General features: G+C 60.7%; 52 protein-coding genes and 1 riboswitch (1 of these 53 running past the window's edge). Of the genes, 32 read left to right on the top strand and 20 right to left on the bottom strand.

Features of this window, described 5'->3' with window-relative positions:
* From GWQ31_RS11690 to dnaB, 3 genes are all read right to left on the bottom strand, one after another.
* The coding region (locus GWQ31_RS11690) for a leucine zipper domain-containing protein (protein WP_275909473.1) at positions 1 to 163 on the bottom strand (163 nt) is incomplete at its 3' end.
* Between the two features lie 84 nt (positions 164 to 247).
* Positions 248 to 1321 (bottom strand): alanine racemase, encoded by a 1074-nt coding sequence (gene alr / locus GWQ31_RS11695; protein ID WP_125595962.1) that lies wholly within the window; start codon positions 1319 to 1321, stop codon positions 248 to 250.
* A 345-nt stretch (positions 1322 to 1666) separates the two neighbouring features.
* Positions 1667 to 3061, bottom strand: coding sequence for a replicative DNA helicase (dnaB, locus tag GWQ31_RS11700; RefSeq protein ID WP_021140911.1), 1395 nt, complete (start codon positions 3059 to 3061; stop codon positions 1667 to 1669).
* Between the two features lie 437 nt (positions 3062 to 3498).
* On the opposite strand from dnaB, the gene GWQ31_RS11705 reads away from it, so the two are divergent.
* The 6 genes from GWQ31_RS11705 to GWQ31_RS11730 all read left to right on the top strand — a co-directional run bounded on the left by GWQ31_RS11705 (position 3499) and on the right by GWQ31_RS11730 (position 10031).
* On the top strand, positions 3499 to 4353 hold the full coding sequence (locus tag GWQ31_RS11705; RefSeq protein WP_125595965.1) for a TIM44-like domain-containing protein: 855 nt from the start codon (positions 3499 to 3501) through the stop codon (positions 4351 to 4353).
* 198 nt (positions 4354 to 4551) lie between these two features.
* The gene (locus tag GWQ31_RS11710) at positions 4552 to 6117 is read left to right on the top strand and encodes an EAL domain-containing protein (RefSeq protein WP_265452915.1); all 1566 of its coding nucleotides are present in this window, start codon (positions 4552 to 4554) and stop codon (positions 6115 to 6117) included.
* A 225-nt stretch (positions 6118 to 6342) separates the two neighbouring features.
* The gene (locus tag GWQ31_RS11715) at positions 6343 to 8181 is read left to right on the top strand and encodes a 5'-nucleotidase C-terminal domain-containing protein (RefSeq protein WP_265452914.1); all 1839 of its coding nucleotides are present in this window, start codon (positions 6343 to 6345) and stop codon (positions 8179 to 8181) included.
* Between the two features lie 86 nt (positions 8182 to 8267).
* Positions 8268 to 8606: a DUF2956 domain-containing protein gene (locus GWQ31_RS11720; RefSeq protein WP_265452913.1), complete on the top strand. Its 339-nt coding sequence runs from the start codon at positions 8268 to 8270 to the stop codon at positions 8604 to 8606.
* Between the two features lie 107 nt (positions 8607 to 8713).
* Positions 8714 to 9049, top strand: a complete 336-nt coding sequence (locus GWQ31_RS11725) for a hypothetical protein (RefSeq protein WP_017412614.1) — start codon at positions 8714 to 8716, stop codon at positions 9047 to 9049.
* A gap of 112 nt (positions 9050 to 9161) precedes the next feature.
* A complete protein-coding gene (locus tag GWQ31_RS11730) occupies positions 9162 to 10031 on the top strand; it encodes a tetratricopeptide repeat protein (RefSeq protein ID WP_265452912.1) in 870 nt (289 codons plus the stop codon).
* A gap of 95 nt (positions 10032 to 10126) precedes the next feature.
* Here GWQ31_RS11730 and GWQ31_RS11735 read toward each other — a convergent pair whose 3' ends face one another.
* Both GWQ31_RS11735 and fkpA read right to left on the bottom strand, forming a co-directional pair.
* A complete protein-coding gene (locus GWQ31_RS11735; protein ID WP_159165698.1) occupies positions 10127 to 11533 on the bottom strand; it encodes a sigma-54 dependent transcriptional regulator in 1407 nt (468 codons plus the stop codon).
* A 153-nt stretch (positions 11534 to 11686) separates the two neighbouring features.
* Positions 11687 to 12493 carry an FKBP-type peptidyl-prolyl cis-trans isomerase gene (gene fkpA, locus GWQ31_RS11740; RefSeq protein WP_111589482.1) on the bottom strand — a complete coding sequence of 269 codons (807 nt, stop codon included), beginning with the start codon at positions 12491 to 12493 and terminating at the stop codon, positions 11687 to 11689.
* Between the two features lie 119 nt (positions 12494 to 12612).
* On the opposite strand from fkpA, the gene GWQ31_RS11745 reads away from it, so the two are divergent.
* Positions 12613 to 13581, top strand: a complete 969-nt coding sequence (locus GWQ31_RS11745) for a PQQ-binding-like beta-propeller repeat protein (RefSeq protein ID WP_099991706.1) — start codon at positions 12613 to 12615, stop codon at positions 13579 to 13581.
* A gap of 14 nt (positions 13582 to 13595) precedes the next feature.
* A complete protein-coding gene (locus GWQ31_RS11750) occupies positions 13596 to 13811 on the top strand; it encodes a SlyX family protein (protein ID WP_005311800.1) in 216 nt (71 codons plus the stop codon).
* A gap of 74 nt (positions 13812 to 13885) precedes the next feature.
* Here the strand turns inward: GWQ31_RS11750 and GWQ31_RS11755 are convergent, their stop codons facing one another.
* Positions 13886 to 14521, bottom strand: a complete 636-nt coding sequence (locus tag GWQ31_RS11755) for a peptidylprolyl isomerase (protein WP_021138314.1) — start codon at positions 14519 to 14521, stop codon at positions 13886 to 13888.
* Positions 14522 to 14675: 154 nt separating this feature from the next.
* Complete coding sequence (locus tag GWQ31_RS11760) at positions 14676 to 14882, bottom strand: YheV family putative zinc ribbon protein (RefSeq protein ID WP_034523471.1); 207 nt, start codon at positions 14880 to 14882, stop codon at positions 14676 to 14678.
* Between the two features lie 39 nt (positions 14883 to 14921).
* On the opposite strand from GWQ31_RS11760, the gene GWQ31_RS11765 reads away from it, so the two are divergent.
* The 3 genes from GWQ31_RS11765 to GWQ31_RS11775 all read left to right on the top strand — a co-directional run bounded on the left by GWQ31_RS11765 (position 14922) and on the right by GWQ31_RS11775 (position 17744).
* Positions 14922 to 15608, top strand: a complete 687-nt coding sequence (locus tag GWQ31_RS11765) for a hypothetical protein (protein ID WP_275909419.1) — start codon at positions 14922 to 14924, stop codon at positions 15606 to 15608.
* A gap of 182 nt (positions 15609 to 15790) precedes the next feature.
* Positions 15791 to 16690, top strand: a complete 900-nt coding sequence (locus GWQ31_RS11770; RefSeq protein WP_021138317.1) for a chemotaxis protein — start codon at positions 15791 to 15793, stop codon at positions 16688 to 16690.
* 70 nt (positions 16691 to 16760) lie between these two features.
* Positions 16761 to 17744 (top strand): hydrolase, encoded by a 984-nt coding sequence (locus GWQ31_RS11775; protein WP_219598446.1) that lies wholly within the window; start codon positions 16761 to 16763, stop codon positions 17742 to 17744.
* On the opposite strand, the gene GWQ31_RS11780 is transcribed toward GWQ31_RS11775, so the two are convergent.
* A complete protein-coding gene (locus GWQ31_RS11780; protein WP_275909420.1) occupies positions 17726 to 18877 on the bottom strand; it encodes a membrane-associated sensor domain-containing protein in 1152 nt (383 codons plus the stop codon). The genes GWQ31_RS11775 and GWQ31_RS11780 overlap by 19 nt on opposite strands.
* Positions 18878 to 18966: 89 nt before the next feature.
* Between GWQ31_RS11780 and GWQ31_RS11785 the strand changes: the two genes are divergently transcribed.
* Complete coding sequence (locus GWQ31_RS11785) at positions 18967 to 19209, top strand: YheU family protein (protein WP_005311785.1); 243 nt, start codon at positions 18967 to 18969, stop codon at positions 19207 to 19209.
* A gap of 400 nt (positions 19210 to 19609) precedes the next feature.
* Here GWQ31_RS11785 and GWQ31_RS11790 read toward each other — a convergent pair whose 3' ends face one another.
* Complete coding sequence (locus GWQ31_RS11790; RefSeq protein ID WP_275909421.1) at positions 19610 to 20956, bottom strand: UDP-glucose/GDP-mannose dehydrogenase family protein; 1347 nt, start codon at positions 20954 to 20956, stop codon at positions 19610 to 19612.
* Between the two features lie 220 nt (positions 20957 to 21176).
* On the opposite strand from GWQ31_RS11790, the gene arnB reads away from it, so the two are divergent.
* The 9 genes from arnB to GWQ31_RS11835 all read left to right on the top strand — a co-directional run bounded on the left by arnB (position 21177) and on the right by GWQ31_RS11835 (position 30327).
* The gene (arnB, locus tag GWQ31_RS11795; protein ID WP_275909422.1) at positions 21177 to 22313 is read left to right on the top strand and encodes a UDP-4-amino-4-deoxy-L-arabinose aminotransferase; all 1137 of its coding nucleotides are present in this window, start codon (positions 21177 to 21179) and stop codon (positions 22311 to 22313) included.
* A 6-nt stretch (positions 22314 to 22319) separates the two neighbouring features.
* Entirely contained in the window at positions 22320 to 23297 is a 978-nt protein-coding gene (gene arnC / locus GWQ31_RS11800; RefSeq protein ID WP_275909423.1) for an undecaprenyl-phosphate 4-deoxy-4-formamido-L-arabinose transferase, read from the top strand.
* Positions 23297 to 25288 (top strand): bifunctional UDP-4-amino-4-deoxy-L-arabinose formyltransferase/UDP-glucuronic acid oxidase ArnA, encoded by a 1992-nt coding sequence (gene arnA, locus GWQ31_RS11805; protein WP_275909424.1) that lies wholly within the window; start codon positions 23297 to 23299, stop codon positions 25286 to 25288. Before arnC ends, arnA begins: the two co-directional genes overlap by 1 nt.
* Positions 25281 to 26180 (top strand): 4-deoxy-4-formamido-L-arabinose-phosphoundecaprenol deformylase, encoded by a 900-nt coding sequence (gene arnD / locus GWQ31_RS11810; protein ID WP_275909425.1) that lies wholly within the window; start codon positions 25281 to 25283, stop codon positions 26178 to 26180. The genes arnA and arnD overlap by 8 nt, the downstream gene beginning before the upstream one ends.
* A 68-nt stretch (positions 26181 to 26248) precedes the next feature.
* Positions 26249 to 27892 carry a lipid IV(A) 4-amino-4-deoxy-L-arabinosyltransferase gene (arnT, locus tag GWQ31_RS11815; protein ID WP_275909426.1) on the top strand — a complete coding sequence of 548 codons (1644 nt, stop codon included), beginning with the start codon at positions 26249 to 26251 and terminating at the stop codon, positions 27890 to 27892.
* A complete protein-coding gene (locus GWQ31_RS11820; protein WP_275909474.1) occupies positions 27892 to 28236 on the top strand; it encodes an EamA family transporter in 345 nt (114 codons plus the stop codon). The genes arnT and GWQ31_RS11820 overlap by 1 nt, the downstream gene beginning before the upstream one ends.
* Positions 28233 to 28679 (top strand): 4-amino-4-deoxy-L-arabinose-phosphoundecaprenol flippase subunit ArnF, encoded by a 447-nt coding sequence (gene arnF, locus GWQ31_RS11825; RefSeq protein WP_275909427.1) that lies wholly within the window; start codon positions 28233 to 28235, stop codon positions 28677 to 28679. The genes GWQ31_RS11820 and arnF overlap by 4 nt, the downstream gene beginning before the upstream one ends.
* Before the next feature lie 229 nt (positions 28680 to 28908).
* Positions 28909 to 29778, top strand: a complete 870-nt coding sequence (locus tag GWQ31_RS11830) for a phosphoribulokinase (protein ID WP_005311770.1) — start codon at positions 28909 to 28911, stop codon at positions 29776 to 29778.
* A gap of 15 nt (positions 29779 to 29793) precedes the next feature.
* Positions 29794 to 30327, top strand: a complete 534-nt coding sequence (locus GWQ31_RS11835) for a DUF4136 domain-containing protein (RefSeq protein ID WP_265462394.1) — start codon at positions 29794 to 29796, stop codon at positions 30325 to 30327.
* A gap of 67 nt (positions 30328 to 30394) precedes the next feature.
* Here the strand turns inward: GWQ31_RS11835 and GWQ31_RS11840 are convergent, their stop codons facing one another.
* Together GWQ31_RS11840 and GWQ31_RS11845 are read right to left on the bottom strand one after the other, a co-directional pair.
* Positions 30395 to 30691 (bottom strand): MliC family protein, encoded by a 297-nt coding sequence (locus GWQ31_RS11840; protein ID WP_021138330.1) that lies wholly within the window; start codon positions 30689 to 30691, stop codon positions 30395 to 30397.
* A gap of 48 nt (positions 30692 to 30739) precedes the next feature.
* The gene (locus GWQ31_RS11845) at positions 30740 to 31144 is read right to left on the bottom strand and encodes an OsmC family protein (protein ID WP_005311765.1); all 405 of its coding nucleotides are present in this window, start codon (positions 31142 to 31144) and stop codon (positions 30740 to 30742) included.
* Positions 31145 to 31453: 309 nt separating this feature from the next.
* Between GWQ31_RS11845 and crp the strand changes: the two genes are divergently transcribed.
* The gene (gene crp, locus GWQ31_RS11850) at positions 31454 to 32092 is read left to right on the top strand and encodes a cAMP-activated global transcriptional regulator CRP (protein ID WP_005311762.1); all 639 of its coding nucleotides are present in this window, start codon (positions 31454 to 31456) and stop codon (positions 32090 to 32092) included.
* Positions 32093 to 32214: 122 nt separating this feature from the next.
* Positions 32215 to 33015 (top strand): putative RNA methyltransferase, encoded by an 801-nt coding sequence (locus tag GWQ31_RS11855; protein ID WP_275909428.1) that lies wholly within the window; start codon positions 32215 to 32217, stop codon positions 33013 to 33015.
* Between the two features lie 61 nt (positions 33016 to 33076).
* Here the strand turns inward: GWQ31_RS11855 and GWQ31_RS11860 are convergent, their stop codons facing one another.
* The 4 genes from GWQ31_RS11860 to GWQ31_RS11875 all read right to left on the bottom strand — a co-directional run bounded on the left by GWQ31_RS11860 (position 33077) and on the right by GWQ31_RS11875 (position 44025).
* Entirely contained in the window at positions 33077 to 34999 is a 1923-nt protein-coding gene (locus GWQ31_RS11860; RefSeq protein WP_275909429.1) for a glycoside hydrolase family 19 protein, read from the bottom strand.
* A 76-nt stretch (positions 35000 to 35075) separates the two neighbouring features.
* Positions 35076 to 37451, bottom strand: a complete 2376-nt coding sequence (locus GWQ31_RS11865; protein ID WP_275909430.1) for a M66 family metalloprotease — start codon at positions 37449 to 37451, stop codon at positions 35076 to 35078.
* A gap of 88 nt (positions 37452 to 37539) precedes the next feature.
* Entirely contained in the window at positions 37540 to 40152 is a 2613-nt protein-coding gene (locus GWQ31_RS11870; protein WP_275909431.1) for a glycosyl hydrolase family 18 protein, read from the bottom strand.
* Positions 40153 to 40263: 111 nt separating this feature from the next.
* Positions 40264 to 40351: riboswitch (cyclic di-GMP riboswitch) on the bottom strand.
* Between the two features lie 173 nt (positions 40352 to 40524).
* Positions 40525 to 44025, bottom strand: a complete 3501-nt coding sequence (locus GWQ31_RS11875; protein ID WP_275909432.1) for a PAS domain-containing hybrid sensor histidine kinase/response regulator — start codon at positions 44023 to 44025, stop codon at positions 40525 to 40527.
* Between the two features lie 222 nt (positions 44026 to 44247).
* On the opposite strand from GWQ31_RS11875, the gene GWQ31_RS11880 reads away from it, so the two are divergent.
* The 3 genes from GWQ31_RS11880 to GWQ31_RS11890 are packed head-to-tail and all read left to right on the top strand — an operon-like array spanning position 44248 to position 46311.
* A complete protein-coding gene (locus GWQ31_RS11880) occupies positions 44248 to 44868 on the top strand; it encodes a DUF2975 domain-containing protein (protein WP_265453129.1) in 621 nt (206 codons plus the stop codon).
* Between the two features lie 7 nt (positions 44869 to 44875).
* Positions 44876 to 45085 (top strand): helix-turn-helix transcriptional regulator, encoded by a 210-nt coding sequence (locus GWQ31_RS11885; protein WP_042035054.1) that lies wholly within the window; start codon positions 44876 to 44878, stop codon positions 45083 to 45085.
* Positions 45086 to 45102: 17 nt separating this feature from the next.
* Positions 45103 to 46311 (top strand): hypothetical protein, encoded by a 1209-nt coding sequence (locus GWQ31_RS11890; protein ID WP_275909433.1) that lies wholly within the window; start codon positions 45103 to 45105, stop codon positions 46309 to 46311.
* Positions 46312 to 46413: 102 nt separating this feature from the next.
* Here GWQ31_RS11890 and GWQ31_RS11895 read toward each other — a convergent pair whose 3' ends face one another.
* Positions 46414 to 47553, bottom strand: a complete 1140-nt coding sequence (locus GWQ31_RS11895) for a 3-phenylpropionate MFS transporter (RefSeq protein ID WP_275909434.1) — start codon at positions 47551 to 47553, stop codon at positions 46414 to 46416.
* Between the two features lie 279 nt (positions 47554 to 47832).
* Complete coding sequence (locus GWQ31_RS11900; protein WP_271786817.1) at positions 47833 to 49926, bottom strand: TonB-dependent hemoglobin/transferrin/lactoferrin family receptor; 2094 nt, start codon at positions 49924 to 49926, stop codon at positions 47833 to 47835.
* A 187-nt stretch (positions 49927 to 50113) separates the two neighbouring features.
* Between GWQ31_RS11900 and GWQ31_RS11905 the strand changes: the two genes are divergently transcribed.
* From GWQ31_RS11905 to GWQ31_RS11915, 3 genes are read left to right on the top strand one after another with little or no spacing between them, the layout of a single operon-like run.
* Positions 50114 to 51097 carry a ChaN family lipoprotein gene (locus GWQ31_RS11905; protein ID WP_275909435.1) on the top strand — a complete coding sequence of 328 codons (984 nt, stop codon included), beginning with the start codon at positions 50114 to 50116 and terminating at the stop codon, positions 51095 to 51097.
* Positions 51098 to 51117: 20 nt separating this feature from the next.
* Positions 51118 to 51669 (top strand): cysteine hydrolase family protein, encoded by a 552-nt coding sequence (locus tag GWQ31_RS11910; protein WP_275909436.1) that lies wholly within the window; start codon positions 51118 to 51120, stop codon positions 51667 to 51669.
* 39 nt (positions 51670 to 51708) lie between these two features.
* Positions 51709 to 52113, top strand: coding sequence for a hypothetical protein (locus GWQ31_RS11915; RefSeq protein WP_005311736.1), 405 nt, complete (start codon positions 51709 to 51711; stop codon positions 52111 to 52113).
* 70 nt (positions 52114 to 52183) lie between these two features.
* Here the strand turns inward: GWQ31_RS11915 and hutZ are convergent, their stop codons facing one another.
* A complete protein-coding gene (gene hutZ / locus GWQ31_RS11920) occupies positions 52184 to 52741 on the bottom strand; it encodes a heme utilization protein HutZ (protein WP_005311733.1) in 558 nt (185 codons plus the stop codon).
* Entirely contained in the window at positions 52738 to 53250 is a 513-nt protein-coding gene (gene hutX / locus GWQ31_RS11925; RefSeq protein ID WP_275909437.1) for a heme utilization cystosolic carrier protein HutX, read from the bottom strand. Before hutX ends, hutZ begins: the two co-directional genes overlap by 4 nt.
* Positions 53251 to 53418: 168 nt before the next feature.
* On the opposite strand from hutX, the gene GWQ31_RS11930 reads away from it, so the two are divergent.
* From GWQ31_RS11930 to GWQ31_RS11940, 3 genes are read left to right on the top strand one after another with little or no spacing between them, the layout of a single operon-like run.
* A complete protein-coding gene (locus GWQ31_RS11930) occupies positions 53419 to 54258 on the top strand; it encodes an ABC transporter substrate-binding protein (protein ID WP_275909438.1) in 840 nt (279 codons plus the stop codon).
* Positions 54255 to 55286, top strand: coding sequence for an iron ABC transporter permease (locus GWQ31_RS11935; protein ID WP_169046694.1), 1032 nt, complete (start codon positions 54255 to 54257; stop codon positions 55284 to 55286). Before GWQ31_RS11930 ends, GWQ31_RS11935 begins: the two co-directional genes overlap by 4 nt.
* A 14-nt stretch (positions 55287 to 55300) precedes the next feature.
* Entirely contained in the window at positions 55301 to 56089 is a 789-nt protein-coding gene (locus GWQ31_RS11940) for a heme ABC transporter ATP-binding protein (protein WP_275909439.1), read from the top strand.
* Between the two features lie 154 nt (positions 56090 to 56243).
* Here the strand turns inward: GWQ31_RS11940 and GWQ31_RS11945 are convergent, their stop codons facing one another.
* Positions 56244 to 56825 carry the 3' portion of a YitT family protein gene (locus GWQ31_RS11945; protein ID WP_275909440.1) on the bottom strand. 45 nt of this gene lie beyond the right edge of the window, so the window shows 582 of its 627 coding nt (coding positions 46-627); its start codon lies off the right edge, out of view — the gene reads right to left on this strand; its stop codon occupies positions 56244 to 56246.

Genomic DNA, 56825 nt, shown 5'->3' on the forward strand with positions numbered 1-56825 from the left:
CAGGCCCCTCCTGGCGATATCGAGTGAGCCACTTGTAAGCGGTGCGGGTACTGACGCCGGCAGCGTGAGCGGCCTCTTCAACGCGCAGGCCCTGCTCAAGGATACGCAGGACAAGAAGCTGTCGACCAAAGACGGTTAATCGGGCATTTTTATGGTTGTTCACTGGGGCACCTCGGATGATTGGTTTGGTTGGCGCCTCCAGTTTTCCGGGAATGCCCCGAGTGAACAACCTACAGAGAGATCACACCTAGACGTATTCCATAAAGACCCGGGAAGTAAGCTTGGTGATGAGCTCGTAGGGGATGGTGCCAATCTCGTCGGCGACCCGTTCCACCGGTAGCCCCTCACCCCAGAGCACGGCTTCGTCACCGGCCTTGTCGGTGGCGCCCGGCCCCAGATCCACTGTGGTCATGTCCATGGAAACACGGCCCACCAGGGGCACTATGCGGCCATTGACCAGCACTGAGGTGCCGTTGGGCGCCATGCGCGGATAGCCATCACCGTAGCCGATGGCGATGACGCCGAGCCGGGTATCCCGGTCCGACACCCAGTTGGCGCCATAGCCCACAGGTTCACCCGCCTTGTGATCCCGCACCGCGATCAGCTGGGTCTTGAGGGTCATCACAGGCTGCAGGTCGTAATCCGCCGCCACAGTATTGGGGAAGGGGGATACGCCGTACAGGATGACGCCGGGGCGCACCCAGTCGCAGTGGGAATCGGGCCAGGCCAGGATCCCCGCCGAGTTCGCCATGGCCCGCTCGCCCAGGAGCGGTGCAGTCAACTTGCTGAACAAGTCGATCTGCTCGCGGGTGGTCGATTGTTCGAGCTCATCGGAGCGGCTGAAGTGGGTCATGATGTTGAACGGCTGCACCACGTTCTTGCACTTGGCAAGACGCGCGATAAAGGCGGGCATCTCATCGGCGCGCACCCCGAGCCGGTGCATGCCGGTGTCGAGCTTGAGCCAGGCCACCACGGGAGCCGGCAGTTCGGCCTGCTCCAGCGCTTCGAGCTGCTCCCAGGTGTGCACCGCCGTTTGCAAATTGTTGGCCGCCAGCACAGGCAGATCGGCGCTCGAGAAGAAGCCTTCCAGCAGCACTATAGGCTTGACCACGGCGCAGGAACGCAGCATCAGCGCCTCTTCGATGCGGGCCACTGCGTAGGCATCCGCATCCACCAGGGTACGGGCGACCGGCAGCAGGCCATGGCCATAGGCGTTGGCCTTGACCACGGCAATGATCTTGCAATCGGGGGCATGCCGTTTGACCACGGCGAGGTTGTGGCGCAGGGCCGCTGTATTGATTTGGGCAATAGCCGCTTTCATCTGTTTTCCCTTACGAGGGCATGATGGCGCGTGAATGCACCAGGCACCGTGTGGTGTCAGCCCTGAATTGTCATCATCGAAGGCCGGACCGGCATAATTGTCGAACCGGGAAAACTGTGTCCTGGAGCTGGGGGACCCAGGCACCGATATAGGTGCGCAGACCGATCCCTACTTAGTAATCGTCATCAAACGCCGGACCGGCGTAGTAGTCGAACCGGGAGAACTGCCCCTGGAAGGTAAGTCGCACACGGCCTATGGGGCCGTTACGCGGTTGACCGATGAGAACTCGGCTACCTTTCAGGGCTTTCGTGGTGGTATCTAATCCGCCATCACCACGGGTTTTCATCAATAGTCGTCATCAAACGCCGGGCCGGCATAGTTGTCGAACCGGGAGAACTGGCCCTGGAAGGTGAGGCGTACCCGGCCTATGGGGCCGTTACGCTGCTTGCCGATGATAATCTCGGCAATTCCCTTGTCGGGACTGTCATCGTGATACACCTCATCACGGTAGATAAACATGATCAAATCCGCATCCTGCTCGATGGAGCCGGACTCCCGCAGATCCGAGTTGACCGGGCGCTTGTCCGCACGCTGTTCCAGGCTTCGGTTTAGCTGGGAGAGCGCCACCACAGGGCACTGCAACTCTTTTGCCAGCGCCTTGAGGGAGCGGGAGATTTCACCTATCTCCAGGGTCCGGTTATCGGAGAGAGCGGGCACCCGCATCAGCTGCAGGTAGTCGATCATGATCATGGAGAGGCCGCCGTGCTCACGGGCGATACGGCGCGCGCGGGAGCGCACGTCGGTCGGGGTGAGGCCGGAGGCGTCATCGATATACATCTTGCCCTTCTCGAGCAGCAATCCCATGGTGGAGGAGAGGCGTGCCCAATCCTCGTCGTCGAGCTGACCGGTACGCACCTTGGTCTGGTCGATGCGCCCCACCGAGGCGAGCATACGCATGATGATCTGCTCGGAGGGCATCTCCAGCGAGAAGATGAGTACCGGTTTCTCGGCGGTGAGGGCCGCGTGCTCGCACAGGTTCATGGCAAAGGTGGTCTTGCCCATGGAGGGACGGGCCGCGACTATGATGAGGTCCGAGCGCTGCAGACCGGCGGTCATCTTGTCCAGATCCCCATAACCGCTCGACACCCCGGTCACGCCGTTGTGAGGGGTCTTGAACAGCTCTTCAATCTTGTCGACCGTCTGCTCGAGGATCAGCTTGAGCGGCTGCGGCCCCTCGTTGGCGCTGGTACGCTGTTCGGCGATCTGGAACACCTTGCTCTCGGCCAGATCGAGCAGATCGCCCGAGGTGCGTCCCTGCGGCTCGTAGCCTGCTTCGACTATCTCGTTGGCGACCGAGATCATCTCCCGCACGACCGCCCGCTCACGCACGATTTCGGCGTAGGCATTGATGTTGGCGGCACTAGGGGTGTTCTTGGCGATCTCCACCAGATAGGCGAAACCACCGGACTCCTCCAGCTGCTCCGAGCGCTCCAGCTCCTCTTGCAGCGTGATGAGATCGATGGGATTGCCCGCATTGGAGAGGCGGGTCATGGCCTGGAAGATCAGCCGGTGAGGGCGGCTGTAGAAATCCTTGTCGATCACCCGTTCGGCAACCCGATCCCAGGCCTCGTTATCCAGCATCAGGCCGCCCAGTACGGACTGTTCGGCCTCAAAAGAGTGGGGAGGAACTTTCAGCTGTTGTGTCTTGGCGTCTTTTTTCGCCGTCACTTGCTCTGCCATACACATAAAAACCGCAGCGGGAAGGGGACGGGAATTTTACAAAAGAAACCCCGCCATCGCGAGTGCTAATGCACGCTATTCACTTCTGTCTGACTCAAGCGCTCTCCTGATGGTCAATGGCGCCGCTTGCTGATGAAATATGCCGCTATCTCATACCATGATGAAGGGCCAGACCAGGGTCTGATCCTGCTGCTTGGCTCTCGTTTTGTTGCGCAGCTTGCGTTCCTTGCGGCTCGGTCGTCGATTTTTCATCGCCATTCTCTCCTCTGATTGCCCCGGAATGGGGTGTAATCTGTTCATGAATAATTCATGCCAACGATGTTAATCATAGCCGCAAGCTGCACTACAACGAGGGACAGGCAGCCTGTCATGCACCTCGCTGAGCTTGCTAAAGCAGACCATGTCCCCATCCACTGATGAGAGTGAAAAGAGTCAAAATGAAAAAGATGCTGACCCTGTTTGCCGTGATCCTGGCCATTGGCCTGGGGGCACCCATTGCCGAGGCCAAGAAATTTGGCGGCGGTAAATCCTTTGGCAAGAGCTACAAAACAGCTCCGGCCCAACCGGCGGCCAAACCCGTCGACACCAAGAACCCGGCAGTCGGGGCTCAGGCCGCACCGAAGAAAGGCGGCATGATGGGCGGCCTGCTCGGCGGCCTGCTGGCCGGTGGTCTGTTCGCTTACCTGCTGGGTAGCGGCGCCTTCGAAGGTCTGCAAGGCATGGACATGCTGCTGATCGCGCTGCTGGCGTTGGGCGCCGTCTTCCTGTTCCGCGCCATGCGCAAGAGCAAGGCCCCCTCACCTCAACCACAGACGGCCTACGCCGGCTATCAGCCGCCATCGGCTGCGCCGCAGCAGTTCGAACAGAGCAGCAGTGCGCCGCAAGCGACCGGCTTTGCCGACAGCGACGTGCCGTTCCGTCTGCCGCCAGGTTTTGACATGAACAGTTTCCTGTCCGGTGCACGCGATCACTATCGCACCCTGCAAGAAGCCTGGAACGCAAACGACTTGGAAAAAGTGCGTGAGTATGTGAGCCCTGAGTTGTTCGAACAGCTCAAAGCCGAACGCGCAGAGCTGACCGGCGAGCAGCATACCGAAGTCATGTATGTGGATACCCAGCTGGTGCGTGCCGACTACGGCAGCGACTGGGCCCAGGTCAGCGTACGCTTCAGCGGCCGCTACATGGACCGTCAGGAGCAGGTCGAGGAAGACATCAAAGAGGTGTGGCACCTCGAGCGTAACCTGGCCAGGGACAATGCACCCTGGCACATTGTCGGTATCGAGCAGCTGTAAACGCTCTTTATCCTGCGAAGACTACAGAGGCGGCCCAAGGCCGCCTCTGTTATTTTTAACTCCCTGCGTGCCCTCTCCAACCCCCTCCCCTGCAAGTCCAGCCACAGCCCCTCAATATGGTCGCTATGAGAATGGTTCGTGATTGTGTAGTATGACCGCCCTTTTTTTGTTCAATTCCCGTTCACCGAGGCGTGGTTCATGGCTCTCTCTTTTCTGCGTAGCGGCAACATGCCTCGTTTGCTGGCCAGCCTGCTGTGCTGCGCAACCCTGATCCTGGTTTCCCTCGCCACTCTCTATTGGCAGACCTGGTCCATGACCCGCCAGCAGGCGCAAAATGCCGCCGAGCGTGCCATGGTGCAGATAGACAGCGCCCTCTACCACTCTACCCAGGCGGCCCGGGCCGCACTGCCGCTGGTGGGCCGCCCCTGTCACGAGGTTGCCCGCGAGCTGAGAGTACTGGTTGCCACCTCCCCCTATGTACGCTCGGTCAACCTCTCACGCCATGGTCGCCTCTACTGCTCCTCCATCTTCGACGAGATCAACCTGAAAGATGAGCTGCAAAACGGCCAGCACCAGCGGCTCAAGCTCAAAGCCGTCACCCGGCTCGGACTCAAGCCCTCGCTGCTGTTCTATCGCCTGAGCGAAGGTGATCATGGGGTAGTGGTTGCCATCAACCCCTACCACCTGAGCAAACCGCTGCAATGGCGACTTGGCGGGCCCAACAGCTGGGTGCAGATAGGTGAGCAGTGGCTCGATATCAAGGGCCGGATCCACGACGGTGTCGCCCCTGTGTTTCGGGGGTTCAACTACCCGCTCAGTTCGACGGCATTCGGCTACAGCCTCAATCAGGGATTCCCGCTGGAAGCCGTGTTGCTGCTCACGCTGAAAAAGCAGAGCACCGTCATCATCTTGATCCTGACTCTGGGCGGCCTGGCCGGTCTTGCCACCTATCGCTGGTGGAGCCATATCTCCACCCCGACCCAGGAGCTCAAGCGCGCCATCATCAAGCAGGAGTTCATTCCCTACCTGCAGCCCATCGTTTACAGCAAGAGTGGTCAACTCCATGGCTGCGAGGTGCTGATGCGCTGGCAGCACCATCGTCAGGGGTTGATCCGGCCGGATCTCTTCATCCCGCTGGCGGAGGAGAGCGGCCTCATCATACTGATGACCCAGACCCTGATGCAGCAGGTTCGTCTGGAGTTTGCCCCCCATGTGGCGCAACTGCCGCCCAGCTTTCACTTCGGTTTCAACATCTGTGCCCAGCACTGCCAAGAGATGAGCCTGATCGACGACTGCCGCCTATTCCTGGCTGCCTTCGCCAGCAATCCGGTCACGCTGGTGCTGGAGCTGACCGAGCGGGAACTGATCACCCCCTGCCAACTGACCGACCAGCTATTCGGCGAGCTGCGCCAGATGGGGGTCAAGATAGGTCTGGACGACTTTGGCACAGGCCACTCCAGCCTCACCTATCTGCAACAGTTTCACGTGGACTACCTCAAGATCGACCAGAGCTTCGTCGCCATGATAGGCACCAATGCCCTCTCTCGTCATATTCTTGACAGCACCATCAGTCTGGCCACCCGGCTGGGACTGGAAACCGTCGCCGAAGGGGTCGAAACCCAGGAGCAGGCTGACTTCCTGACAGAGCGCAACGTCAACTACCTGCAAGGCTACCTCTATGGCCGTCCGCTCACCCCGGCCCAGTTCCTGCGGCTGCTGCCCGCCCCGGTGCCGGAGCAGACAGACCCCTATCAAGCGGCATGATCCCTCAGCGACACTCGGGTGCCGATGCAACAATGTGAAACTTGTCATTAGTCTGTGGTAATGGCGTTAAACAATCTGGCAAACGTTTGTTTGCTTTATTAATGTGCAGTAGCTCAAAGGAATCAGCTCTCTTTATTTCCAATTACTGCTTTTTGCCTAGAATCGCCACACTCCTGTCATACAGGAACGATATACAGGACAATAACAACAAGAGGATTATTACCAATGAAGAAGACGTTACTGGCCGTCACCGTCTCTATTACTCTGCTCGGGCTGACCGCCTGCAATTCAGAAAACAGCAGCAAGGAGCATATTCCGCTGGATCTGACCATTGCCCATATCAATGATACCCACGCCCACCTCGACCCGACCGAAAATGCGCTGGCCATCCAGCCCACCGGCCAGGAGCTGTTCAAATTCTACGCCAAACTGGGCGGCTATCCCCGTCTGAAGTTCAAGCTGGACGAGCTGCGCAGCCAGGCCGCCAATGAAGGCCGCAACTTTATGGTGCTCAACGGTGGTGATGCCTTCCAGGGCACTCTCTACTTCACCCAGTTCAAGGGGGAAGAGGAGTCTCGCCTGCTCTCCGACATGGGTATCGATGCCATGGTGCTGGGCAACCACGAATTTGATTTGGGCAATCAGGCCATTAAAGATTTCGTCTCACGGGTGAATTTCCCTGTATTGGCTTCCAACATGGTGAAATCCAGTAGCGCCACCCTGAAAGACAGTGAAAATATTCATGAATATGTCATTAAAGAAATAAATGGCGAGAGCGTGGGTATTTTCGGGCTGGTGCTGGAAAATATGCATGATATCTCTTCACCGGATACCGATACCCAATTCCTGCCGATGATTGAAACCGCCCAGAAAATGGTCGACACCCTCAAGTCAAAAGGCGCCAACAAGATCATCATGGTCACTCATATCGGTCTGCAAAATGACCAGGCCGTCGCCAAGGCGGTCAACGGTATCGACCTGATTGTCGGCGGTCACTCCCAGACCTTCCTCGGTGACATCAACGAGATCAACACCATAGGCTACACGGCCCACAACCAGAATCCGGACGACGACAACACCTATGCCCAGCTGGTCAGTAATCCGGACGGTGGCAAGACCTGTATCGTGCAGGCCGGTGAATGGGCCAAAGGCTATGGCCTGGTCAACGTCTCCCTGAGCAAGGAAGGCCAGATCACCAAGTGTGAGGGGCGCAATACCCTGATGACGGGCGACGATTTCACCAAGGACGTGGCCAAGAAGAAAGAGCCCCTGAGTGGCAGCGAGCAGACCAATGTGGTCGACTTCATTACCAAGTCACCCGTCATCGAGATAGTGCCGGAGAACACCGCCATGCGCGATGTGATCGACACAGAGTACAAACCGGCCGTGGCCGAGCTCGAGGCCAAGATCATCGCCGACGTGCCGACCAAGTTGCCCCATGTGCGCGTGCCGGCCACCCCGGATGGTGCGGGTCTGATCGATCCCCTGGTGGCCGAATCCCTCTACTGGAAGCTCAACAAGCTCAATACCAAAGTCGACTTCACCATCCAGAACGCCGGTGGTGTGCGCGCCGATGTGAACGCGGGCCCGCTCTCCGTCGGTTACGTGATGGGCACCTTGCTGCCGTTTGGCAACAAGATCGCCGCCTTCAACCTCAAGGGCAAGGACGTGCGCGCCACCCTGGAGTACGCCGTTGACTATTCCATCGGCCACGAGACCGGGATCGGTGCCTCCAGCGGTGCTTTCCCTTACGTCGGCCACCTGAGCTACACCTATGACGGCAAACTGGCCAAGGGTTCCCGCATCACCAAGCTGGAGCTGCTGGACGCCAACGGCCAGTGGCAGCCACTGGACGATGAGAAGGTATACCGTGTCGGAGCCAACACCTATATCGCCTCCGGCAAGGATGGCTACAGCGGTCTGCTCAAGCGCGAAGAGCTGCCCAACAAGGGTGACTATGTCGATTCCGGCGTCGGTGAGAACGAGATGTTCATGGAGTATGCCGAGTCCCAGGGCACCCTCAATCCGCTGCCCTATGCGACCGTGACCTACTTCAAGCCCTGATCAGGCTCACACGCTATTGCAACGGCGCCTGAGGGCGCCGTTTTTATGGCATACTCCCCGCCCATCGATGCCGAGGAGAATGTTTGATGGCCAAGTACGACAAGATTTCCCCCGAGACCCAGCAAGAGGCGCAGAAAATTGCTCGCGCCAACCAGAAGCCGGGACAGACCAAAGAACAGACCCAGCTGATCGCCCAGGGGATCCAGAAAGGCATAGACGAATACAAGAAGCAGATGAAGGCGCGGGCTCGCGAGGCCAGTCGCCAGAAGAAGTTGCAAACCAAGGCAAAACAGCAGCCGCAAGCCGGACATGAGGAGGAGGGCAACATTGAGCTTGTCGAGGTCTCTCGCCAGCATCCTCTGCCCTGGATCCTGTTGCTGCTGAGCTGGGTTGGCTTTGCCGCTGCCTGGTTCGGGTTGCACTGAGCGCGCAAACCTTTACCTGGGATCCTCTTCACAGGCTGAGGGCAGCATGCTGGTCATCTTCCCTTCCGACTGATTAAATCCCGCCTCTTGTCGTCTGGAGACTTGCCATGAACCCGGCCCCCTTCTATTTGCTGGCACCCCTGGTGCTGTTTATCGTGACCCTGGTGCTCTATCGCATCTCTCCGCTGCGAGCCGTCGCCGCCGGCAGTGCCCGCTGGTTTATCCTGCCCGCCTTCACCCTGTTCATCCTGCTCATAGTGATCAACGGCGCCGCCGATCCCGCCCTGCGCAGCCCGGCCTTTCACTGGCTGATGCCCGGGCTTGGCTTTGCCCTGACCCTGTTTCCGGCCCTGCCCAAGGCGCTGGTGCCGCGTCTTGCCATCAAGGAGGGCGCCTTCGCCGCCCTCGGCCTGATGCTGATGAGCCTCGCCATGGTTTACTGACCGGCAGCCGCTGGCGTTGACATGACTCAAGGGGCGCTCTGTGACGAGCGTCCCTTGTACAAACAATGGCCCGTAGGCATATTGGTGACAATATCACCGGCAAGGAGGCCAGATGGACAAGTCACCCGATTTCATGGCGCAGTGGAATTATCAGGATCCCGCCGCCAGTGCCCTGCGTTTTCATGCACTTCTTCCCGAGGCGCGTGCTGCTGCCGACCTGCAACTCGAGCTGGAGTTGCTGACCCAGATCGCTCGCACCCATTCCCTGCAGCGCCAGTTTGCCGAGGCCCACCAGCTGCTCGACGAGATAGAACCCCGCCTCACCGATGCCACCCCGCGAGCCCGCCTTCGCGCCCTGCTGGAGCGCGGCCGCACCTTCAACTCCGCCGGCGACAAAGCCACTGCCAGAACCCTGTTCGAACAAGCCTGGCAGTGGGGGCTCAAGAGCAAGGAGCGCTATCTGGCCATCGATGCGGCACACATGATAGCCATAGCAGCGCCACTGGAGGAGCAGAGCCGCTGGCATCAGCTGGCCATGGAGCTGGCGGAACGCAGCCAGGATGAAAAGGTGCGCGGTTGGCTCGCCAGCCTCTACAACAATCAGGGCTGGACCCTGTTCGAGCTGGGACGCTTTGATGAAGCCAGAGTATTCCAGCAAAAGTGTCTGGCCTGGCACGAACAACATAACAATACGGCCAAGGCCTTCATCGCCCGCTGGAGTCTGGCGCGACTGACACGGGCACAGGGTCGGCATGAACAGGCGCTGGCCGAGCTGAAGCAGCTGCAGGTGGAGATGGCAGAGGCCGGCGAGCCGGAGGATGGCTATCTGTTCGAGGAGCTGGGGGAGAATGCATTGGTGCTGGACGATCCGGCTGCGCCCGAATACTTCTCCCGCGCCTGGTTTTTGCTGTCACAGGATCGCTGGTTCAAGGCCAACGAGGCGGAGCGACTGGCCAGACTCAAGCAGCTGGCCAAGCTCTAGCAAACAGCCTCTAACAAAGCAGCAGGGCGGCCAGTTGGCCGCCCTGCGCACAAGCTCATCTGCCCAAGATGACGGATGCCATCCCGACACCTGCTTCAGACCAGGCTCGTCTCTTCCCAGCCCTGCTTTTTGCGATAGATGGTGGAGGGACTGATCTCCAGCAGTGCCGCTGCCTTGGGGATGTTGCCGTCACAGCTGGCGATAGCCTGCTCTATGGTCTCTTTTTCCACCAGCCAGAGCGGGCGTATCGGCGCGTTGAAAGAAGGCAAGGTGGCACTGCCAGCCGCGGCCAGCGGCGCTGTTGCGGCCAGCATGCTACCCCGACTGCCATTCAGCGGCGGTGGCAAGATGTCAGGACTCACCAGCTCTCTGTCGTTGAGCACCACTATGTTGCGCACCACGTTTTGCAGCTCGCGCACGTTGCCAGGCCAGGGGTAATCGAGCAGCACTCGCGCCGCCTCCACATCGAAATCCTTGAAGCGCTTGTTCTCTTCCTTTGCGTAGCTCTGCAACAGGTTACGCGCCAGCAGCAGTATATCCTCGCCGCGCTCGCGCAGCGGTGGCAGGCTCAGCGGGATCACGTGCAGGCGGTAGTAAAGATCCTCCCGAAAACGTCCCGCCTTCACCTCCACCAGCGGATCCCGGTTGGTGGCGCAGACGAAGCGTACATCCACCGTCTCCAGCTTGCCGCTGCCGACCCGTTGCAGGGTACCGGTCTGGATGAAGCGCAGCAGCTTGCTCTGCAGGTCGAGATCCATCTCGCAGATCTCGTCCAGGAACAGGGTACCGCCATCAGCCAGACTGGCCGCCCCCTTGCGATCCCCCTGGGCGCCGGTGAAGGAGCCCTTGACGTGACCGAAGATCTCGCTCTCCATCAGGTCATGGGGAATGGCGGCGCAGTTGAGCGCTATGAAGGGTTGCTCGCTGCGGGGGCTGCACTGGTGAATGGCCTCTGCGCACACCTCCTTGCCGGTGCCGCTCTCCCCCGTGATGAAGACGGTCGCCTTGCTCGGCGCCGCGCTCTCTATGATGCGATAGACGGCTTGCATCGGCATGGAGGCACCGATAAAGCCGGCGAACGAGCTGCGTTCGAAATTTTCCCGATACTGGGCCACCAGCGAACTCAGTTGCTGATGTTTCAGGGCATTGCGGGCAGTGGCACAGAGCCGCTTGCCATCGAACGGTTTGGTCAGGAAGTCGAAGGCACCGAGGCGCATCGCCTCCACCGCCACATCCACGGAGCCGTGGGCGGTGATCACCACCACGGAACAGGGCAGCTGCTGTTCGGTGATCTGCTGTAAAATGTCCATGCCGGACATGTCGGGCAGTTCAAGGTCGAGCAGTACCACAGGTGGCGGGCTGGTCAGCAGCTGCGCCAACGCCTGCTGACCACAATCGGCCAACAGCACCTCATAGCCATCCTGGGCTAGATACTGTTCATAAACCACCGCCAGACTGCGGGTATCTTCCACCAACAGGACTCGAGGTTTGCTTTCAGCCACGGGAGCCATCCTTGCGATTGATTTCGTTGTCTATTTCAGGTCTTGCCCGCCATGTTACCACAGCTGGCGCGGCCTCTCTTTTATCCCGCCATTCGCAGGGAGATACAAGTAAAAACGGCTCCCTAAGGAGCCGTTTTTTTCAACGATGGGCGCTTACTTCTTGGCGTTGTCGCCATCAGCAGCCGGCTTCTCGATAGCCAGCAGCTCAACATCGAACACCAGCACGGCATTGGCCGGGATGGAACCTGCACCGTGCTCGCCATAAGCCAGCTTGGACGGCAGGAAGAACTTGAACTTGGAACCGACCGGCATCAGCTGCACGCCTTCGGTCCAGCCAGGGATAACCTGGTTGAGCGGGAAGGTAGCCGGCTCACCGCGATCGACGGAGCTGTCGAACTTGGTGCCGTCGATCAGGGTACCGGTATAGTGAACCTTGACGATGTCAGTGGCTTTCGGCTTGGCGCCGTCACCCATCTTCTCGACCAGATACTGCAGACCAGATTCGGTGCTCTTCACACCTTCTTTCTTGGCGTTGGCAGTCAGGTACTCTTCACCCTTCTTCTGGTTATCCACGGCATCCTTGTCAGCCTTGGCCTTGGTCAACTCGTTGATCTTGGCATCGTACTGCTGCAGAACCTTCTGGATCTCCTCGTCAGTCATGCTGGCTTCTTTACCCAGACCATCGGTCACACCCTTGAGGATGACGCTGTTGTCCAGTTTGATGCCGAGTTCCTGCTGACGTTCCAGGGTATTGGCGATATAACGACCCATGGAGAGGCCAATTGCATAGCCGGATTGCTCTTCAAAGCTCTTGGCATCAGCCTTGGGGGCCTCTGCCGGCTTGCTGGCTTCTGCCTTGACCTCTGCGTTGTTCGCAGCCGGCTTCTCATCTTTTTGGCAAGCAGTCAGACTCACGGCAACCGCCGCAGCCAACAGGGACACCTTCAGAAAATTGTTCATCAGTTTCTCCAAAACTCTAAATACCGCTCTCGGTTCCTTCGTGAAATGAGAGGTTTATCGTGATAAGCGCCTTATACTAACGCCGTGATCGCAGGTAACGAAAGCATGAGACAGGAAAAATGATAAAAAGTGCCATTTATCTCATCGGTATTTGTCTGATACTGACCGGTTGCGAGCGGAGCGCCCAACCGGGCCAGCAAGTCATCCTCGACAGCCAGGGGCTGCTGAGTGCGGACCTTGCCAGTGACGGCAAACAGGCCGTCGTCTCCAGTCTGGACCAGGGCACAGTCGTGTGGGACCTGGAGCAGGGCAAGGAGCGCTGGCGCTGGCGTCAGTCCGACAATCCGGACAATGTCCCCATAGTGACCCGTTTCTCGGCAGACAACAGTCATGCGGTGACCGCCACCCTGGATACCTTCGCCATCTGGCGCCTGCAAGATGGCCAGTCCCAAGGCTACTACTCGCTACCTGAATCCAAACTGAGGGACATAGCGCTGTCGGCCAATGGCCGCCAGGTGTTGATCGGGCGTGAAGATGGCAAGGCGGAGGTGGTCGACACCCAGAGCGGCCGCCGGCTGCAATTTCTCGGCCACACAGAGCAGGTCAATACGGTGGATCTCTCCGCCAATGGTCGCTACGCCCTCACCGGCGGCAACGACTACAGCGCCTATCTGTGGGATACCCGCTCAGGTCAGGTGGTATGGCGTTTCAACCACGCCGGTCGGGTGGTAATGGCAAGGCTCGATCCCCAGGGCCGTTTCGCCTTCACCGCCGACAGCCGTCAGGCCAGCATCTGGGATCTCAAGACAGGCAAGGAGGTGAGCCGCTTGCAGTTCGCGCATCGCTTCGAGGTCTACACCAGTGCCCGCTTCGCCAACGACGGCAAATGGCTCATCACGGGCGCCCCCTCCCGCCAGCTCTCCCTGTGGCAGGTGAGCGATGGCACCCAGCTGCAAAGCTGGCGCGTCTCGCCCCATCCCAAGGTGAAACCGCCGAGTGCAGTGGTCTACGGCGTGGCTTTGCGCGACAATAGCCACCTTGTCAGCGCCAGCTCCAGTGGTCTGGCCGAAATCTGGACTATCAAGTAAGGACCTAAAGGCCCATGAGTCAGCAACTTAACGATCGCATCGAAACCCTGGAAAGCCGTCTCGCTTTCGCCGAATACACGGTGGAACAGCTCAACGACGAGGTCACCACCCAGGGCCGTGAGCTGGATCGACTCAAGCACCAGATCCAGCTGCTGGTAGATAAACTGCAAAGCGTACAACCTAGCCAGATTGCCAGCATGGCCGAAGAGACGCCGCCCCCGCACTACTGAGCGGTTGTCTCTGCACCATAAAAAAACCCGCGATAAACGCGGGTTTTTTTATCGGGCCAGGCCCGGGGCACAGATCAGTGCTGGTGACCCTTGCCACCGCAACCGCCGCCGCCACAGCAACCGCCATGACCCTGCTCATCGCCGTGGTCATGACCGTGATCGTGACCATGGCCACCACCGCAGCAACCACCGTGCTCATGGCCGTGATCGTGGTCATGGTCGTGACCATGATCGTGACCGCAACCACCGGCACCGTGAACATGGCCGTGAGCCAGCTCTTCGGCAGTGGCAGCACGGACGTCCTTGATCTCGACCTTGAAGCCCAGGGTCACGCCAGCCAGCGGATGGTTGCCATCCACCTTGACGAAGGCTTCGGACACTTCAATGACGGTCACCGGACGGTGACCATCGTCAGTCTCGGCCACAAAAGTATCCCCTTCAGACACTTCCATGCCGTCAAACAACTCGCCAGGTACTTCTTGCACCAGGGTTTCGTCGTATTCGCCATAGGCCTGGCTCGGTGCCAGAGTAAGGTCGAACGCCTCACCCACGCTACGGCCTTCCAGCTCGGCTTCGAGGCCGGAGACCAGATAACGGGTACCGTGCAGATACACCAGAGGCTCTTTACCGACAGTGGTGTCGATGACTTCACCATGTTCGTCAGTGACTGTGTATTCCAGCGTAACCACGCTCAGGGGAGCTACTTTCATGTCAGGGATCCTGCGGATAGAAAAAAACGGGCTCAGAATACCTCAAAAAGGTGGCCAAGCATATGGTCGGGGCCCCTCCGTCATGATGAAAAAGTCATCACTGCGAAACGGGATGAGCCTGACTTACGCCCCTTTTCTGGTACTGCTGATGACCTCACTCGGGACGAAACACCCCTATGACCTGTTCGGTCTCTCGGGTTAGCTTGTCCACCTCGGCCTGCGTCTGCACCTGGGTATCCCCGCAGTCAACACAGGTCACCTTCTCGACTCCATGCTCCATATACAGCATCATGGTGTCCATTTTGCCGCATGCTGGGCACACAGCGCCGGCAATGAAGCGTTTTTTACGTCTGGTTTCCATTTTTGTTACCTCCAGGCAGCATCATATCAGGGTTTTTACATGCATCACGCCATCGAATGTCAGCATTTTTCCTCCCCTCACCTGCAGGTTGGCGGCCGCAAACGCGCGCCGCTGGGCCAGTTGCTGCGAATAACCCGGGGCGGGGCGCTGCTGCGACTTGGCCAGCATGAATTGCTGCTGACAGCGGGCAACAGTTTCTGGCTCTGCGCCGATGCCCTCGCTGCCTTCAGCCCGCTGGCAGGCTGCCATTATGATTTGCTGACTTGTTCCCCGCGGGTTGCCCAACCTGCACAGGCAGGCTGGTTGCACCCGACACAGCTACTTGATGCCCTGTTCGACAGCCTGGCCCAGTGGCAACGCCCACGCAACTGGCAAGGCGCCTATGGTTATCGCCTACAGGTGATGCTCGACGAGCTTCAGGCCTGTCCTCTCGCGCAGCATGGTGACCAGATGCTGCAAGGCGCCTGGCGGGCACTGGCAGGCCAGCAAATGGGCAGTGACGCCGCCTGGCAGGCGTGCCTCTCCCAGCGAGGCATGACAGATCCGGGCCTAGCGGCCGATGCCCTGAGCGCCCAGTGGCAGCTGCTGCAAGCTGTGCGCCTGCTCAAGAGCGGCAGCAAACGGGAACTGGTGATAGCCAAGCTCGGCTACCGGGACGAAGAGGCTCTCGCCCTGGCGTGTCAGCACTGGCTTGGCGCCAGCCTGGACCAGCAAGTGCCCGCCTGATCGCCCCTGATTGCCATGACCCGCACAGACACGCCATAGGGTCAGCAAGGTGAATAAATGGGTGAAATGAGTCCAGTTTTACGGCGCGCGGTCGCTAATAACGGGAGGGCCATTTCGCCTATAATCCTTTATGCTAGGGGCCTGAATTGACTGATACCGTTTTGACTCACAGGACATCTGCCATGAAAAGCAAGGCCAACCAATCCCAGGGCATGTTGCTGTTTCATCTCTCGGCCAAACAATCCTTTGCCATCGGCACCCTCAAGGTGAAGGAGATAGTGCCTTACACCCAGCTCACGGCCATGCCGCACTCGCACCCGACCGTGCTCGGCGCCGCCAGCATGCGGGGCACCACAATCCCGGTGATCGACATGGCCATGGCGGTGGGTTATCGCCCTATCAGCAAGGAGGAGATGCCGAGCTGCTTCATCATCATCACCGACTGTCGCCGCACCCTGGTGGGCTTTCTGGTGCGCGGCATCGACAAGATCACCGAGTGCAACTGGCGCGATATCGAGTCCCCTCCCGCGGCTCTCGGCCATAACGTGTTCGTGACCGGGGTGACCCGGGTCAACGACCAGCTGATCCAGTTGCTGGATGTGGAACTGATACTGTCACGGGTCTACCCGGACGACCCCAGCCACCTCTATCCGGTGCTGACCGATGTGCAGCGGGAGCGGATCAAGCCGATGCGGATCCTGCTGGTGGATGACTCCTCCGTCGCCCGCCGCCAGCTGACGGCCGCCCTCGACTACATCAATATTCCCTACGAAGTCTGCACCAACGGCAAGGATGCGCTGGCCCTGATGCAGGCTCGCGCCAGCCAGAAGACCCCCATAGATATCCTGGTGAGCGACATAGAGATGCCGGGACTCGACGGCTATGAACTGGCCTTCGAGGTGCAAAGCGATGCGACGCTGGCGGGTGCCTACATCATCCTGCACACCTCGCTCTCCAGCGAGATCAGCGTGGAACGGGCCCATCAGGTGGGTGCCCACGAGGCGCTGACCAAGTTTGAGGCCAACGAAATGGTCCAGGCCATGTTGCGCGGTGCCGAGCACCACGACAGCCTGCTGGCCTGACCCAAATCGGCGAGAAGCAGCCCTTCTCGCCGTGCTTTTCATTGCCCTGATGCCTGTTTCGGACCCCATCATGCTCATAGAGAGTCACTTCCATGCCCCCTGGTGGGCGCGCAATCCCCATCTGCAAACCATATTGCCAAAGTGGTTGCGACGAGCCCCCGCCCGTTTCGTGCCTGAACGTTTTGAACTGACAGACGGGGACTTCGTCGATCTCGCCTGGAGCGGTGACATCAGCCAGGGGGAGCGGCCACTGATAGTGCTGTTTCACGGCCTGGAGGGGAGCATCCACTCCCACTATGCCAAAGGGTTGTTTGCCCATCTGCAGCGCCAGGGGGACGAGGCGGTACTGATGCATTTTCGCGGCTGCAGCGGCGAACCCAACCGCCTGCTGCAGGCCTATCACTCCGGTGCCATCGAGGATGCACAGGCGCTGATCGCCGAGCTGGGGCGGCGTTTTCCCGGCAAGCCGATGATCGCCATCGGCTATTCACTGGGGGGCAACATGCTGGTCAATCTGCTGGCGAGGGCCTGCCCGAAGGAATTGAAGGCAGCCGTGGTGATCTCGGCACCGCTACAGCTCGACAGCTGCGCCGATCGGGTCAATCAGGGATTCTCGCGGGTGTACCAAAACTATCTGCTGCGCACCATGCGCCATAACCTTCAAAGCAAGATCCGTCGCCAGGCCGAGGCGGGCAAACGCTGGCAGCCCCAGCAGGTACAAGCGATTACTACCCTGCGCGACTTCGACGAGCAGGTCACTGCTCCCCTGCACGGCTTTGCCAGTGCGGACCACTATTACCAGAGCTGCTCGGGTCTGGGGCTACTGGCACGCATCCCCATTCCTACCCTGGTGATCCATGCCGCCGACGATCCCTTCATGACGGATGCCGTGATCCCGCGGCCGGAGCAACTCTCACCCATGGTGCGTTACGAGTTGAGCCGGCGGGGAGGCCATGTGGGCTTCCTGCACGGCACGCCCTGGCGGCCTCGCTTCTGGCTGGAGGAGCGCATCAGCCAATGGTTGCAGGAGCAGACTCAGGGGGCTATCAGGTAGCCGTTGCGGCCCGTTTCCTTGACCCGATAGAGCGCCTCGTCAGCCCGTGCCAGCATGTCGGCAACCGACTCCTCTTCACGCCACAAGGCAATGCCCTGACTCACAGTCACATTGGGTGAGACCTCTGACTGCGCATGGGGAATGGCACGGGCCGCCAGGGCGGCGGCGATCCGCCTGGCAATGTCTGCGGCGAGCAGGGCATCGGCGCCGGGCAGCAGGATCACGAACTCCTCCCCACCATAGCGAGCCACGACATAGACCAGCTGTCGCACCGCCTCACGCAGGCAATCCGCCACCGCAATCAGGCAGTTATCCCCTTGCAGGTGACCGTAGTGGTCATTGAAGCGTTTGAAGAAATCCACATCCAGCAGCAGGATGGCAAAGTCACCATGCTGCTGTCGCACCTCGGCCAGGATCTGCTCGCTGACCCTGGTAAAATGGCGCCGATTGGCCAAGCCGGTCAAGGGATCCTGTTTGGCCATGCCATCGAGCTGACGGGCCAGCGCCAGATTTTCGTGTTCCCGAGAGACCGCCAGCACGAACCAGCCGTTCAGTATGCGCCGCCCTGTCTCCAGCAGTATGACGAGGCAGCCCACCGCCAGTCCGTGCACTATGGGAAACGGCACCCTGACAAACAGGGCTTCCAGCAACAGAAAGAGCAAGGGCGGAACGCTGAAACAGTAAAACAGCCGCGCCTCGCAATAGAGGGCGATCAGCGCCGTCATCAGCAGCAAGCTGATAAGGTCGAACGCCAGACTGAAGCCCCCCCTCAGCTCAACCAGGGCGATGGCATAGCCAAACAGTGCCCAGGCAAGGCCCCACAGCAGCGCCCCGGCGCACAAGCAGGGCCGCCAGAGCGCCAGCGGCTGCCTCGACAACCAGCGCCAGCACAGGGGAAACAACAGGCAGGCCAGGGTCATCAGGGTAAGCTGCATCTCATAACGCCAGGGCAGTATGCGGGCAACCACCAGATGGGCATCCTGATAGACATAGAAACGGGCAAGCAGGAACAGGAGTGCCAGCTGGTTGACGGCCCAGAACCAGAACAACCCCTTGCTCAGGGCGTGGCGGCGCGATTCGCACAGATGGTGATCAAAGCGAGTGGAGAGGCGACGTTGTTCATCAGTCAGCATGGTCACACCCGCTTGCAGCCCGATAAACTCCTTGCGCTTGCTGACAACCGATAGACAATATCCACACGTTCGTAACTGAAGATGACCCCATGATTATCCCCTGGCAAGACTTGGACTCCGATACCCTCAACAACCTGCTCGAACACTTCGTCCTGCGGGAAGGCACCGAGTACGGTGAGCATGACGTCAGCCTGGCTGACAAGGTCGACGAGGTCAGACAGCAGCTGAAGCAAGGTCTGGCCGTGATCGTCTACAGCGAACTGCACGAGAGCATCAACATAGTGTCAAAAGCGACCTTCAGCAGCGCACCGGTGGACGATATACCGGAATAGCCAGGTGATTGCCATCCCAATCTGGGCCTTGCCACCTCAACAGGCATGATGGCGCAACAAACCTGACAGTTCCCGCCCGGGGTCAGGCCTTATACCGGACATAAAAATGGCCCGCCGAATCATCGACAGGCCATTTGGGGCAAAGCATGTGCCTGAGCAGAGGGATCTATTCAGCGATCAAGGCTCAATTCTGAATGAATAAAGCACCACTCTGGATCACACCGAATAAAAATAGATGTCATTCACACTAATATAAGTGGATGCACATATTTCCCGCCAAGGCGGAAAATCCCTATCGTAAATACAATAAATAAAAAGAGAATCTCATAACAATATTACCTAAATATGACAATAAAATTCTCCCATATCAACACAGGACTCATGTCAACGCACCCATCCCCTATTTCGTTACCGACTCGCCACGACCAATGCCGTAGTAGTGAAAACCATGCTCCTTCATGCGACCCGGATCAAACAGGTTGCGACCATCCACGATCAGCGGCCATGTCAGCGCCTGCTTGATGGCGACGAAGTTGGGGGCCTTGAAGTGGTTCCACTCGGTGCAGATCACCAGGGCATCCGCACCGAACAGGGCGGCCTCCTTGGTGCCCATCAGCCGCAGCTTGTCACAGTTGCCATAGAGGTGCTGGGCCTCCTGCATGGCCTCGGGATCATAGGCCTGCACAGTGGCGCCGGCTTGCCAGAGCGCTTCCATCAGGGCCCGGCTCGGCGCCTCGCGCATGTCATCGGTATTGGGTTTGAACGCCAGCCCCCACAGGGCGATGGTCTTGTCCGCCAACGAGTCACCCTGAGCGCTGAAGAAACCGGACAACAGCTCGTAGAGCCGCGACTTTTGCTGCTCATTGACCCGCTCCACCGCCCGGATCAACGGCGTGTCATATTGCAGTTCCTGGGCCGTTGCCAGCAAGGCTTTGACATCTTTGGGAAAACAGGAGCCGCCATAGCCACAACCAGGGTAGATGAACTGATAGCCGATTCGCTGATCAGACCCTATCCCCTGGCGCACCATCTCGATGTCGGCACCGACTCGCTCGGCAAGCCCGGCCATCTCGTTGATGAAGCTTATTTTGGTAGCCAGCATACAGTTGGCAGCGTACTTGGTCAGCTCGGCGCTGCGCACATCCATGAACAGGATCCTGTCATGGTTACGGTTGAACGGCTCGTAAAGCTCGCGCATCAGCTGGCGGGAGGCTTCGTTGCTGGTGCCGACCACGATGCGATCCGGCCGCAGACAATCCTGAATGGCGGAGCCCTCTTTCAGAAATTCGGGGTTGGAGACCACATCGAAAGCAAAAGAAACGCCTCGTTGCTGCTGGAGCACCTCCACCTTGGCTGCCACCTTGTCGGCGGTGCCCACCGGCACGGTCGACTTGTTGACTATGACGACGGGGGTATCGCGATGCAGGGCTATGGTTTCGGCCACCGTCAGCACATGACTGAGGTCGGCGGAACCATCTTCCCCGGGCGGCGTACCGACCGCCAGAAATTGCACCTCGCCGTGTTTGACGGCCAGCACGGCATCCGTGGTAAACACCAGGGCACCGCTCTTGATATTGCGCTGAAGCAGGGCTTCCAGCCCGGGTTCATAGATGGGAACCTGGCCGGCCATCAATTCAGCTACCTTCTGTTCATCAACATCGACACAGATAACCTGGTGGCCAACATCGGCCAGTACTGTGGCCTGGACCAGGCCCACGTAGCCACTTCCAAATACAGTAATATTCATATTGATACAACCAAAATGTCAGAGATGATGTAATTTGGAGAAACAACAATCTGGGGGGTTATAAATATTTACCACACTACTTAAGATGACAGCATGAGTTAATTGTTACCAGCTGTTTCTGGCCCATTGCAGGCCCGCTTTTATATACGATATGTTGAACATCATTTTTAGGGCTGCCCCGCCTGCTGGGCACTGATTAATATTCATTATTGGATCGCTTATGCAAGATTTTCTGCCATTTTCGAGGCCCGCCATCGGCGATGCCGAGATAAGTGCTGTCTGTGAGGTGCTGAAATCGGGCTGGATCACTACCGGCCCGAAGAATCACGAGCTGGAGCAGCAATTCTGTGACACATACGGCTGCCAGCATGCGGTCGCGCTCTGCTCTGCCACCGCCGGCATGCACGTCACCCTGATGGCGCTGGGCATAGGCCCGGGGGATGAGGTGATCACCCCCTCCCAGACCTGGGTGTCCACTATCAACATCATCACACTGCTCGGCGCCGAACCCGTCTTCGTCGACGTGGACAGAGACACACTGATGACCAGCGCCGAACTGATAGCGCCGCTCATCACGTCCAAGACCAAAGCCATCATACCGGTCCACTACGCCGGTGCCCCCGTCGATCTGGACCCTATCCTCGACCTGGCACGCCAGCACGGCATCCCCGTCATCGAAGATGCGGCCCACGCGGTAGGCACCCGCTACCGGGAGCGCTGGATTGGCGCCACCGGCACCGCCATCTTCTCCTTCCACGCCATCAAGAACCTGACCTGCGCCGAAGGGGGCATGCTGGTGACCGATGACAAGGAATTGGCGGACAAGGCCCGCATGCTGAAGTTTCACGGACTGGGGGTGGATGCCTTCGATCGCATGAGCCTGGGCCGCAAGCCGCAGGCGGAAGTGATCACCCCGGGCTTCAAGTACAACCTGGCCGACATCAACGCCGCCATCGCCTTGGTGCAGCTGGCACGTCTGCCCGAGCTCAATGCCAGACGGGCCGAGCTGGTGGCCCGCTATCAGGAAAAACTGGCCGGCCTGCCGCTGATGCCGCTCGCCGTGCCCGCCTACTCACATCTGCACGCCTGGCACCTGTTCATGGTGCGGGTCGACCCCGAACGCTGTGGTCTGGACCGGGATCGGCTGATGCAGGCGCTGCAGGAGCGCGGCATAGGCACAGGGCTGCACTTTAGGGCCGCCCATACCCAGAAATACTACCGCGAGCGCTACCCGACGCTCAGCCTGCCTCATACCGAGTGGAACTCATCGCGCCTGTGCACACTGCCACTCTTCCCGGACATGACGCTGGCCGACGTTGACCGCGTGGTCGCGGCCCTTATCGACATATTGGAGTAACGACACGTGAACAACACAGACATCAAGCTGGTTTCGGTGATCATCCCCGTCTACAACGAGGAGGCCAGCCTGCCCGTGCTGCTGAGTCGGGTTACGGCCGCCTGCGAGCTCCTGCCACAGGATTACGAGGTGATCCTCATCGATGACGGCAGCCACGACGGCTCCACCGAGATCATCAGCGAGGCCGCCGCCAAAGACGGCAGCAAGCTGGTCGGGGTACTGCTCAATCGCAACTATGGCCAACATGCCGCCATCATGGCCGGCTTCGAGACCGCCAAGGGGGATCTGGTGATCACCCTGGATGCGGATCTGCAGAACCCGCCGGAAGAGATACCCCGGCTGGTGGAGGCAGCCATGCAGGGTTATGACGTGGTGGGCACTGTGCGTCGCAACCGCCAGGACTCCTGGTTCCGCAAGACCGCCTCCCGTCTTATCAACAAATCGGTGCAAAGAGCCACCGGCGTGCACATGAGCGACTACGGCTGCATGCTGCGGGCCTACCGCCGCCACATCATAGATGCCATGCTCTGCTGCCAGGAGCGCAGCACCTTCATCCCCATCCTGGCCAACAGCTTCGCCCGCCGCACCATAGAACTGGAAGTCGGTCATGCCGAGCGGGCCCACGGGGAATCCAAATACGGCCTGATGCACCTCATCAACCTGATGTACGACCTGGTCACCTGCATGACCACCACCCCGTTGCGTCTGCTCAGCATCGTCGGCAGCGTGGTGGCGGGCATAGGTTTTACCTTCTCCATCCTGCTGATCCTGATGCGCTTCGTGATGGGCGCAGATTGGGCTGCCGATGGCGTCTTCACGCTCTTTGCCATTCTCTTCACCTTCGTCGGCGTACAGCTGCTGGGCATGGGTCTGCTGGGGGAATACATAGGCCGCATGTACACAGATGTGCGCGCCCGTCCCCGCTACTTCATCCATCAGGTCGTGCGTACCACCTCCACTCCTTCGCAACAGGAAGCTGAATAATGAAAGTTGTCGTCTTTGCTTACCATGATATCGGTTGTACCGGTATCGAGTCCCTGCTCGAGGCAGGTTACGAGATCCAGGCCGTCTTCACCCATGCGGACGACCCCAGCGAAAATCGCTTCTTCGGCTCGGTAGCCCAGCTCTGCGCCGAGCACGATCTGCCGGTCTACTCCCCCGAGGATGTCAATCACCCGCTCTGGGTCGAGCGCATCAAGGAGCTGGCACCTCAGGCCCTCTTCTCTTTTTATTACCGCAACATGCTCAAGCAGGCGATCCTGGATATCCCGACCGCCGGCGCCTTCAACCTCCATGGCTCCCTGCTGCCGGCCTATCGCGGCCGCGCGCCCATCAACTGGTGCCTGGTCAATGGTGAAACCCAGACTGGCATCACACTGCATCAGATGACAGTACGGCCCGATGCCGGTGACATGGTCGCCCAACAGGCCGTCGAGATAAACGATGCCGACACGGCGCTGACTCTGCATGGCAAGGTACGCCTCGCCGCCAAAACCTTGCTCGATGTCGAGCTGCCAAAATTGCTGGCAGGCAAGATCACCCTGACGCAACAAGATGAGTCCAAGGCCAGCTATTATGGCCGCCGTACCCCGGCTGATGGCGAGCTGCACTGGGATAACCCGGCCAACACACTCTACAACCTGGTCCGTGCCGTCACCCAGCCCTATCCGGGCGCCTTCAGCTACGCCGGTGATCGCAAGCTGACGGTGTGGAAGGCAACCCACATAGCCCAGGATAGCGACATGCTGCCCGGCACCATTCTCAGCCAGGATCCGCTGCGCATCGCCTGTGGTGAAGGCGTGTTGGAAATAGTGGCCGGTCAGGCGGAAGGGGGACTCTATGTGCGCGGCGCCCAGCTCGCCCGTGAACTGGGCCTGGTAGCAGGCATGCGACTCGGCCCCAAGGCCAGCAGTGCCCTGCGCAAAGAGCGATTGACCCGGGTGCTGATCCTCGGGGTCAACGGCTTCATCGGCAACCACCTGACCGAGCGTCTGCTTATGGACGGCTGTTACGAGGTCTATGGGCTGGATATCGGCGCCAGCGCGCTCGAGCGCTTCATTGACCACCCCAACTTCCATTTCGTGGAAGGGGACATCAGCATCCACACAGAGTGGATCGAGTATCACATCAAGAAATGCGACGTGATCCTGCCGCTGGTGGCCATCGCCACCCCCATCGAGTACACCCGCAACCCGCTGCGCGTGTTCGAGCTCGATTTTGAAGAGAACCTCAAGATCGTCCGCTACTGCGTGAAGTACAACAAGCGCATCATATTCCCCTCCACCTCCGAGGTGTATGGGATGTGCGACGATCACAGCTTCGATGAAGACGAGTCCCGCCTCATCGTCGGTCCCATCCACAAGCAGCGCTGGATCTACTCCGTCTCCAAGCAGCTGCTGGATCGGGTGATCTGGGCCTATGGCAAGAAAGAGGGGCTCAATTTCACACTGTTCCGCCCCTTCAACTGGATGGGACCGCGCCTCGACAGCCTGGACTCAGCACGCATCGGCAGCTCCCGCGCCATCACCCAGCTGATCCTGAATCTGGTGGACGGCACCCCGATCCAGCTGGTGGATGGCGGCGCCCAGAAACGCTGCTTCACCGACATAGAGGACGGCATCGAGGCCCTGTTCCGCATCATAGAGAACAAGGGCAACCGCTGTGATGGCCAGATCATCAACATCGGCAGCCCGGACAACGAAGCCAGCATCCTCCAGATGGCCGAAGTGCTGCTCGGCAAGTTCGAGGCACACCCGCTGCGCCACCACTTCCCGCCGTTTGCTGGCTTCAAGATGGTGGAGAGCAAGTCCTTCTACGGTGACGGCTATCAGGATGTCTCCCACCGCCGTCCCAGCATCAAGAATGCCCGCCGCCTGCTCGACTGGGAACCGACCATCGAAATGGAAGAGACCATCGGCAAGACCCTGGACTTCTTCCTGCAAGGGGCGGTCAGCACGGGAGTCGAGCATGATTGATGTGGGTCTGCGGATCGACGTTGATACCTTCAGGGGGACCCGTGACGGGGTTCCCCGCTTGCTGCAAACCCTCGACCGGCATCAGATCAAGGCCAGCTTCTTCTTCTCCGTGGGCCCCGACAACATGGGGCGCCACCTGTGGCGCCTGCTCAAGCCCCGCTTCCTGCTCAAGATGCTGCGCTCCAACGCGGCATCCCTCTATGGGCTGGATATTCTGCTGGCCGGCACAGCCTGGCCCGGCAAGTCCATCGGCAAGCAGCTGGGTTCCCTGATGCGCGATACCGACAGCGCCCGCCACGAGGTGGGCCTGCACGCCTGGGATCACCACGGCTGGCAGGCCAATACGGGTCGCTGGGATGAAGCGACGCTTATTCATCAGACAAGGCTGGGGGTGGATGCCCTCAACCGGATCCTGGGACGGGAGGTGGACTGCTCCGCCGCCGCCGGCTGGCGGGCAGATCCGCTCACCACCCTGGCCAAGGAGCAGTTCGGCTTTCGCTACAACAGCGACTGTCGCGGCAGCGGCCTGTTTCGGCCCCTGTTGCAGGACGGGCGGCTGGGTACGCCGCAAATCCCGGTCAATCTGCCCACCTTCGATGAAGTGGTCGGCCCTGAGGTGACGGCGGTGCAGTTCAACGCTTTCATCTTGGACAGGCTCAGCACCCCGCCACAGGTGGCGCCTCACGTCTACACCATTCACGCCGAGGTGGAAGGCATCGTCATGGCGGATCAGTTTGATATCCTGCTGAGCGAAGCCAAGGCGCGCGACATCCGCTTTGTGCCGCTGGGGGATCTGTTACCATCCGACCCTAGTCAGCTGGGCGCCGGGCGGCTGGTGCGCGGCACCCTGCCTGGGCGAGAGGGATGGCTTGGCTGCAAGGCCGATGTCTAGACCCTTACTCACATCGCGGACGTCATGATGCGCCATTGCGCTCACCACATAATGCTACAGAGGATGTCATGAAGTTGACCAAGTGGGCCCTGCCCCTGTTCTTTCTCTTGTTTTACCTGCTGCCCCTCGACCAGCGGCCGCTTTGGAGCCCCGACGAGAACCGTTACGCCGAGATAAGCCGGGAGATGGTGAGCACGGGGGATTGGGTCGTGCCCCACTTCCTGGGCTTGCGCTACTTCGAGAAGCCCATCGCCGGCTACTGGTTCAACAGCATCAGCCAGCAGCTGTTCGGTGACACCAACTTCGCCGTGCGCTTCGCCTCGGCCGCCGCCACAGGCCTGAGCGCCCTGCTGATCTTCTGGTTCGCGCTGCAGCTTTGGCAGTGCCGGCGCAAGGCCTTCCTGGCCAGCCTCATCTATCTGTCGCTGTTGATCGTCTACGGCATAGGTACCTACAGCGTGCTCGATGCCATGGTCACCCTCTGGCTCAACGCGGCCATGGTCAGCTTCTACATCATCCGCAAGGAGGGATCGCTGCGCAGCCGGATCGGCGGCTATCTGCTGTTCGGCCTGGCCTGCGGCATGGGCTTTCTCACCAAGGGCTTCATCGCCCTGGCGGTGCCCGTCATCGTCATAGTGCCCTACGTCCTCTATCAGCGCCGCCTGCTCGAGCTGGTGCGCTTCGGGCCGCTGGCCATCCTGAGCGCGGTCCTGCTGACCGCCCCCTGGGCCATCGCCGTGCACCTGCGCGAGCCCGACTACTGGCACTACTTCTTCTGGGTCGAACACATACAGCGCTTCGCGGCGGATAACGCCCAGCACAAGGCGCCTTTCTGGTACTACCTACCCATGGGGCTGCTCGGCACCCTGCCCTGGCTGGGCCTGCTGCCCGGCGCACTGCGCAAGGGCTGGCAGGATCGCAAGATAAGTCCTGAGACCCTCTATCTGCTGGCCTGGGTCATCTTGCCGTTCCTCTTCTTCAGCGTTGCCAAGGGCAAGCTGCTCACCTACATTCTGCCCTGCTTCGCCCCGCTGGCCATGCTGATGGCCGCCAGCGCCGTCGACCTGCTCAAGGAAGGTAAAGAGCGAGCTTTCAGGGTCAATGCCTGGCTGAACGGCCTGTTCGGCCTCATTTGCCTGGCGGTGCTCGCCGTGCTGGCCTTCTCCCCCAGCCACGCCGTCTACGGCGAAGAGGATCATGGGGCGCTGGCGGTGGCCATGGTCATCTTTGCCGGCTGGGCTCTGCTCGGTTTCATCCAGTTGAAGGATGTCAGCCGCCGCTGGATCCTGAGCGCGCTCTGCCCCATGGTGCTGGCCATAGGCCTGCCCTGGGCGCTGCCGCAATCCTTGATCGATTCCAAGCTGCCGGAGCGCTTCATCGAGGCCAACCAGGCCGTGCTGATGCAGTCCAGCACCCTGCTGGCCAACGATGTGGGGCTGGCGTCCTCCCTCGCCTGGGAAACCCGGCGCAGCGAAATAACGCTATTCGACAGCAAGGGCGAGGTGCATTACGGTCTCGGCTACCCGGATGCCGAGGGGCGCTACGTGGCACGCGCCGACTTCCCTGCTTTGCTGGCAGAGGCGCGTAAAAAAGGTCAGGTGGCCCTGTTGATGAAGACGGATCGGGACGGCAACACGGGCCCCGTGCCCCCCGCCGACGAGACGATAGTGAGTCATCGGCTGACCCTGCTGATCTATCACGGGGCCCAATGATGGACATACTGCTGCTGCTGCTGGTGTGCCTGCTGACCTGCGGCGGCCAGATGCTGCAAAAGCAGGCTGTCATCAGCTGGCAGCGTCAACCCTGCAGCCACTGGCAGAAGCTGCTGTCGCCTTGGCTCATCGCCAGCGTGGCGGCCCTCGGCAGCGGTATGCTGCTCTGGATCTACCTGCTGCAACGGCTGCCGCTGAGCATGGCCTACCCCATGCTCAGCATCAACCTGGTGCTGGTGCTGATTGGCTCGCGGCTGTTCTTTCACGAGCAGATCAGCTACCACAACTGGCTGGGGGCCGGCGCCATCATCATTGGCGCCCTCTTGCTGGGAGGCTTGCTATGAGAGGTGACAATACCGGGGCTGGCAAAGCACCTACGGTGACGGGGAGGCCGGCGATCAAGGGCTATCTCTATGTGCTGGGCAGCATACTGCTGGTGACCCTCGCCCAGCTCGCCATGAAATGGGGAGTCATGCAGTTGCCAGCCTGGCAGGCCAGCCTCGATATCATGCTGGCTCACCCGGTGCCGCTGCTGGTCATCACAGCCGGAGTGGGCTGCTATGCCCTGTCGCTGCTCTGCTGGTTGGCGGCGCTGCACTTCACCCCGCTCAATATCGCCTACCCCCTGCTCAGCACCAGCTATGCGCTGGTCTACCTGCTGGCGGTCACCATACCGAGCTTTGCCGAACCGCTGGAGCCGGGCAAGGCGGTGGGAGTGATCTTCATCCTGCTGGGGGCCGTGCTGGTAGGGATAAAACCGGTGGGCAGGAAGCGCAACGCCCATTAACTCATCACGGTTTGGCTCGCTATCCTCACCGTGCAAGGGCTGCTTCGTCAGCCCTTTTCTTATGATGCGGATCCCTCTGCTCACCCGGCTCATCTCCCCTTCGTCGCTGCGCGTCAGGGAACAAGTGTCACGCCAGTGAACCAGTCGGGCGGCGGTACTGACAAGCGGCGTACTTGACCGCACTCGGAACATGCCTTTATAACGGAACTCCCAAGGAAGAGAGAATTCTATGTCGGCCAAGCATCCCATCATTGCAGTCACCGGTTCGTCCGGTGCCGGCACCTCCACCTCCACCAACGCCTTTCGCTCCATGTTTCATCAGCTTGGTTACAAAGCGGCCGTGGTGGAAGGGGACAGTTTTCATCGCTACACCCGACCGGAAATGGACGTGGCGATCCGCAAGGCGCGCGAGCAGGGGCGCCACATCAGCTATTTCGGCCCCGAGGCCAACGACTTCGCGCTGCTGGAGTCCTTCTTCCAGGAGTACGGCCAGAACGGCAGCGGCCAGTATCGGCGCTATCTGCACAGCTTCGACGAGGCGGTCCCTTTCAATCAGATGCCGGGTACCTTCACCCCCTGGCAAAATCTGCCGAGCGAGACCGATCTGCTGTTTTACGAGGGGCTGCACGGCGGCGTGGTCACAGATGACCACAATGTGGCGCGTCACGTGGACTTTCTCATCGGCGTGGTGCCCATCGTCAACCTGGAGTGGATCCAGAAGCTCATCCGCGATACCTCGGAGCGAGGTCACTCGCGCGAAGCGGTCACCGACTCCATAGTCCGCTCCATGGATGATTACATCAACTTCATCACACCGCAGTTTTCCCGCACCCATATCAACTTCCAGCGGGTGCCGACCGTGGATACCTCCAACCCCTTCAGTGCCAAGGTGATCCCGAGTCTGGACGAGAGTATGCTGGTGATCCGGTTTCGTGGCATCAAGCAGGTGGACTTCCCTTACCTGTTGTCGATGATCGATGGCTCCTTCATCTCACGGATGAACACTATCGTGGTTCCGGGTGGCAAGATGGGCTTCGCGATGGAGCTGATCCTGCGCCCGCTGATCCAGCAACTGCTCGAAACCGGCAAGATCACTTAAGCCAAGGAGCTCATGATGCGGTTAGCGTTTATCTCTGTGGTATTGGCCGCCCTGCTGGGCGGTTGCAGCAGCGGCCCGGCCGCTCCGACCCTGGAGTCGGGCACCATGGTGGTGCGACCGGCTGCGAGCTGGCCGTTTGGTGCGACGCCGCGCTACGCGCTGGCCGAGCAGTTCCAGTATGCGGGTGAGAGTGCCGAGGGCTGGCTGGTGCCGGTTCAGCAGGCGGTCAATCAGGAGCTGGGCAGCAAGGGCTGGCAGAGCGTGCCCCTCGATGAAGCGGATCTCTGGGTCGCCATCGGTGTTGCTGGCAGCAAGGACTTGAGCGATGGCGAGATCTTCGCCCGCCTCGGCATGACCCCCGGGCTGCAAGCCCAAGTGGGGGCACGCAAGGGCACCCTGGCCATAGTCCTGCTCGACCGGCGTACCCAGCAGGCGGTGTGGAGCAGTGCCATCCAGCTCGCCAGTGACGTTGCCATCCCCGACGAGTCACGCCGCCAGCTGAGCCAGCAACTGGCTGGCCAGATGCTGGACTCCCTGCCCGCCCGCTAGCACGGGTCTTTTCCCCTTGAAACAAAACGGCCTGCGAGAGCAGGCCGTTGTGATCACACCATGACGATTACTTGCGCTGACAGGTCAGCAGGGTCACATCTTTCTGACTGAGGATGGCCTGTTTCTCCTGATTCCAGAAGGTGGTGACACCATCGGAATACTTGGCGCCAGACTCCGCTTCTACCCGGCCCAGCTTGTGATACACACCGGCGTACGGGAACTGCACCATGTCGGCCTGAGCATCATAGGTAATGGCCAACAGCTCTTCCCCGCACTGGTACTGGCTGTACTGGTACTGGGTCGGCTGGGGCATGCTGCAGGCCGCCAGCCCCAGCAGGGGAAGTAACACTATCAAGTTTTTCATTGCACTTTCCTTATGTCATGGCGTTATCGACGGGACAAATCACAGCTATCAGGCTTCAAGAATTTGATAACTATGGGTAATTTCTACCGCTTTTTCCAACATCAGGGAGACGGAACAATACTTTTCCATCGACAGATCCACCGCACGGGCCACCTGCTTCTCGGCCAGCCCCTTGCCGGTGACCACAAAGTTGAGGTGGATCTTCTCGAACACCCGCGGTACCGACTCCACCCGCTGCCCTTCCAGTTCCACATGGCAGGCGGTCACGGATTGACGTGCCTTCTCCAAAATGGAGACAACGTCGATCGAGCTGCAGCCGCCCACCGCCAGCAGAATCATCTCCATCGGGCTGGCACCTTCGCCGGGGTTGGCGCCGTCCAGGGTCACCTGATGACCGGACTCACTCTCGCCGACAAACTTCATGCCTTCCACCCAGCTGACCTTGGCTTTCATCTCACATTTCCTCTTAATGACGACATATCTGACTGACATAGCATACCCCAGACGGCGCCCAATCGGCATATGTGAGCCATTTTCGCGAACTTCGGTGCTAACTAGATCAAAATCAACATCTGATGCCCCCAAGTTCCCTAAAATGGCGCAGATAGCGCAGCAGGCATCAAGGGGATCTGGCAAAAGCCCTCAAAGCCTTGTCAGCACAGACAAAGGCTCTTATCCTACTGCGACTAATACAAGGAATGGCAAGGTTGGCAGCTTGCCCGGACGCACGAGTCCATAAAAAGACACTACAGAGGAATTCTCATGGTCATTGGCAAACCGCAAAGCGATCCCACCCTGGAATGGTTCTTGTCGCACTGCCACATTCATAAGTATCCCGCCAAGAGCACCCTGATCCATGCGGGTGAGAAAGCGGAGACCCTCTACTACATCGTCAAGGGCACTGTGGCCGTCTTGATCAAGGACGATGAAGGCAAGGAGATGATCCTCTCCTATCTGAACCAGGGCGACTTCCTGGGCGAGATGGGCATGTTCGAGGAGAGCGAGAATCCAGAGCGTTCCGCCTGGGTGCGCGCCAAAGGCTCCTGTGAAGTAGCCGAGATCTCTTACAAGAAGTTCCGTCAGCTGATCCAGGTCAACCCGGACATACTGATGCGTCTCTCCGGCCAGATGGCGACCCGACTGCAGCACACCAGTCAGAAAGTCGGCAACCTGGCCTTCCTGGACGTGACAGGCCGGATCGCCCAGACCCTGCTCAATCTGGCCAAACAGCCGGACGCCATGACCCACCCGGATGGCATGCAGATCAAGATCACCCGTCAGGAGATTGGCCAGATCGTCGGCTGCTCCCGTGAAACCGTTGGCCGGATCCTCAAGATGCTCGAAGAGCAGGAGCTGATCTCAGCCCACGGCAAGACCATAGTGGTGTTTGGTACCCGCTGACAGGGTTCCCTGACGGCTCAGCACAGAGCCGTTGGATAAAAAAGGCTGCCACGGCAGCCTTTTCTGATCGTCTCCCCTATAATCGCGAACGCCCTTCCCCAGCCTCAATCAAGCGAGTGTGTATGCATCTTCAATGTCCCGTTTGCCGCAGCCCCCTGCATCTTCACGAAGCATCCCGCGGGGTCTATTGCGACAACAAGCACCATTTCGATCCGGCCCCGGAAGGGTATCTGGATCTCATTCCCGGCAAAAAGAATCCCAAGGACAGCGACAGCCGCGCCCTGATGCGCGCCAAGCGCCACTTCCTGGAACAGGGCCATCAGGCGCCGCTGGTAGACGCCATGGCGGCCTTGCTCGCCCCCCTCGGTGCCCATGAACTGATCCACCTCGGCTGCGGCGAAGGTTACTACTGCCGTGCCCTGGCCGAGCGCCTGCCCAAATGGCAATTTGGCGGATTCGATCTGGCCAAAAACGCCATCTTCGCCGCCAACAAGGTACAGCCTGAAGCTCAGTTCATCATCGCCGATCCGGCTCGTGCCCCGCTGCAACCGGGCACGGCCCAGGTGCTGCTGGTCAATGATCTCAAGGTCAAGACAGAGCTGCTGGTCAGCTGGCTGGCACCGGGTGGTTACCTGCTTTACCTGCAGCCAGGCCCGCGCCACCAGTGGCAGCTGAGAGTCAGCCTCAACCCTGTCAGCATGGAACACCCCCTCAGCTGGCCAGCCCTCGGCGGCCTCAACCCCGTGGGTCAGGAGCGTTGCCAGTTCACCATGACCATGGATCAGAGCCTGCGCAGCTTCATTCTGGAAACCAGCCGACTCGGCTGGCGTGCCAGCGCGGAGCAGCGTCACGCCTTTACCCAGCAGGGACCGGATGAACTGGAGCAGGATCTACTGCTGAGCCTGTGGCAAAAGCCGCTCTGATTGCGCTCATTCCCATGAAAAAAGGCCCTGACGGGCCTTTTTTATTGAACGAATACAGACGTCACAGCTTGATCCAGGCATCCCCCCAGGCCGTGCCCTTGCCAGGCTCATAGGCCCAGGCCGCGCCCGCACACCAACCGGTATAGGGGTGGGGCTTGCACTGGTAGTTGCCCCCCAGATTGCTTACCTTGTCCCCCGCCTTGTAGGCCATCCCTGCTTTGTAAGGGGGGTTGCCATCCGGTGGCGTGGTGCCGCCACTGCCCTTGATCAGGATCTCGTGGGTCGCACTGCGACTGAGCCCCTTCTCGTCGGTCACCTTGAGCACGAAACCGTAGCGGGTGTCGCTGACCGGCGTGGCAGGCAGGGTGGCGCTCAGGGTGGACTGGGTCAGATCCGAGGCGCTGGCCCCGGCGGGCAGGGTCCAGGCATAGCCGAGCGGTTTGCCTTCCGGATCGCTCGAACCCTGGCCGGAGAGCAGCACTGTCGCACCGCCCAGCGCCTCGCTCGGGCCGCTGATATTGGCCACCGGCGGCAGGTTGGTGCCACCGCCGTTGTCCTCGATCACCACCTCGGGGAAGAAGTGCTGCACGCACTGACTGTAGTCCCGCGCCTTGAACGCGCTAAAGCGGGTCTGGTAACCCACCAGCTTGCAGGCGTAGCTCTTGCCGCCATTGGGATTGCCCGGCACATAGCTCCAGTCATTCTCCCAATAGATGGGCAGGGCACCGGCGCCCGCCTCGTCAAAGTACTTCATATTCTTGCAACCAAGCACCTCGTCTGCCGGCACAGGCACCCCCAGATACTGGGCCTGGGCCTGGTAGTAGGTGATGCGGTTCTGGGACTGGGCGTGTTCGGCCGTGCCACCGCACTCCACGCCGCCGTTGATGATCTGGGTGGTCACCCCGAAGCCCGGCACCAGACCATTCTGCCTGTCGTGGTCATTGGGCTGCCATGTGCCGTCGATCACGTGCAGCATGGAGGGCTTGGGCGGCTGCGGATAGACGAAGAAGAAGACGGCACTGGCCAGGTTGAGCCAGGTGTCCGCCACTTTTTCCGGGTTGTCCAGCAGGGTACGCACTGTGCCGAACATGGCCTCGGAGAAGGGGCCGTAGTTGTAGTTGTAAGAGAGCTGCTTGGCGCCACGACCGAAGTAGCTCTTGAACTCGCCGTTCTCGAACTTGCCGCATGGCCACTGCTGACCCTGCCACACATCCGGCCGACACTCAGCGTTGTAGCCGCCGCGCATCTGCTCGGTCCAGCCCATCTCCCGCACCCAGACCAGGCCCTGGCGCCACTCGGGCTCGGGTCGCCAACTCTCGTGACCGCCGGTCTCCTGAGCGAAGTGGGCAAACATGGTGGCCAGCGACTTGCGGCAGATGGCCTCGGCATTGCGACCGTCGCTGTAATCACCGCAAAAAGCCGGGAACTTGGCCACCGCCTGCAAAAAACCGCGATAGGTGTATTCCGGGGCCCGCAGCGGGAACAGGAAGTTGAACTGGGACTCGCTGATCACCCCCTCGACCCGCTTGACGTTGGCAGGGTTGAGCGGCAACCCGGGGGCCACCGCCTCGACCACGGCATTGTCGCGGGTCGCGATGGAGGCCTTGACTGCCGCCATGGCCGGGAAGTCGGTGAGCGCTTTCTCCTTGGCATCCAGCTCGCTCTGGCTCAGGTAGACGGGCGTGCCTTCGGTGGCACCGCTGCCCCCCTCCACCGGAGGCGTGATGCCAGCGCCGTCATCGGGCGGGGTCGCCTCGCCGTCACCCATCAGGGCCCACGGAGAGTCCCATTCATTGGCCCCTTGTACCCCCGGGCTCTGGCCCGGATTGGCGTACCACTTGGCTTCATAGATCTTGCCGTTGAAACTGACCTGGCTGCCGCCACTGTAACCCTGATTGATGTCATACAGGGCGGCGGCCCACAGCTGACCGCTCAGACAGAGTCCGGCCAGCAGGCTGGCCACAGAGGACTTTCTTATCATCATCGTTACCTCTTGCTAGATAAAAGGCGGGGCTTGGCCCCCGCCTGTGGTACCTCGCATTGCGCGAGGAAAAAGCGTCTCAGCGCGTCAACGGCATGCCGTTGACCGTGTAGCCGAGACCGGCCGGTGCCGGCGTGAGCAGAGCGTCACTCTGCACCTGATTGCGGCACAGCACGCTGGCGCTGCGCGGCTCGCTGGCAGTGGGCACGTTGACGTGGAACTTGTTCATCACGCTGGCGCTCAGGCGGTGGTTGGCCAATCTGAAACGCAGCAGCCCATCACGGGTCTCCACCTGCAATTGGCAATCCCCCGTCCCGAGCCGCTCGCTGTCATCGCCATAGGTAAAGCCATAAGCACCGTGCAAGACCGGATAGAGGTAACCGGGCAGTTGCCTCTGCGGATCGTAGTAACCGACCAGCGTCGTCACCGGCACCCCGAAGGCGTCAGGTTTACGCTCCACCGCCAGGTCCGCCAGCGGCCCCTCGTTCCAGCGTGCACCGTCCGAGGTGTAACTCTTCTTGAAGCCACGGGAGACGGTGATCTGCTGGCCGTTGATGAAGAGGGTGCTGTTGTAGCCAGCGTCGTGATCGACAGTGAAGATGCGGCCACGATTGACCGCCGAGGCCAGCGGCAGCTGGATGTTGCGGGTCCAGTTTCCATCCCACATGGCCACCTTGACCAGGTCGTACTCGGCCAGCAGGGCGGCCAGTTTTACTTCCCCCAGATCACTCACGGGTGCCGTGATCTGCTCGGAAAGGTCGACCTTGTGACGGTAGGGCTCCATTTTGGCGCGGCTCTCGTTCCACTTGCTGAAACCCGTGGCGGAACTGGCATCAAACACTGCCTTGCTCTCGAGGAAGCGCTGGATGATGGCTGCCGAGTTGGGGGTGTAGAGCGTAAAACGGTTGAAACCGGAGAGCGGTGCACCGCCAGCCATGGCATCGAGACCAAAGGTGCGGCTGTGGAACGGCGCCTGACACTGGCCATCCAGACAGGTGCTCTGGCCGCTGCGGGTTGCGAAGAAGTTGGGAATGAAGCGGTTTTTGTCGCCATCCCAGCCCCAGGTGGCATTGATCTGGTCGGCGCTGCGATGCACAGAGCCGGCAAAACCGCCCACATAGTGACCAAGGCCGTAGTTGTGACCCACCTCGTGGCTGAACTCGTTGCCAAGAGAATCGTCGAGCGTGACTATGCCGCCCCCGCCGGAGCCGCCATGTACCTTCACCCCGTTGGCGTAGTTGCCGCGACTGTTGTGGGCAGCCAGCTGGGCCACCACATAGGGGTGGCTGCTCTCCCCCTCCCCCGCCGTGCTGTTGATGCCGTAGTTGGCATTGTCGATGCCATGGGAGATGAGCTCCTTGCCGATGCGCTGGCGCATGGTGCCGTCGTGCCAGCCCCCTTCGCTCGGATCAAAGTCGGTGAGCAGGGTGCCATCCGGCAGCATCACCTCGGGCAGCGACAGGGGGGCATATTGACTCACGATGAGACGGCTGGCAGGTATGGTCTGGAAGTACTCCCGATGCGCTTCGGGATCCTTGGCAAAGGCAAACTGGTTGCGCGGTGTGGTCAGCATGCCGATGTCGATGGTGTGGATCAGCAGCTCCCCCGGTGCCCCCACCTTGAGGCCCGTCAGCTCGCCGTGGAGCTGGTTATGACTGAACCACAAGCTGAGTCCAGGTACTATCCACTTGGAGGGCAGTACCCCGCTCCAGGCATCGCTGGCGTAGGTGATGCCGTTATTTTCCAGCTCACCGTCACGGATCCACTGACCGCGCACAAATTTGAACTGCTGACTCTGACCACGGGAGAGTGTCACCTGACGGCCACTGAAAGTGACAGTCGAGTCGTAGCCGGCATTGGAAGCGAGGCGCACCATCTTGCCTTCCAGCGCCGCATCCGTCGGCAAATAAACGTTGCGCACCCAGCGCCCGTCTGCGGTCTGGATGGACACAAGCGCATGGACTCGCAACTTGCTCAGCAGGAAGGCGCCGGCCGGATCACCCAGCTTTGCCAGTTCGCTGCTGCTGTTGATGACGCTTGTGGTACCGGGGCCCGGGGTGAAATCGCCCCCCTCTTCGGGGGAACCCTCCAGGTAGTAAGCGGTTTTGGGTAGTTTAGAAGGTGGGTTGAGTCCCATTGAGCCGAGCAACTTACCCGTCCCATCATAGGCCATCACCACCATGGGAGCTGTGCTGTCGGCTTGCATCGGCCTGACCAGCAACAGGCTCTTGCGCAGAGCGGTGAGACGGGGCTGATTGTCCCCCTCACGAGGATGGGCCGGCAGGATCTGGCTCTGGGCAAACTGCACCCTGGCCGCCAAGGATCCTTGCAAGTCATTCTGTGGGGTTGTGCCGTCGAATACCAGGGCAGGGACTGCCTGAGTGGCGGCCAGCAGAGAACCGCTTGCCAGCACTGCGGTGATCAGGCTGGCAATACGGGTAGTGTGTATGGTCATCATGACGCTCGCTGTTGTTGTGGGAAAAAGAAGGGGCATGCCAAGCATGCCCCCGGTTGGTTCACAGAAAGGCTAGTTGACAAAAAAGTTAATTACAGGTGGCGGCGCCCAGGTCTTGCCAGACGTCGTGCTGGCCGGGCTCATTGCCCTTGGTCCAGTACTGGGCCTTCCACTTGCGGCCGTTATGGGTGGTCAGGTCACCGGCGTTGTAGGCCACACCGGCATCCCAGCCCAGCTGCACCTGGCTTGTCAGCTTCCACTGATCGGCGCTGCGACTCGGCTCATTGCCCTGGGTCCAGTACTTGGCCTGCCACACCAGCTGGTTGTGGCTCACCTTCTCGCCACCGTTGTAGGTGGTCGCGGCTTTCCAGGCCGGCCAGTTGGCCGCATCAGGATCCGTGGCACCACAGTCGCCTCCCCCGCTGACCGGGGTCACGGTGAGACGGGTCTTGCCCTGGGCATCCAGCACGCCGTCGGTCACTGTGACAGTGAGGTCGTAGCCGGTCGACTCGGTCACGCTGGGACCGGTAACCACCAAAGTGCTGCTGTTCTGACCACTGGCGGTCAGGCCTGCCGGCACGCTCCACTGATAGCTGAGGGTGTCACCGTTGGGATCGGTGGCGCTGGCGGTGATGCTCACCTGCTTGCCTGCCTCTACCGAGACCTTGTCCTGCACCGTCACCACAGGTGGCAGATTGGGTTGCGGCGCCTTGTTGGTCACCACTGCCTGATCCTTGGCACTGAGGTTGTGATCGTCGGTCACCGTCAGTTCGAACACCAGATTCACGTCCTGGCTGACCGCATCGACGCTCACCTTGGCCTTGGCCTGGTTGGCATCGCTCAGGGTCGCCTTGGGACCCGAGACCTGAGTCCAGCTGTAGCCGAGCACAGCGCCTTCCGGATCGCGGGAAGAAGAACCGTCCAGCACCAGCTCTGCCGGGCCGGTCACCGCGAGGTCATTGCCAGCGTTGGCAACGGGCGGCTTGTTGGTGGGCGGCGTTGTGCCTTCCCCGTTGCCCAGCCCCTCGTGCATGGCGTTGAGAATGTCACCGTTGTCGGCGTCGATTTCCCAGGCAAACAGGCCGCCGAGCTGGTTGGCCAGCACGTACTGTCCCTTGGCCTTGACCGAACGGTCGTCATCGAAGGTGATGAGCTCACCGGTGGAGGCCTTGAACACATAGGGTGCCTCGGCCACTTCGTCATAGCTGTACTGCCAGTCACCGGCCATCTTGCCCTTGGCGATGCCACGGTAGTCGATGACCCCCTTCTCCCAGATCCCTTCCGCTTCGGTGCCCGCTATGGGGCCGGTGGCGGTGCCAGTGAAGGGATTGTTGCCCTGATAACCGCTGACGCCGGTCCAGCCACGGCCATACATGGCCGCGCCAACCACTACTTTGCCCGGTTCGACGCCCTGACCCAGCAGTGCCTTCACCCCCTTGTCCGTGGTGTAGCGGGTATCGGGATCCCAGCTAGCGTCATACAAGGCGGTCTGGTGACCCAGCTCGGTGTTGGTCCAGGCGCCGTTGAAGTCGTAGCTCATCAGGAAGATGTGATTCATGTATTGCTGGGCGGCGCGGTAATCCACCTTGGCAATCTTGTCATCGCCGGCGCTGATGGCGGAGGTGAGCTCGTAGGTGCGGCCTGTCTCTGCGCTCAGCTCGTCGAGCATGGCGCGCAGCTCCTTCATCAAGAGCACATAGGTCTCGCCATCGGAGGCATTGCCCAGATCCGGGTTGGCTCCCTGGCCACCCGGGAACTCCCAGTCGATATCCACCCCGTCGAAGAATTTCCAGGTTTGCAGGTACTCTTTCACCGAGGCGACGAAGGTGTCGCGCTTGGTCTTGTCACCAAAGAAGAAGAAGGGGTCGGAGAGGGTCCAGCCACCGATGGAGGGGAGAATCTTCAGGTCCGGATAGGCCTTCTTGAGCGCCATCAGGTTGCCGAAGTTGCCCTTGTACGGCTCGTCATAGGCAGTGAGATTGCCCTGCCCCATCTGGATGGCAGCCCAGGGATCGTGGATGGAGACCTTGAAGTCCTCCCGCCCGGCACAGGAGCGTTGCAGCGCCTCGAAACTGCCGGAGATGGACTTGAGACTGTCGTTGATGCCATTGCCGCCACAGATGGGGGTAAAGCCGTAAAGAATGTGAGTCAGGTTCTGGGCCGGGACCTTGTCCACGGTGAACTTGCGGCCATAGACGCCCCACTCCACATAGTAGGCCCCCACCACCTTGCCGGATTTGTTGGCGTAAGGTTTGTTGTTCTCCTGCAACGGTGCCTTGAGCGGCACCAGATGGCTGCCATCTGTGTCGGCCACCAGAATTTCTTTCTTGTCGGAGAGAGTGCAACCATCGGCATTGCACAGGGCCACCTGCATCTGGTAGCGGCCTCCCTTGGTCACCTTGAAGTTGGCGGTGCCGGAGGCTGACGCGGCGCCGGACCACACCTCCTGGCCATCGAGCAGCACCTTGGCGGTCTGGCCGACATCACCGGACCAGAGGTTCCAGCTCACGCTGACCGGCGCACCATCGGCATGTACCTTGACCAGTTTGTTGTAGGAGGTGGCGGCTTGATCGACTTCGACGATGGCGAACTTGGTTTCGCCCCAGCCGATGGTGGGTTTGCCGGGGGCGGCAGCGAAGGCGGAGGAGGCACACAGACCCCCGACCAACAACGCCAGTACTGAGGGTTTTGGACTTAACATAGTTGAATATCCTTATTTCGTTCTTGGAATTAACAACGAAAAAGGCAACGCCAACCAGACAGGTAACGCAGACAACATCGCGCCATGGCTTGGCCCATGGACGAAACAACCTGTGGTGGCCCCGCTATCTTAGGTACTGCTGACCCTTAGACCGGAAGCTTTGCGTCCCGGACTTTCGTCCGGTTTGCCTTTTGCACAACTTGATTTGCGACAAAAAATAATCGCCGGTTGAATATAAGGAGTTAAACGAGGAAGGGCAAACCCCTGGCAGGTTATTAATAAACCACTTTTTATCGAAAAATAGCCCCAAACGAGAAGAAAGTACGCTTTGTTGTGTAAGAAAGCGCCGATCTTGACGTCTCGGGGCTGAGATTAAAAATCAGACGAATTACTTGTTTCGTGATCATCATCAAGTTTGGCAGGCCGCAATATGCTGTTCATCAGCGCACGCAACTTGAGCGGTTTGACCGGTTTGCTGATGTAGCCGTAGCCGTGTTCACGGATCTGCGCCTGCAACTCGCTCTTGCGATCCGCACTGATGATGATGCCGCCAATGTCGTTGCCATGGGCAAGGCGCAGCATGTGCAGGGCCTGCAACCCTGTCTTGCCGTCATCCAGGTGGTAATCGGAGAGCACCAGCTGCGGCAGGAAACCGCCGGCGATGAGATCCTCCGCCTGAGCCTGGCTCTGGGCACACACCACCTCGCAGCCCCAACGCCCCAGCAGGGAGTGCATGGCGATGAGAATATCGCCCTCGTTGTCGATGCAAAGCACCCGAACGCCTTCCAGTTGGCTATCCCGCAGGGCGGGTGCCGCCACTTGCGTCGTTGCGACAGGGCGGGTCGCCAGATTGAGGGTGATGGCAAACACGGATCCCGCCCCCGGCCAGCTGCGCAGGGTCAGGTTGTGGCCCAGCACCAGGGCGATGCCGCGGGCGATGGCGAGCCCCAGACCCAACCCCTGCTCCTTGGCGGTGCGGGAGTGATCGAGGCGGGAAAACTCGTCGAAAATCGCCTCCTGTTTGTCGAGCGGTATGCCGGGACCGTTGTCCCACACCTCGATGCGCACCTTGTCCCCCAGACGGCGACAACCGAGCAGCACACGGCCGCCCGGGTTGTAGCGAAACGCATTGGTGAGGAAGTTTTGCAGCACCCGTCGCAACAGACGCACGTCGCTGTACACGGCCAGCTTGCTCTCCACCACCGAGAACTGAATGCCCCCCGCCTGGGCCAGCACCCCGAATTCCGCCTTGAGGTTGTCGAACACGTCGTGCAGGGCGAAATCGAGCTTTTTGGCCTTGAACTTGCCCGCCTCGAGCCGCGAGATGTCGAGCAGATCCGTGATGAGATCCTCGGTCGCCCCCAGCGCATCGTCGATGTGACGGGCGATGCGGGCCGTCTCATCCCGGGGCGGCAGCATCTCCAGCAGGGAAGAGGTAAACAGCTTGGCGGCGTTGAGGGGTTGGGTCAGATCGTGGCTCACCGCCGCCAGGAAGCGGCTCTTGGAGTGGTTGGCCCGCTCCACCTGCTGGTTTACCAGCAACAGCTGACGGTTGAGCTCCGACAGCTCGTGGGTGCGCTCGGCCACCCGCGCCTCCAGGTGTTCGTTGGCTTCCCGCAGCACCCGTTCGGCGTCGCGAAACGGGGTGATGTCGGTAAAGGTCATGACGAAACCGCCGGCCGGCATGGGGTTGCCCTGCATCTCTATCACCCGGCCATCGGGTCGCTCCCGCGCCGAGATGTGGGGGCTGCCGCGCTGCATGAAGGCGACCCGCCGTGCCACCTGGGCCTCGATATCTCCCGGGCCGCACAGCCCCTGCTCGGCGTTGTAACGGATGATCTCCTCGATGGATCGCCCCATCTGGATGAGGCCGGGCGGGTAGTGGAACAGCTCTATGTAGCGCCGGTTCCAGGCCACCAGCTTGAGCTCTCTGTCCACCACGGAGATCCCCTGCCCCATGTGCTCTATGGCTCCCTGCAGCAGGCCGCGGTTGAAGCGAAACACGTCGGAGGCCTCGTCCACTATGGTGGCGATCTCTTCGAGCTGCATGTTGCGCCCCTGCAGGGCCGACGCCAGCACCAGCCGGGCGGACGAGGTACCGAACACCCCGGCCAGCAGCCGCTCCGTATGGGCGATAAGCTCAGCCGAGGCCTGCATCTGGGGCGCCAAAGTGCCGCCCCGCTCGCCGGCGAAGCGACCGAAGGCCCGCTTGACCCGGCTAGAACCGACGAAGCGGGCCGCCAGCATCTCCAGCTCCTTGACCGAGACCCGCGCCTGATAGAGGGCCGCCGTATCCCGGCTCGGCTTGCCGACAAAGTTGGCCGCCTGCAGCCGCTCGCTCACCGCCGCCCGCGACAGCAGGGAGCCAGCCACATAGCCGAGCAGGTTGAGCAAGAGGCTCAGGAAGATGCACCAGGCCCCCAGACTCAGATCGCGAAACGCGGGCCAGTCGGGTGGCGCCAGCAACGCCTCCAGCGGCGACCCGGCCAGCAGGCCGCTCTCCGCCAGCAGGGTCGCAAACCAGAGGCTGACCCCGAGTGCGAGGCCAAGATAGACCCCCTTGCGGTTGCCGTGCCGCCAGTAGAGGCCGAGCAGCAGGGCCGGTGCGAACTGAGCCACGGCGCCGAACGACAGATAGCCGATGCGCGACAGACTGGTGAGATCCCCAAGCCAAAGGTAGAGCCCCCAGGCCGCAAGCAGGATCAACAGGATCGCGCCCCGGCGTACCTGCAGCAGCAGTCGCACCAGCCGCTCATCCCGCCCCTGCTGCCAGAAGCGGCGCAGCAGCACAGGCAGCACCAGATCGTTGCTGACCATGATGGCCAGGGCGATGGTGGAGACGATCACCATGCCGGTGGCCGCAGAAGTACCGCCGAGAAACGCCAGCATCGCCATGCCATCGAAGCCCAGCGACATGGGCAGGCTGATCACATAGGTATCGGAGGCCATGCCGGCCCCCACCCACTGCTTGCCCGCCAGCGCCAGCGGCCAGATGAAGAGTCCCATCAGGAACAGGTAGAGCGGGAACAGCCAGCGCGCCCAGTGCAGATCCTGGCCCTGGTTGTTCTCCACCACGGTTACGTGAAACTGGCGCGGCAGGCAGATGACAGCGCACATGGCGACCAGGGTGTAGATGGCAAGCTCCAGCAGGCTGCCCGGCGTCACCGCCACCACGGCATCGAGAAAGTCGCTGGCCACCAGAGTGCGGGCCTGACTCGGCTTGCTGAGGATAAGCCAGAGTGCAAAGCCCCCCACCGCCATGAAAGCGAGCAACTTGACCACGGATTCGAAGGCGATGGCCACCACCATGCCTCTGTGGTGCTCGGTGGCGTCCAGGTGGCGGGTACCGAACAGTATGCTGAACAGGGCCAGCAGCAGGGTGACCCCCAGTGCCAGCTCGGCCGTGTTGCCGGTCGGTCCCGCTGGCACCGAGTTGGCCATCAGCAGATCCAGCCCGGTGACGATCGCTTTGAGCTGCAACACCAGATAGGGCAGCACCCCTATGATGGCAACCAGACTTATCAGCATGGCGAGACGCTGGGACTTGCCATAGCGGGCGGCGATGAAGTCGGCGATGGAGGTGATGTGCTCGCGCTTGGCCACCAGTATGAGGCGGGCCAGCAGGCGCCAGCCGAACAGAAACACCAGCATGGGACCCAGATAGATGGGCACCGGCGACCAGGGGGATTCGCTGGCCTGACCGACGGTGCCGAAGAAGGTCCAGGAGGTGCAGTAGACCGCCAGCGACAGGCTGTAGAGCAGGGGTTGCCCCTTGAGACGGCGGCGCTTGCTCTTGTCAGCCACATAGGCGATCAGAAACAGCAGCCCCAGATAGGCGAGCGACAACCCGATCAGCAGCCATCCCTGGTGCATCTGTAACCTCTTGTCCATGTTGAATATTTAAGCGCGGCAGCTGCCAGTCTAGAGAGGTGCCCGGAAAATGTCATCTCCTTCTTGCCAGTCAATCCTTATCGTTTTTCAATAAAAAACCCTTGACGCAATATCGAAAAACGATAAACATTGGCGTCGAGTTATCGATAAACAGTAAGCAAATGCCGCCTTGTGCGGCCCATGGCGTCTATCACGAGGTATAGGATGAAATACAACAAGCTCGAACGCATGAGCAGCCTGATCGAATGGATCCTGCTGTTCGCCCTGCTGGCCACCCCGATCATGACGGTGCTGGGTACCTGGTCCCATCTGCTCGGCGGCAGCGACTACCTGCAGGATCAGCTGATCAATGCGCTGGCTCTGGAGGGTGACAAGGTGCTCAACGGCGTGCCGCTGACCATGGGGGAGGCTACCGCCGTCCAACAGGCAGCCCCCACCCCCTCGCTCAGCGACTATCCGCTTGACCTGGGCACGCGCCTGCTGGCTACCCTGGTCATGCTGCTGCCGGATCTGGTGTTCATGCTGATCCTGTGGCAACTGCACCAGCTGTTTCGCGGCTATCGGCACGCCATGCTGTTCACCTTCAGCCAGATCCGCCGCTACCGGCTGATCGGCCTGCTGCTATGCGCCAGCTTCGTCACCAAGATCATCACGACCCCGCTGCTGGACACAGTGCTCACCCTGCCAGGCCCCGAGCTGCACGGCACTATCAACATAGGCTCATCGGACTTCCAGTTGCTGCTGGCCGGCTTGATTGTCTCGGCACTGGCCCTGGTGATGCGCGAGGCCAAACAGCTGGCCGACGAACAACAACTGACGGTGTGAGGATCCCATGCCCATCATAATCCGGCTCGACGCCCTGCTGGCCGAGCGCAAGATGACAGCCCGTGAACTGGCCCAGCGGGTCGACATCACAGAGGCCAACCTCTCCATCCTCAAAAACGGTCATGCCAAAGCGGTCCGCTTCTCCACCCTGGAAGCCATCTGCCGCGAGCTGGGCTGCCAGCCGGGCGACCTGCTGGGCTATGAGCAAGCGCGCTAACCCGCAGGAACGATGCCATGACCCTTCCACCCGTCATCCAGAGTCTGTTGCTGCTCCCCTTCTGGGGAGCAGCCGCCGAGGTCCCGCCCGGCCCAAGCTATCAGCTCATGGCCAACGCCAAACCCGACACCCTGCTGATCCGCTTCACCCCGGAAGGGACACAACCTTTCACTCTTCTGCCCGCCCGTACCTTGCGCGGCACACCGCAACAGGGGTTGCCTGCACTTACCTGTCTGGAGAGCGGCGTCAGGGTCAAGCCGGGCCAGCCCATCCGGTGCCGCGAGCTGAGCTGGCAGGTGACGCTCAAGCCAGTGCCGGCAACCGGGGCCGATGCCTCTGCCCAGCAGAGCCTCTACTTTCCGCAAGGCGGCTGGCTGGTCACCGAATGGGGGAATTTCCCGCGCCAGCAGGGTGCACAACCAGGCCGGGTCTGCCTGCCCGATGGCCAGTGCCACCCCATGCCCCGCATGGACGAGCCACCACTGATCCTGCCCTTCGCCCTGCCAGCGACAACCCAGTCTCGGCAGGGAGCACGTCTGCAGATCCATCACGATGGGATGGCCGGGGCGCTGAATATCGCCAGCATGCAAAAGAAGCTGGAGGCCATCATCGATTACCTCGCCTTCCAGCTCGATTCCCCGCCCCCACGCCAGCCCTGGCAACTGGTGTGGCTGGCGCGCGACATCAGTACCCACTCGCAGGGAGGCGCCGCAGGTGCCGGGGCCTTTGTCGCCAACTATCCGGTCAGCGACAACCAGCCCACCGCCGATGCCCCACTGCGCCTGCTGCGCACCAGTGCCCACGAGGCGGTGCACATGCTCGACACCCGGGCCAGACCGACCTGGGTCGCCGAAAGCCTGGCGGAGTACCTTGCCATCAAGTCGCTGCACCGCTTCCGTCTGGACACCACCACGGCCGCCGACGAGCTGGCGCAGCGCGAAGACCGTCTGCCCCATGCCAAGGCAGGCCTCTATCGGGCCAGTGATGCGGTCCAGGCGGGGGATCTCTCCTACTATCCCCTTTTCTACGTGAAAGGGAGCGCCTTCTGGGAGGCACTGGATCTGGCCCTGCAACGCCATCACCGTACCCTGTCGGCACTCTTGCCACACCTCTCCTGGCAAGAGGATGGTCGCTTCGACGCGGCCTCCAGCACCTTGCTGGCGGGCACCCTGGGTGCCGAGGTCTGGCATTCCCTGATCAGCCGCTATCTGAGCGAGCCAGCGTGAGGCGAGCGATATGCAAAAAGGGGAGCACATGCTCCCCTTCACTTTGTCTGGCACCTTCATGTTCGGCCAGGACATTTTTGGCCAAGACATTGTCGGCCAAGATCAGGCGGAGGCCACCTCGCCAGGGCGCAGCCGCAGGAAGAAAACGGGCACCACCACCAGCACCATGATGAAGAAGATGCCGCCACCGAGAGGCTCGAACAGCAGGCCAGAGAGTGTCATCAGGGCGGCCACCGTCATGCCGAGACCGAGCGCCGCGTAGAGTGCCTGGGTGGGGATCAGCTGCTCCGTCGGCAACTGACGGGTCATGAAGCGCACGGCGCCGAGATGACTGACGCAGAAGGTGACCGCATGAAGCAATTGGCCCGCCACCAGCACCAGGAGCTCGGTGGAGGCACCGAGCAGGATCCAGCGCACCACGCACCCGATCGCCCCCACCAGAAACAGAGTCTGGGCGCCGAAGCGGTTGAGGAAGCGCTTGTCGGCGGCGAACATGCCTATCTCCGCCACCACCCCCAGCGCCCACAGATAACCTATGGTGGTACCGCTGTAACCTGCCGCCTTCCAGTGCATGGCACTGAAGCCGTAGTAGGCGGCATGGCTGCCCTGCAGCAGGGCCGAGATCAACAAGAAGCGGCGTACCGAGGGGGACTTGAGGGTATCGAGCAGGGAGGCTTTCGCCCGCTCTCCCTGAATGTCGCGGGGCGCCGGATGCAGCGGCAACCAGCTGAGCAACAGCATGAGCAGCAATCCCGCCACCATGGTATGCAGCACCCAGTCGCTGCCAAAATTCCCCACCAGCGATCCCACCAGAGTAGATGCAACGATGAAAGCGAACGAGCCACACAGCCGCACCTTGCCGTAGTCGAGATGGGCCTGCACCACCATGCGGGTGGCGAGCGCCTCCCCCACCGGCATCAGGGTCGGGTAGATGAAATTCGCCACCAGGGTCAAGCCCACCAGCCACCAGAGGTTATGGCTCAGATAAAAGCCGAGGAAAGCCAGCAGACTCAGCAGACAGAGCAGCCGGGTGATGGGCAGCAGGTGCTCCGCCCCTTTGATCTGCCCCATCACCAACAGGTTGCCAGCGAAGCGGATCGCCATCCCGGCTCCCAGCAACAGACCTATCATCTCGGCGCTCACGCCAATCCCCTCCAGCCAGAGCGACCAGAACGGCAGATAGGCACCATAGACGAAGTAGAAGGCGCCAAAGAACAGGGCTAACCAGGAGAAGGCGGGCATAGATCCTCGACAGCGAGAAGAAGGGGCACAAATGATAACCGATTTGCAGGGGAGGATCCTGCGATCCCGAGGGGAAGCAAAAATGAAAAACATTAATAAAATTGAACTATTGCCACAAGAGCGGAGTCTATTGAGTAACACCACCTCCTGGTTAGTGTTGCAATCTTTCTACCCGCTTCTGGCGGGTTTCTTTTTTTAGTGGTCATGGGCCGGTTTCAGCCCACAGAAAAGGGGCCTTGCGGCCCCTGAGTCATAAGATGTGCGTGCTGCTCACCGGCATTAGAAGACGTACTTGACCCGTGCGCTCAGGTTGCGGCCCGGCTCTGTCTTGTTGCTGGTGTTGGCGGTAGCGCTCTGCCCAGTGATGTTCTCGTAGCTGACATACTCCTTGTCAAACAGGTTGAAGACACCGACGTTGAGCTGCAGATCCTGTATGGGCTTGAACTGGGCGTAGAGATCCACCACACCCCAGCCGGCGCTCTTGATGTTGTCGTTGCCTCTGGCATCCTTGCCCACCTTGTCCATGTCATCGGCAAAGCGCAGCGCCGTGTTGATGTTCCAGTTCGCCTGTTCCAGACGCACACCCACACTGCCGTTGAGCGGGCTCAGGCTGTTGATGTAGTTGCCATCCCCATCCTTGCCTTCGATGTAAGCCAGGTTGCCCCAGACGTTGACCAGGTCATTCAACCAGTAGTCAGCCTTGGCCTCGACCCCCTTGGTGGTCGCCTTGTCCAGGTTCTGGTACTGATAAAGGGCGGTGCGACCCTCGGTGCCGACCTGGGTCAGCTCGATGAAGTCGTCAAACTTGTTGTAGAAAGTCGCCACTTCGTAGCTGAAGCCGCCGGCATCGCCGCGCACCCCCAGATCGATGCCATCGCTGCTCTCGGGCTTGAGGTTGGCATTTGGCTCGATGCGATAGCCATACGCCTGGTGGTTCAGGGTCGAGAAGGCGTTGTCATACATGGGGGTCTTGTAGCCATGGCTGTACTGGGCAAACAGATTGGCCGCCTCGTGTGCCTTGAACACCAGCCCCAGCTTGGGCGAGAACTCCCCTTCGGAGAACTTCTTGAGGTTTTCGCCCGTGTAGGCGGGATCCTGATCCGGGTTCATACGGTAGTAGTCGTAGCGAACACCCGGCGTCAGTACCCAGCGCTCGCCAAATTTCAGCTCGTCGAAGGCCCACAGGGCACCGTGTTCCGTAGTAGTGGACGGGAAGCTCAGCTCGCTGTAGCCAACGAAATCACCCGGCGTGGTCGGCGCCTTGAAACGGGTGCGCTCGTTGTCGGTATGCTCATACTCCAGGCCCCAGGCAAGGCGCTGACTGGCCAGTGCCTTGCTGAATTTCACCTGGGCCCCCAGGCTCTCTTGCTCGAAGCCGTTGCTGTCCAGCGAGTTCTTGGTCACATAGGGGTTGCCCGGTCTGACCGGATACTTGGAAGAGGCGTACTGATCCAGGGTCTGCTTGGTGCGGGCATAGTAGACTTTGCTGTCGATGCGATCGACCCAGGGCGCGTTCAGGGCGATGCCGTGATCCAGCATCAGGGAGAGGTTGTCCGTGTCCTTGTCGGTGATCGGCTGATTGAAGACGGAGCCTGCCTTGGTGAGATCGACGGCATCCGGATCCTGCCCTTCGTTGAAGTAGTCGACGGTCAGTTTCAGGAATTGATCGTCGCTCAGGTTCCACTGGCTCTTGAACAGCACGGCCTGGCTGACGATGTCGAACTCCTTCTTGTCGCCATCGTAGTTCTGGGTCACACCGCCGTCACGCCAGGTGTAGCGCAGCAGGTTTTCGAACTCGCCGCTGCGCAGGGCCCCGGTAAAACCGGCCATGTTCTGATGGCTGCTGGAGGCGTAACCGCTGGTCACGTCCAGATAGCTGTCGCGGCCCCGGAGGAAATCGCTGGCATCCTTGGTGGTGATGGCGATGACGCCGCCCAGGGCATCGGAGCCGTAGGCCGCCGACGCAGGCCCCTTGACCACTTCTATCTGCTTGATCATGTCGGTGTCGAAGTAGCTCTGGCCGACCCCGCCGTTCTTGTAGGCATCGTTCTGGCGCACACCGTCACGCACCATCTTGACCCGGTTTTCACCCATGCCACGGATGACGAAGGTCTGGGCATCACCAGCACCGCCTATCGCAGTCACGCCCGGCTCGTAACGGAACAGGTCGGCAACGTTGCTCACCGCCTGCTCTTCAATCTGCCTGGCCGTGATCACAGTGATGGGACCGGAAACATCTTCCAGTTTTTGCTCCATCCGTGAGCCGCTGACGACCATGACTTCATCTGCTTTCTTGTCCGCCGCAAAAACCGGGGAAGCGAGGCCGGCCGCCACGGCAAGGGCAACCAGCGAGAGGGTGTTGTTGTGCGCCACTGTGAATCCTTATTGAGAACTGTTATCAAACAGCTGGCATATTACTTAGCTCGCAACAAAGATCAACAATAAAAGGAATCATTCTCATTTTCTTTTGTCATAGTTAGGTTCTACACTATTCCCCTCTGTTTTCCAGCTCGCCATGCTGTCATCGTATGGCCTCGGCTCTTCTTCGTTGTGAGATACCATGACCCGACTACTGCCCCTGCTCACCCTTCCCCTGCTGCTGGCCGCCTGCGCCACACCGCCCGGTAACGATGCCGGCACCCTCTACCACTATCAGCTCAGCGCAGGCCAGTCCGATGCAGGCCAAGGTGAGCTGACGCTGACACAGGCGGTGGATCGGGTGGCGGACGCCGACATAGTGCTGGTGGGCGAACTGCATACCCATCCTGCCGTACACCTGCTGCAGGCCCGTCTGCTGGCGGGGCTGGAAGAAGCATCCCGGGCCGATGGTCGTGCCCTTGTGCTCTCCATGGAGCAGTTCAGCCGTGCCGATCAAGCCGTGGTGGATGCCTATCTGGCCGGGCGCATAGGTGAGGCGGCCCTCATTCGCGATGGCAACGCCTGGCCCAACTACCAGAGCGACTATCGCCCGCTGGTGGAGTTTGCCAAACAGCACCATCTGCCGGTCATCGCAGCCAACGCCCCCAAGCCGCTGGTGAGCTGTGTCGGTCAGGAGGGGCCACAGTGGCTCGACAAGCTCCCCGCCAACCGCCGCAGCCAGCTTGCCCGCGAGCTGACGCTCACCGACGATGGCTATCGCCAGAAATTCATGGCCTCGCTCCACCACGGTGATGCCGACGGCAATGCCCGCCGCTTCGCCGCCCAGACCAGCTGGGATGACACCATGGCCGAAAGCATGGTCGATTATCTCAAGCAGCATCCCGGCCGGCGCATCATGCACATCGCCGGCAACTTCCACGTCGAGGGGGGCCTGGGGCTCGCCAGCCGCATCGCCAATCGCAACCCTTCGCTCAAAGTCGCGCTGGTGGTGCCAGAGACTCTATCGCAGACGAATGCACAGATCCCCGCCGGGCAAGTTGCCGATATACGGGTCCGGATCACACCTCTGCCAGAACGCTGGCTAAATGCAGATGAAATGAAGCAAGATATGGGCGCACTGCATCAATCCCGAAGCCGTGACTGCAGCCAATGGCTGCAACCCTGAAAATCGCCTAAGGATTCCATATGGATGTGTTACTGGTCATCGACATGCAACAAGGGCTGTTTGCTCATCCCCGCCATCAGGACGCGCAGGTCATTGCCAATATCAATCGTCTGGCAGACAGCGTGCGGGCCAATCAGGGCCGTGTCATCTATGTGCAGCACGACGCACCGGGTTCTGAACTGGAACCCGGCAGTGCAGGCTGGCAGCTCCACGCCGATTTGCTCCCGGCGCGCAGCGACAGCAGGGTGAGCAAGACCGCCTGCGACAGCTTCCTCGATACAGAGCTCGGCTTTCTGCTGGCGGAACAGGCAGTGGATCGCCTGCTGATCTGCGGCTGTGCCACCGATTTTTGTGTCGACACCACGCTGCGCAGCGCCGCCGCCCGGGGATTTGACGTATTCGCGGTGACGGATGCCCACACCACGGCGGATCGTCCTCACCTGAGTGCAGAAAAAATCATCGAGCATCACCACTGGATGTGGGAGCACCTGAGCCTGCCAAAGGGCAGAACCGTGACCCTGCTCACGACGGATGAATTGCTCGAAGCCACCCAGCCCGAGCTGGCGTGTTAATCTGCCAGCCTTGAAGTGATCACCGGATTGGAGTCTTGTGTGCGTCTACTGTCTGCCGTTGCATTCATGCTGTTGTTACCGGCAATTTCTGCCTGCTCCGGTTTGCCGGGGCGTCAGCCGGATGGCCCGGCCCCCCTGTTTAGAACCCAGATCAACGAAGAGGGGAGCAAGCGTTTCACGTTTGAAGCCGCACCGTTCGACACCCTGCCTACCCGGCTGGAGGAGAACGACGGCAATCGCCTGAGTCGCAGCAAGAGTCTGCTGGAACGGCGTGAAGCTCTGCAGGATGCACAGTTGACCCAGACCCTGGCCGAACGGAAGTATTGCCACAATGGCTATATCATCCTCAGCCAGACTTCCTGGAAGATCCGGGGCGAGTGCAACGAGACGGCCAGCCAGGCCGATCGCGATGCCTTCCCCAACAAGGCTTCCTGGCAGGACTAGCTCTCTGGTGTGACACGCAATAAAAAACGGGCAGCCTGGGCTGCCCGTTTTTTATTGCAAAGGCCTGTCGTCAGACTGGCGCATCGGCCGGGCTGGTCAGCTCGGCACCGTTGTCGACCCGTTTGTGCCCTTCCACCAGATGCACGAAATCCACCAGCTCGTCACCTGAGACGCGAAATGCCTGGCCGAAGCCTTTGACGAACAACCCCTGCTCGGGTTTGAGGCGAAACAGCACGAAATCCTTGAGATTGGACAGCCCTTTGACTATCTCGCCAAAACGCCCTTCCAGCGCGGCAATCGCCTGACTCCAGCGCACGTCGTCACGAGCCACTACTTCGGCCAGTGCATCAAAGGTGAGACGCTTGCGGGCGAACAGCTCACGGGCACCTGTCTCGTCCTCGATCAGCATCAGCGATACCTTGGGTACCTGTTGCAGGTTGCGGGCGTGACGGGCGATTTCAGAGATGAGCACATAGTAGCCATCTTCCTGCAGCACGAAGGGGGCATAGCTGGCATTGGGGTTGCCTTCGCTGTCCACCGTCGCCAGTTGCAGGGTGCGGCAACCGTCGCGAAACTCGCGGATCTCCGGTTGCAGACGATTCTGCAGACGCTCCTGACGTTCACTCATGCTTTTACTTCCTCTTGGTACTGGTGGCGCAAGGCCATGAAACGCTCCACCTGGGCAGGCAACAGCTTGCGCTGCTCATCACGTCCCAGATAGACCTTGAAAATACAGCGGCCGCTGTGGCCGAAGAACTGGAAAGAGTGGCCTTCTTTACCCATAAACAGCTTGCTGACCAGGGCAATGCCAACCACGTTGTCGAGCTTGAGATGGCCGTGCATCTCGCCGTCACGCCCCATCAGGTTGTAGTAGCCACGGGCGTTCTTGCCCCTGGGAAAGGGCGCCTTCACCTCGAAAATGGAGCCATCGGATTCGACAATGGTAGTCACCTGACCCCAGTCGGCCAGATCCGCCAGCAGGGCTTCAGCCTGCTCGGCGGGGACCCGGGTCACCAGCTCGTCGGGCAGGTGGCGCACCACCTCCCACTCGCTGACCGCCAGCTGAGTGGCAATGCTGGAAGGATGGGCGCTGGGATCTTGCTCCAGCAGCTCATGAATGCGTTGTGCAATGCTCATCGGTTCTCCCTGGGGATACGTTCTGCATCCCTCTTCTGTCATGGCGAATACTGTAATAAAGCGCCCAAACCAATGCAATTGATAATCGCTTTCATTCTCAGTGCATTTTTTTCACCGACTTGATATTCTCGGCGCAAACCCAACTTCATTCACCCTTCGGAGGTTAGCATGGGCCGTCGTTTTGCCCTCGCACTCACCCTGCTGAGCTGCTCAGCTCTTTCCCTGCTAGCAAGCGCGCAGGAACGTATCGTCAGCATAGGTCCTGCCACCACAGAGCTCATTCTGGCGCTGGGCGGTGAACAGAGCCTCGTCGCCACCGACATCAGCAGCGTTGAACCGAAAAATCTGCCCAGGGTCGGTTATCACCGTGCCCTCTCCGCCGAGGGGATCCTCAGTCTGGCGCCGACTCGCCTGATCGGCAGCGACGAGATGGGGCCGCCGCCGGCGCTGGATCAACTGCGCCGTGCAGGCGTAGCAGTGAGTGTGCTGGAGACGGCACCGACCCTGGCCAACCTCAACCAGCGTATCGATACCCTGGCCAAGCTGCTCAATGACCCGGCCGCCGGAGCGGCACTCAAGGCCGAGATCCAGACCCAGACCGATCAGCTGGCCGCGCAGGCTAAACAGAACAGGCCGCTCAAGGTCGCCTTCCTGCTGCTGCACAAGGGGCAACCCACCAGCATAGCCGGCGGCAACACCACCGCCAGCGCCCTGCTCACCCTGGCGGGCGGCATCAATCCGGTAGACCAGCTGAGCGACTACAAACCCGTCTCTGCCGAAGCCCTGATCAAGCTGCAGCCGGACCTGGTGCTGGTGAGCGGCCGCGACTGGCAACAATATCAGGATCCACAAACCGTGCTGGCACAGGTGCCCGCGCTCGCAGCGACGCCGGCAGGTAAGAATCGAGCCATCCACGCCATCGACGGCCACGCCCTGCAAGGGGGTCTCAGTCTCACCTCGCTGCAACAGGCGAACCAGATCGCCAAGTGGATCAAGCTGGGCTCATGATGCGCCTGCCATTGCCCTGGTTGCTTTGCCTCACCAGCGCCGCGCTGGCACTGCTGCTGGTCGGATCCCTGGCGACCGGCCCTATGGCGCTCTCCCTCGGCGAAAGTCTGCGCGCCCTGTTTGCCGGTCAGGAAAGCGGCATTGAAGCCCACAAGCTGCTGATCGTGCAGGAGATCCGCCTGCCCCGTACCCTGCTCTGCATAGCGGTGGGCGGCATTCTCGGCCTCTGTGGCGCCGTCATGCAGGGGCTGTTTCGCAATCCGCTGGCCGATCCCGGCATCATTGGCGTCTCCGGCGGGGCCGCCCTCGGTGCCGCGCTGGCCATAGTGCTGCTGGCCCCTCTCGGCCAGCAGTGGCAGAGTCTTCTCGGCATCGGCCTGCTGCCGTTGCTCGCCTTTCTCGGCGGCGCGCTCACCACTACGCTGGTATATTTGCTCGGCACTCGGGAAGGTGGCACCTCCGTCACCGTCATGTTGCTGGCCGGGGTCGCCATCACGGCACTTTCCGGCGCAGTGATCGGCCTGCTCACCTATCTGGCCGACGACCAGATGCTGCGCAACCTGAGCCTGTGGCAGATGGGCACACTGGCGGCAGGCAAACCGGTGGATGTGGCGCTGGCACTGGCTACCCTGATCGCCCTGCTGCTGCTGTTCATGCGCGATGCCAATCCCCTCAACGCCCTGTTGCTGGGGGAAGGGGAAGCCCGTCATCTGGGAGTGAATGTGCAATCCCTCAAGCGGCGCCTTATCTTGCTCACCGCCGCTGGGGTCGGTGTCGCCGTCGCCGTGGCGGGCATGATCGGCTTCGTCGGTCTGGTGGTGCCCCATCTGGTGCGACTGCTGGCCGGGCCCAACCATGTCAGACTGTTGCCGCTTTCAGCTTTGCTCGGCGCTGCCCTGCTGCTGGGCGCCGACATGCTGGCTCGCACCCTGATGGCGCCAGCCGAGTTGCCGGTGGGCATCATTACTGCCCTGCTGGGCGCTCCCTTCTTTATCTGGCTGCTGGTCAAGGGCCGCCGGACGCTTTAACCGGAGGTCTCACCTTGTCAATATCATCCCCTCTGCTGCGCTGCCACCAGCTCAGCCTCACCCGTGGTTGCCGCCCCATCCTGGACAGACTCGACCTCACACTGCAAGGCGGCACGCTCACCGCCCTGCTGGGCCCAAACGGCGCAGGCAAGAGCTCACTGCTCAAATGCCTGACCGGCGAGCTGGAGTACGAAGGGGAAATCAATCTGTTTGACCGGGAGCGGCAAGCCTGGGCCAGCAGAGAGCTGGCCCACCGCGTCGGCGTGCTGCCGCAGAGCTCGTCTCTCAACTTTCCGTTTCTGTGCGAAGAGGTGGTCGCCATGGGGCGCCTGCCCCACACTGAGCCCGGCAGCCGACGGGACGAGATAGTGCGGGCCGCCATGACCCACGCCGGGGTCGATCACCTGGCCAGACGTCTCTATCCCGGCCTATCCGGGGGGGAGCGACAGCGGGTGCAGTTTGCCAGAGTGCTGGCCCAGATCTGGCAAGCACCGGACGATCCCCAGCAGGCGCGCCTGTTGTTGCTGGACGAACCCACCTCGGCGCTCGACCTCAAATATCAGCACCAGCTGCTCACCATGGCTCGTGCCCTGGCTGCCCGCAACACGGCCGTACTGGTGGTGCTGCACGACCTCAATCTGGCGGCGCGCTACGCCGATCGACTGGTGATGCTGGATCAGGGCAGGCTGCTGGCTGATGGCACCCCGGCCGAGGTACTGACCCCGGCCTTGATCGACCGCCTCTATGATTATCCCGCTCAGGTGATCCATCACCCTGAGACAGGCCTGCCCATGGTGGTGTGAGAGGGGTCGGGATCCTGGATAGCAAAAGAGCGCCATCAGGCGCTCTTTTTGATTGTGAGAGAAGTTCTGGCTCACGCTATCTGATAACGGCCCGGCTTGTGTCGTTGAACGTCAACACCCGATACGGATATCGGATGAGTGCAATATCGGGTTCTCACGCTATCTGATAGCGGCCCGGCTTGTGATTGAGTGTCAACACTAGGTTACAGATGATGGCCGCCACTACCGAGAGGGCCAGGATCCAGGGCTGCACCACGAAGCAGGAGGCAACGACTATGGTGCAGTCCAGCCCCATTTGCAGCTTGCCAGCGCGGATGCCAAAGCGGTCCTGAATAAACAGCGCCAATATGTTGAAGCCACCCAGGCTGGATTTGTGGCGGAACATGATGAGCAGCCCCATGCCAATCAGGGTGCCACCGATCAGGGCAGCATAGACGGGCTCAATCTTGCCTATCTGCAGCACGGCGTTGAGGTGATCCGTCATGAAGGAGACAGCCGCCACCGAGACGAAGGTGTTGAGGGTGAAGCGCGGCCCCATCCTCAGCCAGGCCAGGGCGTAGAACGGCAGATTGATACCGAAGAACAGCAGGCCGAAGCTCAGGCCCGTCACCTGTTGCAGCAAGAGCGCCAGCCCGGCGGTACCGCCGGTGAGCAGGCCAACCTGATGAAACAGGAAGATACCGAGAGAAACGAAACCGGCTGCCGTCAGCAGGGCGAGAACATCTTCATAAAACGG

The organism is Aeromonas sp. 2MA4, assembly GCF_029237305.1.
GTDB classification, from domain to species: Bacteria; Pseudomonadota; Gammaproteobacteria; order Enterobacterales; family Aeromonadaceae; genus Aeromonas; species Aeromonas salmonicida.

Bases quoted from the DNA above. Each gene is read 5' to 3' on its own strand.
- GWQ31_RS11880 (WP_265453129.1), top strand. From the start codon at position 44,248: ATGAAATACAACAAGCTCGAACGCATGAGCAGCCTGATCGAATGGATC.
- GWQ31_RS11775 (WP_219598446.1), top strand. From the start codon at position 16,761: ATGCTCATAGAGAGTCACTTCCATGCCCCCTGGTGGGCGCGCAATCCC.
- GWQ31_RS11765 (WP_275909419.1), top strand. From the start codon at position 14,922: ATGCATCACGCCATCGAATGTCAGCATTTTTCCTCCCCTCACCTGCAG.
- dnaB (WP_021140911.1), bottom strand. From the start codon at position 3,061: ATGGCAGAGCAAGTGACGGCGAAAAAAGACGCCAAGACACAACAGCTG.
- arnB (WP_275909422.1), top strand. From the start codon at position 21,177: ATGCAAGATTTTCTGCCATTTTCGAGGCCCGCCATCGGCGATGCCGAG.
- GWQ31_RS11755 (WP_021138314.1), bottom strand. From the start codon at position 14,521: ATGAAAGTAGCTCCCCTGAGCGTGGTTACGCTGGAATACACAGTCACT.
- GWQ31_RS11860 (WP_275909429.1), bottom strand. From the start codon at position 34,999: ATGATGATAAGAAAGTCCTCTGTGGCCAGCCTGCTGGCCGGACTCTGT.
- fkpA (WP_111589482.1), bottom strand. From the start codon at position 12,493: ATGAACAATTTTCTGAAGGTGTCCCTGTTGGCTGCGGCGGTTGCCGTG.
- GWQ31_RS11830 (WP_005311770.1), top strand. From the start codon at position 28,909: ATGTCGGCCAAGCATCCCATCATTGCAGTCACCGGTTCGTCCGGTGCC.
- GWQ31_RS11885 (WP_042035054.1), top strand. From the start codon at position 44,876: ATGCCCATCATAATCCGGCTCGACGCCCTGCTGGCCGAGCGCAAGATG.
- GWQ31_RS11865 (WP_275909430.1), bottom strand. From the start codon at position 37,451: ATGACCATACACACTACCCGTATTGCCAGCCTGATCACCGCAGTGCTG.
- GWQ31_RS11745 (WP_099991706.1), top strand. From the start codon at position 12,613: ATGATAAAAAGTGCCATTTATCTCATCGGTATTTGTCTGATACTGACC.
- GWQ31_RS11840 (WP_021138330.1), bottom strand. From the start codon at position 30,691: ATGAAAAACTTGATAGTGTTACTTCCCCTGCTGGGGCTGGCGGCCTGC.
- GWQ31_RS11855 (WP_275909428.1), top strand. From the start codon at position 32,215: ATGCATCTTCAATGTCCCGTTTGCCGCAGCCCCCTGCATCTTCACGAA.
- GWQ31_RS11870 (WP_275909431.1), bottom strand. From the start codon at position 40,152: ATGTTAAGTCCAAAACCCTCAGTACTGGCGTTGTTGGTCGGGGGTCTG.
- GWQ31_RS11720 (WP_265452913.1), top strand. From the start codon at position 8,268: ATGGCCAAGTACGACAAGATTTCCCCCGAGACCCAGCAAGAGGCGCAG.
- crp (WP_005311762.1), top strand. From the start codon at position 31,454: ATGGTCATTGGCAAACCGCAAAGCGATCCCACCCTGGAATGGTTCTTG.
- GWQ31_RS11785 (WP_005311785.1), top strand. From the start codon at position 18,967: ATGATTATCCCCTGGCAAGACTTGGACTCCGATACCCTCAACAACCTG.
- arnD (WP_275909425.1), top strand. From the start codon at position 25,281: ATGATTGATGTGGGTCTGCGGATCGACGTTGATACCTTCAGGGGGACC.
- arnA (WP_275909424.1), top strand. From the start codon at position 23,297: ATGAAAGTTGTCGTCTTTGCTTACCATGATATCGGTTGTACCGGTATC.
- GWQ31_RS11730 (WP_265452912.1), top strand. From the start codon at position 9,162: ATGGACAAGTCACCCGATTTCATGGCGCAGTGGAATTATCAGGATCCC.
- arnT (WP_275909426.1), top strand. From the start codon at position 26,249: ATGAAGTTGACCAAGTGGGCCCTGCCCCTGTTCTTTCTCTTGTTTTAC.
- GWQ31_RS11875 (WP_275909432.1), bottom strand. From the start codon at position 44,025: ATGCACCAGGGATGGCTGCTGATCGGGTTGTCGCTCGCCTATCTGGGG.
- GWQ31_RS11790 (WP_275909421.1), bottom strand. From the start codon at position 20,956: ATGAATATTACTGTATTTGGAAGTGGCTACGTGGGCCTGGTCCAGGCC.
- GWQ31_RS11930 (WP_275909438.1), top strand. From the start codon at position 53,419: ATGGGCCGTCGTTTTGCCCTCGCACTCACCCTGCTGAGCTGCTCAGCT.
- GWQ31_RS11710 (WP_265452915.1), top strand. From the start codon at position 4,552: ATGGCTCTCTCTTTTCTGCGTAGCGGCAACATGCCTCGTTTGCTGGCC.
- GWQ31_RS11760 (WP_034523471.1), bottom strand. From the start codon at position 14,882: ATGGAAACCAGACGTAAAAAACGCTTCATTGCCGGCGCTGTGTGCCCA.
- hutZ (WP_005311733.1), bottom strand. From the start codon at position 52,741: ATGAGTGAACGTCAGGAGCGTCTGCAGAATCGTCTGCAACCGGAGATC.
- GWQ31_RS11895 (WP_275909434.1), bottom strand. From the start codon at position 47,553: ATGCCCGCCTTCTCCTGGTTAGCCCTGTTCTTTGGCGCCTTCTACTTC.
- GWQ31_RS11715 (WP_265452914.1), top strand. From the start codon at position 6,343: ATGAAGAAGACGTTACTGGCCGTCACCGTCTCTATTACTCTGCTCGGG.
- GWQ31_RS11820 (WP_275909474.1), top strand. From the start codon at position 27,892: ATGGACATACTGCTGCTGCTGCTGGTGTGCCTGCTGACCTGCGGCGGC.
- GWQ31_RS11780 (WP_275909420.1), bottom strand. From the start codon at position 18,877: ATGCTGACTGATGAACAACGTCGCCTCTCCACTCGCTTTGATCACCAT.
- GWQ31_RS11935 (WP_169046694.1), top strand. From the start codon at position 54,255: ATGATGCGCCTGCCATTGCCCTGGTTGCTTTGCCTCACCAGCGCCGCG.
- GWQ31_RS11910 (WP_275909436.1), top strand. From the start codon at position 51,118: ATGGATGTGTTACTGGTCATCGACATGCAACAAGGGCTGTTTGCTCAT.
- hutX (WP_275909437.1), bottom strand. From the start codon at position 53,250: ATGAGCATTGCACAACGCATTCATGAGCTGCTGGAGCAAGATCCCAGC.
- GWQ31_RS11770 (WP_021138317.1), top strand. From the start codon at position 15,791: ATGAAAAGCAAGGCCAACCAATCCCAGGGCATGTTGCTGTTTCATCTC.
- GWQ31_RS11905 (WP_275909435.1), top strand. From the start codon at position 50,114: ATGACCCGACTACTGCCCCTGCTCACCCTTCCCCTGCTGCTGGCCGCC.
- GWQ31_RS11835 (WP_265462394.1), top strand. From the start codon at position 29,794: ATGCGGTTAGCGTTTATCTCTGTGGTATTGGCCGCCCTGCTGGGCGGT.
- GWQ31_RS11750 (WP_005311800.1), top strand. From the start codon at position 13,596: ATGAGTCAGCAACTTAACGATCGCATCGAAACCCTGGAAAGCCGTCTC.
- GWQ31_RS11890 (WP_275909433.1), top strand. From the start codon at position 45,103: ATGACCCTTCCACCCGTCATCCAGAGTCTGTTGCTGCTCCCCTTCTGG.
- alr (WP_125595962.1), bottom strand. From the start codon at position 1,321: ATGAAAGCGGCTATTGCCCAAATCAATACAGCGGCCCTGCGCCACAAC.
- GWQ31_RS11705 (WP_125595965.1), top strand. From the start codon at position 3,499: ATGAAAAAGATGCTGACCCTGTTTGCCGTGATCCTGGCCATTGGCCTG.
- GWQ31_RS11845 (WP_005311765.1), bottom strand. From the start codon at position 31,144: ATGAAAGCCAAGGTCAGCTGGGTGGAAGGCATGAAGTTTGTCGGCGAG.
- arnF (WP_275909427.1), top strand. From the start codon at position 28,233: ATGAGAGGTGACAATACCGGGGCTGGCAAAGCACCTACGGTGACGGGG.
- GWQ31_RS11725 (WP_017412614.1), top strand. From the start codon at position 8,714: ATGAACCCGGCCCCCTTCTATTTGCTGGCACCCCTGGTGCTGTTTATC.